Below are 57,671 nucleotides of genomic sequence, written 5' to 3'. Positions count from 1 at the left end.
CAATACCGAGTGACAGGCAGGTTTACCATCTGCCGATGACTCGTCAGTAAAATCGCGCTCCCCCCATGACTAAGATTGACCAACAAAGACCAGACACGATTAAGGTATTCAGCATCTAACCCAGCAAACGGATCATCGAGCAGAAGCACTTTAGGCTTTAAGCAGGCCAAAGAGGCCAATGCCACCATATGTTGCTGACCATAGGAGAGTTTATGAGGGGAGTGCTCAGCTAAATGGCTTAACTCCAACTCACTCAATAACTGCTCAGCCCGACATAGAGGCAAGCCGAAACGCTTGAGGCTAAACTGCAGTTCCTCCAAAACGGTCTCTTCAAACAGCTGGCGATTAGGCACTTGTAATAGGAGTCCCATCTCAGCGCCAAAAACACCTAATTTAGCTTGCTTGCCTAGCACAGTGAGAGGCAACTTGCCGATATCCGCTTGGATCCCCGCAAGGCTTTTCAGAAAACTACTCTTGCCAGTACCGTTATCGCCTATCAGAGCGATGATCTCACCGCCATAGATCGCTAAGGGTTCTACACTCTTAAACAGTGGTGCTTGATCGATAAACCTGAACTCAAATGGTTCAGCTTGAACCACACAATTGTCGAGCAACACAGGAGCCGCAACTAAGTGTTCGACAGTAACAGCTGGTAAGCAGCCAGCCGCTAAGCTTCCACCTTTCATATGATAAAAAACATCAACCAGTTCGCTAAACGCCTTTGGGTTATGATCCACCAGCAGCACCGCAACTCCGTCACGTTTGAGCTGTGACAAGACTAATATAAGCTCTTCAACCCCTGAGTTATCGAGTTGAGCCCAAGGTTCATCAAGTAGGAGTATGTCAGGTTCGAAAACCAATTGAGCCGCTATCATAACGCGGTACTTCTGTCCCAAAGACAGCTGCTCAATCGGCATATCTAGGCGAATAAACAGCCCCACTTTTCTTAAGGCAGAGCTAACTTTAGCCCGCATTAAATCAGGAGGAACACATAAATTTTCCAGCGCAAAAGCGACCTCAGCCCCCACACTTTGACGAATAAACTGCACATTGGGATCTTGCATCACTAGACCCAATGTCAGTTCACCGGTTCTGGTCATTTCACCGTCAAAGGGTCGCGAGAGGACACCCATAATCAACTTAAGCAGCGTCGATTTACCTGAGCCAGTCGGCCCGCTAATACAGTGACACTCACCCGGCTCAATCTGGAGGCTAAGCTCCTCCAGAATAAACCGCTCACCACAGGCATAGCGAAAACTCACCCTATCTAGCTCAAGTAAACTCATGGACTAAAGCTGCCAATTAAGACCAACAAACACCTGACGACCCGCTTGTGGCATAAAGTCGCTTTGATAATAAAGCTCATCAAATAGGTTTGTAGCGCGGACGTATAACTCTAAATTGTCATGCCAAATATTTTGGCTCAAACTTAGGTCAACTAAGGTGTAATTATCTAGCTGAACACCTTTACCGTTCACTTGATCAATAATTCGCTCAGCATTTAAACGTGTCGTTAAACCAAAGGAGAAGTCATAGCTCGCTTGCAGGCGCAAGTTGTGAGTCGGACGGTATTGCAAGCGCTCATTGGTAGCACGGTCTTCGGTATCTATGTAGCTATAGGCAAACGTTAACCCTAGGCTATCGAAATATTGATTCGTCATCTGTAAATCGACACCCATAAAGCGATAATCACCAATGTTCTGCTCTTGATTGTTATCATCTTTAGCGATGTAATCATTGGCATCAGTAATATAGCTACTGATATCTAGCTGAGTATCGAAAGGGAGAGATTGTTGTAGACCCAGTTCAAACTGGTTAGCAACTTCGGCTTTTAGGTTCACGTTACCGCTGTTAGGCGCGTAAAGATCGCTGATCGATGGATAACGTACTTTTCGAGCAAGACCTGTATGGATGCGGCTTGAATCAGTGACTTGATAAAATGCAGACGCTTGCGCTGAAAAATCTGTCTCACTGTTCACATCAAGATCGTAATTGTGCACCGCTGCACCTAAGCTGTAGCCATATCTACCATCACTTTGATATTGGTACTCTGCGGCACCGGTATAAACCATCAGGCTTTCATCGATATCGCCAGAACTACCTTGACCGCCGCCAGAACCGCCACCGCTACCCGTGCCTTTATCACTACGAATTTTATCTGTATGGGAGAACCAATCTTGTTTTTCAACAATGACAGAGGTGGTTAACACAGCGCCATAATCAAATTCGCTAATAAATTGAAGGTTAGTACCGCTGACTTTAGAGGTACTTTCAACAATACTATTTAAGTTATTCATTCTATGGTTATAGAAGTTTTCAACCATATCTGTTTGGTTATAGTAAACAAAACCACGAACAACATACTTCTCATTTATTTCATGGGCCGCACCAAGTTGCATGCTTTGCTCATTGAAATCTTCAATTCTTGATGGTGCTTTCTTGCGATCGACTGTAGGCGCTTTACCCCACACGCCATCACGCTGAGTGTAGTTGGCCATTAACTTAGTTGAATCGTTGATGAAGTAACTACCTTGGGCATAATAGTTAGTTAACTTTCTGTCTGAGTTAAAACGCAGATCACCGATTTGATTGCGCGTATCTTCAAAATCATCAGGCATTGGAGTGCCATCAGTTTCTTGATGAGTCACGCTCATAATACCTTGCCAGTTCTCACCTGAACCTGCTGCGCTGATATCAGCGTTGAGCGTATTGTCAGCAGCAGACTCTACTTTACCTGACAGCGAAGATGACTCATCACCTTGCTTAGTAATAATGTTAATCACACCCGCACTTCCGCCTGGGCCATACAGCACAGATGTAGGACCAACAGAAACATCAACTCGAGCAATTAGGTTCGTTGGGATAACACTTGGATCAAACTGACCATCTTCGGTACTACTTGCTGGTACGCCATTAATTAAGAAAGTAATGTGGCGCGTTTTTAAACCTCGAATATCAACTCGTGGAGTAGAGTCACCACCCACGCGCACATAGATCCCTGGTACATTTTCAAGAACTTGATCTAAGCTTTGCGCGCCTGAAGCCTTAATCTCCTGCGCATCGACACTCCAATGAGTCGTAGCGGCTTCGGTTACTGAAGCACGCTCACCGTGCACCACAATAACGTCAGTCACATTAAGAATTGGATCTCTTTCGATCTCATCTGCCTGAACCTGATAAGCCAAGCTCATGGCTAGCGCCAAGCTAGATACTCTCAGCACTTTTTGTTGTTTTTTCATCTAGTTTCATAATCCTAACGATATATTTGGCGCTATTTTTAAAGAGCCCCCGCTATCGCTCAAGCAAATAAAACCATAAAACAAACCTAGATCGACTAATTCATACATTATCTGAGAAGGAGGTAATACATAGAGGACAAAATGTCTTACGTGGACAGGCTTTTGGACAAAAAGAAACACACTAAACAGATATTTCCAAGCTCATGAAAATACGTTCAAAATAGGCGCTTGAGTATTGAATTTATGGCTAACCTCACAGCTTGGTAGGCTGCAACTTGACACTTTTTCCCTCGCACATTACTTTGTGTTAAAGATTATTATTCACACGCTTAATACTTTGCTATTCCCCACAATTTAGGGATCTGGCCTTAGCTGTAATCTTCGTTATTTCTGATATGTTTTGGAGTTTGAATTGGCTGTCTACTCGTTGTCACAGGCTATTGCCTCTCTTACTGACACTTTAAAACAACTAAAATTTCAAACACAAAACGATCCTATCATTCAACTTTCAGTGTCTATTAAGCCTGTCCCTGCCATTGCTTGGCTTGCAGCTCAGCCTTGCTACCCAAGGATCTATTGGAAGGGCAGAGATACTGAAGAGGAAGTGGCAGCGATCGGTTGCTGTAAAGATTTCTTCTACGCAGATAATATTGATGATAATCAACTCTCTATTGAATATCAGAAGCAAAGAGCACTCTCAAACAATCAAGATATCCGCTATTACGGTGGCGTTGCTTTCGATAGAACCACAGAGTGTTGGCCTGAATTTGGTCGCGCCCACTTTGTCCTGCCTCGGGTAGAGCTGAGACGTCATGGTAACGACTACAAACTGCTGGTAAACCTAAACTGCGAAACAGATAACGCTGAATCAGAACGCGATCTGGCAATGACGAGCTTAGCTCAGCTTGCTTCTCCAAAGCCTCTGCCACCACCAAACAAGATCAATATCTTAAGTCGCAGCGATCGACCAGACCGCTACCGCTGGACCGAACTGGTTAATCAGGTCACTCATCAGAAGTTTATCCAAGAGACACCTAAGGTTGTGCTCTCCCGCTTAACTCAACTTGAGATAAATCAGCCTGTCGATCCTTGGATGCTGCTTGCTTGTTGGCAAGGGCGAAATAAGAACAGTTTTCAGTTTGGCTTTCAGTTTAGTCCCGATAGCACCTTTATCTCCTGTACTCCGGAGCGGTTATATCGCCGTAGACAAAGAGAGCTATTCACAGAAGCACTAGCAGGCACGACCACCCGAGGTTTAAACCTTGAAGAGGACAAGGTGCTTGCTCAAACACTGATGGAAGATAATAAGAACAGCCATGAAAACCGATTGGTCAAAGATCATATTGTCGATGCGCTAACACCTCTCAGTAATTATGTGGGTGCAGAAAGCATTCCTAAAGTGTTTAAGCTCAGCCACATTCAGCACCTTCATCGCTCAATTCGTGCGGAGTTAAAACCTGGGGTTGATGACTTTCAGTTACTTCAAGCGCTGCACCCAACGCCGGCAGTAGGTGGCTTACCTAAAGAGCCAGCCATGAGCTTTATTCGCCAAAGTGAAGGGTATGCCAGAGGTTGGTATGCGGGAGCATGTGGTTACTTTAACAAGTATGAGAGTGAGTTTGCTGTGGCTATTCGCAGCGCGCTAATCGAACCTGGCCGTATCAACTTGTTTGCGGGAGCGGGTATAGTGTCGGGATCTGAGGCCGACTCTGAATGGGTAGAGCTGGAGAATAAACTCACCACCATACTCTCGATTCTTACCGAGGTTTAGAACACTAGAGGCGGCTGGCCTCTGGGCCTATATGCTGACGAAATAATCTGTCTAGCTCGCCGCTGTCGATCATCTTCTGAAGCTCAATATCGAAGTGAGCTTTTAATAACGCTCCCTTACTGTTTTGGGCAAACACAAAATAGATCTCGGCTTGAAATATATTCTCAATAATCACAAACTGCCTAGGCTGAGCCAATTTTGCCGCTTTCGCTAGCATAGTTGGCTTATAATCCAGTACCGCATCTATCTGCCCCCGATTAACACGATTAAGCATCTCCAGTAAGTTGCTGCTCTCCTCGTAATACATGGGAACATCAATAAACTCATCATAGCGATAGGCCAGCAACGCCTGCACTTTTTTAAAAGAGAGGCTATTAACCCCCTCCCATATCTGCGCCATTTCAGGCGTTAACGCAACATCGACACTGTCAACCTCAACCGCTTGCTCACTATATAGTGCCTTCGTTTTATCACCAACATAGAAGCCCAACGCCATATCGGCACGCTCATGGTTGAGCAGGTACCTAACTCTAGAAAACGGAGCCATATCTATCTCAAGCGTCCAATCCTTCTCTGGAAAAACATGCTTTAGGATATCAAAGTAGAATCCAGAGCCATCTTCATTGGTGTAACCAAGCCAAGACTCAGTCGCTACCTGTATGGTTTGAGGGGTTGCCATTAACCGAAGAGGAAGCCAGCTTAAGCAGAGTATGAACAAGTAGATTTTTAGTCTATTCATTTTATTGTATAGGCCATTGTTGAGAGTTAGCGCGCTCTCGTTAATCTAAAAGTACTCAGCGCCTATCAATAGATAGTCAGGGAATACCGTCACCTAATTTTAGAACAATTTATCCATTTTTGAGGAGTATCTTAAAAATGCACTTGTCACTCACGAAAAGATCTCTATAATTCTTCGCCCTTAACGGGATCCGGAGCGGCTTGATAACTCATTATCGCCACCGAAGCTCAAACAAGTAAACCAGTTATATGCAACAGCGGGTTCCCTCACCCCGCGACCGTGAAAACGTAATTAAAAAGGCCACAAGATGTTAACCTTAACGACCACACAGGTCCGTCGCGCACTATTGCTGCTCGTCGGCTTCCATATCTCCATTATTTGCGCCAGTAACTACTTGGTTCAATTGCCCTTTCAGATATTTGGGTTTCATACCACCTGGGGTGCATTTAGCTTTCCATTTGTGTATTTAGCAACGGACCTGACCGTCAGAATATTTGGCCAAAGCCCTGCACGCCGCATTATCCTCAAGGCTATGCTGCCTGCGCTGCTTATCTCCTACCTGATGGGGGTACTGTTTCATCAAGGCAGCTTCCAGGGGCTAAGTTCATTATCTGAATTTAACAGCTTTGTATTTCGTATCGCCTTCGCCAGTTTTGCCGCCTACTTAGTCGGCCAACTAATGGATATTACCGTATTTGCAAAACTCAGAGATACTCGCTCTTGGTGGGTAGCTCCAGCAGCTTCAACCTTAATAGGGAACCTCGTAGATACCATTGTCTTCTTCGCACTGGCCTTTTACGCCTCAACAGATCCCTTTATGGCTCAACACTGGCCTGAAATCGCAGCGGTGGATTATGGATTTAAGCTGATTGTCAGCTTAGGCCTATTCCTGCCAGCCTACGGCGTTTTGTTAAAAATACTCGAGCAGAAGATAGTTAACCCATCTCAGGCTACTCGTGACCAACAGAACTTAGCCTAAGCGCCAAGATGACCAAGCAAGCATTACGCCGTTAATGCTTGCTAATTAATTGCTTAGCCAACCTCATCTCTATTTTGTGTAAAATTTCCTCAAAAATACTGGACAGACCAGTTGTTTTTATACCCAAGCTTCAACTAAAATAGCCGCCTTTCCAATTTCATGCCTGGCTAATGTTCTTTTGCATCTAGCTAAACAGAGAGAATTAAGATGTATCAAGTTGAAATAGAGCAAGCAACCTTAGTCACTCCAGAGTTGTTACACAGCCTTATGGAGCTTAATCAAGCGATCCCTGAATTTGATAACGCTTACCCAATGACAGAGTATCAAACACGACTGTCAGACAAGCCTATGCTGGCACTATTTATCAAGGTTGAGGGGGAAGTTGCTGGATTTAAACTGGGATATGAGCTTGATAATGGCCAGTTCTACAGCTGGTTGGGCGGGATCTTACCTGAGTTCAGGGGCTTAGGTTTAGCAAAACAGCTACTATTAGCTCAAGAGAGTTGGGCAATAGAGCAGGGCTACCAGCAGATTGAGGTGAAAACCCTGAATCGCTTTGCCTCAATGCTTAAGATGCTTATTTCAAACCAATACCAGATCACCAGTCTTAAGCAAGACACTGATAAATTAGAACTTAATAAGATAAGTTTACAGAAGTCATTAGTGGCCTAATGTAAAGATCCGCGTAACGGCAAATAAAAACTTGCCAGCTCAAATGATAATGATTACTATTTACATGCGTTCCAAGAACTCTTAATACATAACTGAACTAATAAACACTTCATCTCTGGTTATTGTTCGCTCCCTTCAGATTTTTGTCGGGTTATGTATAACGAGTTTGCAAAGCACGACATTGCTCACACACTCTTATAGCCGGGATATTATTTTCCCGGCATTTTTTTGTCTAAATTTCAGCTTAACCTCCTACCAAAATCTATTGTCGTCCATAACTCCTGCCCGCAACAAGACTAGCGGCAGCGGAAAGATATAACTTAAAACTTATTTATTCAGTCACTTAATAAAAAAGCAAAAAAAATGAACAAAAAGACTTGCCAACCTAAATGATAATGATTACTATTTGCATGCGTTCCATGAACTACGAAGAAATAAGATAATGAAACACTTCATCTCTGTTGAATTATTTTAGTAATTTTTGAACTAGTTCTCTCTGCAAGACATTGCTCACACACTCTTATAGCCGGGATTTTATTTTCCCGGCATTTTTTTGCCTAAAAAAAGCCCAGCATTAACTCTCGTTAAAATGCAGCCCTTTGTAAGGGGTGTCATTCTGATCTTCTTTCGCTTTATGGTAGAGACCGATGGTAAACAGAGTTCCCTTCCCCACAGTGGAGCTCACCTCTATGGTGCCTCCAATCCGCTTGATGATCCCGTAGCTCAGAGACAAGCCCAATCCGGTTCCGTCGGCTCTGGTGGTGTAGAAAGGGTCGAAGATACGATTAAGTTGCTCCTTAGGGATCCCCTTGCCCTCATCTTCCACCTCTATCTTCACACCAATAGGTTCATCCTTCTCAACCCAGTCATAGGTGCGTATCCAAATGCGTCCATCCTCATTCATGGCATGGGCAGCATTGACCACTAAGTTGATCAATACCTGAAGCAGCTGAGGACGATTAACTTCAATGGGATAACTGGCATTGAGTTCCTGACTCAGCACCACCTTCTGCTCCTTAATCGAGTGCCTGACCAACACCAACATCTCTTCGATAATGGGTGTCAGTTGATGCATCTCTAAAGGCGCATTGAACTCTCCAGGTCGGCTGTACTGCAGAAGACTACGGATAATGGTGCTAATTCGGCCCACCTGCTGAATAACAAGCTCAATCTCCTCCTCAACACAGTCGGCGTTCTGTCCCAATTCAAACTTAAGTAGCTCCATATTCCCCAAGATAACCGCTGTTGGGTTATTGATCTCATGGGCAATACCCGCTGTTAGCTCACCTAAAGCGGTGAGCTTCTCATTGGTCACCAACTGCTGTCTGGTTTCATTTAACAGCTCGACGTTATTTTGCAGCTCGACCGTCTTCTCCTGAAGACTGCGTGTGCGCTCCTCCACCTTAACCTCTAACTGCTCTGCAGCCGCCTGGATCTGAGTATTACGCTTCTGCAACAGATCCAACATGCGATCAAACTGCTCCGCCAAATTAGACAACTCATTATCACGCTCAAGCCCAAGTGAGCCAATACGTAAGTTACGCCCCGACTGCACCGCTTTAACAACATGGTGAATACGCTCAATAGGCTGGAGTAAACTGTATGCACCTCGATAAACCAGCAGGCCAGATACCAACAGCACCAACATCAAGATGGTACCTAATTCGATAATATTCAGTAGATAGTTATGGATAAAAGGGGATTCAGAAAAACCTGTATAGATCATGCCGACTCGCTTGCCTTGTACATCTTCAAGGGGCGCGTAAGCCGAGATAAACCAATCATTAAACACAAAGGCGCGATCGACCCAAAGCATCCCCTGAGTTAACACTTTTGACTTCACCTCCTCTGAAACCAAGCTGCCTAAGGCTCGACCAACAGATTGATCACCTTGAGGGAAAAAGTGCAGCGGCACATTGGTGCTAATACGGGTATTGTCGAGGAAGATGGTGACTGTGCCGATGGAGCGTTCAGGGAGTGTGCCCTTGTCATAAACCAGATCGCGAATATGATCGACAATGCGGATATCGCGATTAAAAAGAATGCCGCCATCGAGATACCAAGAGACATTGCCATTTGCATCGGGCACAGGGAGCAGGCTACGACTCAACATCCCTCGCTCCTCAACACTCTTATTAGGTTTTTGAGATCTAGGCGTCTCCACAAGGGGGATGCTGGCAAGCTTAACCAATTCAGGATCGATTCTTGCCAGCCGCTCCGGCGAGAGCACCATCAGCCCAGAGAAGGGAGATACCCCACTAACTCGCTGTAGCATCTGACGAAGATCGGGATCGGCTGCCGCTTCAGAAACGCTAACTAGGCGCAAAAAATCCAGATTAAGCTGCTCTTTCCGCTCTTTTAATAAACTATCTATCTCATCTCTATATTTTTGGTTAGTTCCAGCAAACAATCTAAAGTCATTTTGAAATGGCCAAGACTCCATCACCATCTCAAGCTGCTTCTCTTGACTGCGCTGGACTGAGATTAAGGTGTTATTGGCGACAGTAAGATCAGCCTTCACCTTCATAAAGAGCTGCTTGCCCGTGTAGCTAATGTTCCAGTAGATGGTGATAAACACTAGGCTTACCAAGGTTAGCAGTATGGGAAGCAAGGTTAAGATCAAGATACGATAACGCACCTTAGCCTGCATCTGCTGCCAGTTAATGCCAAAAATTCGCGGGAAGAAAGGCATCCTATTGCTCTCCGGCACTTTCACTGTCAAACCACTCTTTATATTTTCTGTCTAATGTCTTTCTGGAGACACCAAGATCCCTTGCCGCCGCCGATTTATTGCCATTATGGGCATCGACAACTTGAGTTACATGGTGCTTTTCAACCTCTTTAAGGCACCAATTCAGCGGATAACCCGACTCACCTACCGTCTCAGCCTTTGGCTGCTGCTTCCAATACTCTGCCGGTGGCTTACCAAGCAAGATGCAGCGTTCAATCATGTTTCTTAGCTCACGGATATTACCCGGCCACTCATGTTGCTGTAGCTTCAGCATATCCTCATGACTCCAGACCACCTCTTTCACCCCAAGTTCAGCCGCAAGTTGACGGGTAAAATGATGCGTCAACTCCACCACATCTTCAGGTCTCTCTCTCAGAGGGGGAATTAAGATATCTAACACATTGAGTCGATAGTAGAGATCGCGTCTGAAATGGCCAGCCTCTACCTCTTCAGCCAACTTTCTATTTGTGGCAGCCAATACCCGGACATCAATATTAGTCTCTTTCTCACTACCTACGGGACGGATCGTTCTCTGCTCAAGCACACGAAGCAGTGCGGTTTGCATCTTAAGTGGCATCTCGCCAATCTCATCGAGAAAGATAGTGCCTCCTGATGCAAAACTAAATAGCCCCTCACGATTGCCTTTAGCGCCAGTAAATGCCCCCGCGCAGTGGCCGAACAGTTCACTTTCAAGTAGCTCAGGAGCGATAGCACCACAGTTAACAGGCACAAAAGGGCCCTGCCTGCCACTGAGCAGATGCAGCTGCCTGGCAACCAACTCTTTACCTGTGCCTGACTCACCTTCAATCAAGATCACCGCGTTGGTTGGCGCCACACGCTCAATAATGTGTTTCACCTCCTGCATGGCATCACTGCTGCCTATGATAGTGGAGGACTGACCTATAGAGACCTCCCGCCTGAGCATCAGGTTTTCACGCTTAAGCAGACGCCGCTCAATACAGCGATCAACGGCCTTCATCATCTGCTCTAAGTGGAACGGCTTCATAATAAAGTCTGAGGCGCCAGCGCGCAGTGCTTTAATGGCAACGTCCATATCGGCGTAACCAGTCATAAAGATGATATCTGAGCGACGCTCCTGATCATTTAACGCTTCATGCCACTCAATGCCTGAACGCCCAGGCAGGCGAATATCGACAATAAGCAGGTCAAAATGACAACGACTTCGCAGCTGCTCGGCATCTTCAACGCTGGAAGCGGTCTCGACTAAGGCAAACTTTTTCGAGAGGGCTTTTTTCAAAAAGCTGCGCATTCCGGGCTCATCGTCAACAATAAGCACTGAAACGGCTGATGGAAGGGGTTTTAGCTCTTTATTACTCTGGCTCATATTGTCTTCTTTAGGACATTTTGACTCATATACTGATGATTCTATCACCATAGTTGAGCAAATAGGTCACTGTGAACCAAAGAATGAGGCACGTGGGACAAAATGTCTGTATTGGACCATTTCTATTTGCGATAGAGATCACAAAGCCCAATGTTTTGTGAAGCAAAAATCCAACAAGATAAGTTGGCACTCAACTTGCTAAATAAGTCCCTAAGAGTAATACAAAATTTTAAGTGGTCCATCTTGGCAGAGGACCATTTCCACAAACGCCAAGGAGCAAGAATGTTAAACCTTAAATCTATCTTCAGCTTAGCTTTAGCTGCAACTCTAGTCACGGCTATGCCAGCAACAGCAGAAGAGATTATCAAGTTAGCAACAACAACCAGTACAGAGAACTCAGGTTTATTGAAAAACCTACTGCCTAAATTTGAAGCCGAAACTGGTTATAAAGTACAAGTAATAGCAACTGGCACAGGTAAAGCATTAAAGCTTGCTCGCCAAGGTGATGTTGATCTCGTGATGACTCACGCACCAGCCGCTGAAGCAAAATTCGTGAATGAAGGCTTCGGAATATTGCCTCGTGGCATTATGGAAAACGATTTTGTGATCTTAGGCCCTAAAAATGACCCAGCTAAGATCCGCGGCAGTAAGACAGCAGAGGAAGCATTTGCTAAAATAGCTAAGTCTGGCGCCACCTTTATCTCTCGTGGCGATAACTCTGGCACTAACATGAAAGAGTTAATTATCTGGAAAAATGCCGATATCGCGCTTACTTTTAATGGCTACAAGGCCGTAGGCCAAGGCATGGGTAAGACACTATTAATGGCCAGCGAACTTCAGGGTTACACCCTGTCAGATCGTGGTACATTTGTAGCGTATAAAGCAAAGTTAGATCTTGCGATTGATTATGATGGCGGTAAAGCACTGGCAAACCCTTATCAGATCGTATTAATTAACCCAGAAAAATACCCTGAACTGAATCATAAAGGCGCTCGTGCCTTTAGTGACTGGTTAATCGGTGCCGAAGCTCAAGGCATGATTAATAACTATAAAGTTCAAGGTGAGCAACTATTTAAGGCAACATATAGCGAATGACCCTAAGGTTTTTTAAGCTTTTATTTAAATCGGTGGACCACACAGATGAATGAAGGCTGGTTAGCCCTTATACAGCAGGCCTTAGGCCTGCTGTTTTCATTGGATCCTGATGTGTGGTCCATTGTTTCTGTCTCCTTTTCTGTCTCTTTTGCAGCACTGGCGATCACCCTAATTCCCTCGATGGTATTGGGCTTTATTCTAGCTTTCGGACGATTTCGTGGACGCTGGTTTATCACTAATATGATCCAAACCCTGCAGTCGATCCCGACAGTCGTTATCGGACTGCTGGTTTACCTGATGCTGACTCGCATGGGCCCCTTGGGCGATCTAAGGTGGCTATTCACGCAAAAGGGGATGATACTGGGTCAGATGCTTATCTGCGCCCCCGTACTGGTCTCGATGAGCCAAGCGGCTTTTACCAGTGTCGACAGGCGTGCTTGGGAAACATCACGTACCTTAGGCGCTTCTTGGTTCAGATCCATCTGGACACTGTGTAGAGAGCTCAAAGTACCTCTGCTACTGGCCATTGTCGCGGGATTTAGCCGAATATTAACTGAAATAGGCTGCTCAATGATGGTGGGAGGTAACATTGCCGATGTCACCCGTAATATTCCCACAGCCATCGCCTTGGAAACCAGTAAAGGGGACTTTGCACAAGCGATAGCGCTTGGTTTAGTGCTGCTTATTTTGTCACTTGTTCTCAACTTCACCTTAGGTACCCTAAGGGGAAAAGCTGAGCCGAGGAGCCATTAAAATATGGTAAAAGTGATCGCCCAAAATATCGAGATGCGCTTTGGTGAGCGTAGGCTCTTCGCCGCCGAGAGAGTACAGCTCTCTCAAGGTCAAACCATACACCTGCAAGGTGATAACGGCAGTGGTAAAACCACCCTAATGAAGATGCTTGCAGGCTTGGTAGCACCAAGCAAAGGTAAAATCACCACCCAAGGCTTCGCGCCACTGCCTTGGTGGCGTTCCAACTCTCTGCTGGGCAAGGCGGTTTATCTGCATCAACACCCCTACCTGTTCGATGGCACTGTCGAGTACAACCTGCGTTACCCGCACCCATTTTGCACCATGAGCAAACAGCTTATAGAGCAGAGAACTCATGATGCGATAGAAAAAGCGGGCCTGAGTCATCTCACTAAGCAAGCAGCCTCTAGTCTATCCGGTGGTGAGAGACAACGTCTGGCTATCGCCAGAGCTTGGATTATGCAACCAAAGTTACTCATGCTCGATGAGCCGACCTCCAACATGGACACTTACTCTCAGGAGTTAGTGTTAGCTATGGTCAAAGATCTGCAGCAGTTAGGTACAGGTATGCTAGTCAGTAGCCACCAATCTTGCGCACTAACAGGTTTATGTGACCAAAGCTGGCGCATTGAAAATCAAACGATTAGCTCATCGCTTAACGATGAGAGCTGCGCTACTAAAACAAGTCCCCAAACAAGTTTACAGGAACCAAGATATGTCATTGCGAATTGATGCTGTCATCTTAGCTGGCGGTATGGCCAGACGTATGGGTGGGAACGACAAAGGTTTAGTCGAGCTATTAGACAAGCCGATGATAAAACATGCGATAGATCGGATAAAACCTCAAGTTAAGGAGATCATGATCAACGCAAATCGTAACCAAAGTCGCTATGCTGACTTAGGTTATCCGGTTTTCAGCGATGAAGACTCAGGCTACTTGGGACCATTGGCCGGTATGATCACCGCCATGGGACAGACTCAAGCAGATTATCTGTTGGTGGTCCCCTGTGATTGCCCGCTCCTACCTTTAGATCTTGTCGAGCGTATGCTGAGCAAAATCCAAAGTGAAGGTGCTGAGCTTGCTGTGGCGAGCGACGGCAAACGCGAACAGCCCGTCGTACTACTGTTAAAACCCAGTTTACGCGACTCCATGAAGGCATTTTTAGATGGTGGCGAGCGTAAAATAGATTTTTGGTACGCTAAGCACCACTGTGTCGTGACCGAGTTTTCAGATCAACCTAATGCCTTTGTTAATGTGAATACGCCAGAACAAAAACAACAACTTGCTGAGGCAATTGCCAAATAATATTCGAGGTATCAATGTCTACTCCCTTTACCAATCCGTTGTCGATCCCAGTCCTCGGATTTTGTGCCTACAGTGGCACAGGAAAAACCACTCTCCTGAAGAAGCTCATTCCTGAGCTAAATAATCGCGGCATAAAACTCGCCGTCATTAAGCATGCTCACCATAACTTCGATGTGGATATTCCCGGTAAAGACAGTTACGAGATGCGCAAAGCTGGCGCAAGACAGATGTTGGTCGCCTCCCATATACGTTGGGCATTGATGACAGAAGATGAGGTCGATGAAGCGCCCGAACTGCCCCATCTACTGCAGCAGATTGAACAAGACACCGTCGATATCGTACTCGTCGAGGGGTTTAAAAAGCTTGAGCTGCCTAAGATAGAGCTGCACCGCGCCGCTCACGGTAAGCCCTTTATTCATACCCATGACAGCAATATCCAAGCGATCGCCTGCTGTGACGACACACACATTCCCAGTGAGCTACGCCGACTCGATATCAATGACGTAAGCCAGATAGCCGACTTCGTTATCGAATATACTCAAAACTGGCAGCCCACCAGCAAGCTACCTTTAGCGCCTCAGTCTCTACAAACACCAGAGTGCGGCTGTGAACTCGATAGCAGCAAAACACTTTCAGTCAGCCAAGGCATTGAGAAAATACTCTCCTATGTTAAGCCTGTGACCGAGCATAAGCTTGTCGAACTCGATGAACTCAATGGCCGCGTACTCGCCCAGGATGCCATCTCACCAGTAGATGTACCTCAGCAGACCAACTCAGCTATGGACGGTTATGCGTTCAACTATTCTGAGCCCATGTTAGAAAGCTACACCTTAGTCGCTGATGTGATGGCGGGTCACCAATACACAGGAACCCTGCAAGCTGGTGAAGCCGTACGCATCATGACAGGCGCACCAGTGCCCGCAGGTGCAGATACCGTTCAGATGAAAGAGCTAGCAACAGAGAAGGGCAATGACGTTAGCTTTCAAGGTGAAATCACCTTAGGTCAGCATGTCAGGCTGGCAGGTGAAGATATTGCCAAAGGCAAGACAGCGCTTGCAGCCCATAAACGTCTCCAGGCGCCAGAGCAAGGTATGCTCGCCTCACTAGGTTTTGGCCAGTTACCCGTATTCAGACGTCCTAAAGTCGCCGTGTTCTCAACAGGTGATGAAGTGTGTGAACCCGGTGAGCCGCTCAAGGCGAGCTGCATCTACGACTCAAACCGCTTCACCATTAAGTCGATGGCAAGAAAGCTAGGTTGTGAGGTGATAGATTTAGGCATAATACATGACTCAGAAGAGGCACTAGCAGATGCACTGAGCCAAGCCGCAGTTAAGGCCGATGTGGTGATCAGCTCAGGCGGCGTTTCCGTTGGTGATGCCGACTTTATCAAACTAGCTCTGGAAAAAGTGGGGCAGATTAACTTCTGGCGTATCAATATGCGTCCAGGTAGGCCTTTGGCTTTCGGACAGATAGGTGACAGCCTCTTCTTCGGCTTACCGGGTAACCCAGTAGCCGTTATGGTCTCCTTTATGCAATTTGTCCAACCCGCCCTAAGAAAACTCGCAGGTGAGAAAAGCTGGAGCCAGACCATGGTTCCCGCTGTTGCCGATTGCAAGATGCGCAGCCGTCTCGGACGCACCGAATTTACTCGGGGTATTTTTCACTTAGCGGCAGATGGTAAGTTGCATGTAACCACTACAGGTGCACAAGGTTCAGGGATGTTGAGCTCAATGGTAAAGGGAAACTGTTTCATCGTTATCGGTGAGCAAGATGAACAGTTAAATCCAGGTGATACCGTTTATATTCAACCTTTTGCCGACCTTTTGTAGGTAACTCCGTAGGGTTCTAATATGAGTTTAATTGTCGACACCTTCGGACGAAAGGTGGAATACCTGCGTCTCTCTGTTACCGATAGATGCGATTTTCGCTGTGTTTACTGCATGGGTGAAGATCCCTGTTTTCTCGAACGAGATCAGGTACTAAGCCTCGAAGAGCTAGCTTGGGTAGGCCAAGCCTTTACCGAGCTAGGCGTTAAAAAGATCCGTTTAACTGGTGGAGAGCCACTGGTTCGCACCGACTGCGATCGGTTAGTGAAGCTCTTAGGCGAGCTTCCAGGACTCACTGAGCTCTCTATGACCACCAACGGCTCCAGACTCACCAAATTTGCCCAGAAGATGCGAGGCTCAGGTCTAGCGAGATTAAACATCAGTCTCGATACCCTCAAACCAGAGCTTTTCACCGATCTGACCCGCAATGGCAAGCTTGAGCGGGTGATCCAAGGGATAGATGCCGCCAAGGCCGCAGGCTTTAAGCGCATCAAGATCAACGCGGTGATCCTTCGTGGACAAAATGATGATGAAGTACTCGACCTTATCGAGTTCTGTCGTGGTCGAGAGCTAGATATTGCATTTATCGAAGAGATGCCTTTAGGCGTGATCGATGAGCGCAAGAAAAGCCGCCACTGCAGCAGTGAAGAGGTTAAAGCTATCATCTCACAGCGCTACCCGCTCACAGTATCAGACAAACGCACCGGCGGCCCCGCCCGCTACTATACGATGCCAGGCAGCTCAATCCATGTCGGCTTTATCTCCCCCCACAGCAATAACTTCTGCCATGAGTGCAATCGAGTGCGCGTTACGGTTGAAGGTCGCCTACTCCTCTGTTTAGGCAACGAACACTCGGTAGATCTCAAAGCGATCGTGCGTGAGTTTCCCGGCGATATTGAGCGGTTAAAAACAGCGATTTTAGAGGCAATTAAGCGTAAACCGAAAGAGCATGTGTTTGGGGATGAGGGGGATGTGCAGATATTGCGGTTTATGAACACAACAGGGGGTTAATAACTTGCCCGATAGCAAGTTACAAATATCTTTTTGTTTGGGTTCATCGGGCAGGTTTTATTTTTGATGGTTTGTTGGTAACCATAGCTTCAATGCTGCCTATCACCTGCTGTGGGTGCCATGCAAGGATGCGCCAATGTCGCAGTGGCAGGATGCCAAGGAGCGACCTTTAGTGCGAACACTTCTGTGACACGGCATTAGAGAACTTGTCGGATAATAAGTTTTAAGTATCTTCTTGGTTGGATTCATTGGGCAGGTTTGGTGTTTGTTGATACCCGAACACCATGACGGTATTGGAATCTATCACTTGCTGTGGGCTGATGTGCAGATACTTCATTGAGACGACGCAAGTACAATCCCTGTAGTCTCTACGATGACATCCATGTCATCGAAGCTCACTGCCGCATCTACACCTGATTCAGGATCCTGCATAAGTATCTCTTCGGTTTAGGTGAACCGACTCCTATTTCATGTTGATTTTGTTACAGTTTGTGACGAAATCTGTTTGTCCATTGCGTTTTCTTGGGCGCGCGTGAGAAGCTTCGACAAACAAGAGAAGTATATCTATAAAAAGGAATTTAGATGAAGTTACTGTCCACACTATTGATATTATCAGCAGCTCATTTTTCAACCGCTACATTAGCTAATAATACTCACCTAGAAGCTCTCCAAAGCTTTCATATTGAATGTGAAACCTGCGTGACAGAATCACAATTTACTCAAGCAGCAAGAGACAGTGCAATACATCGAGAAACTGTATTTATTAATGTGATGAACATCGATAACTATAAAATAAACAAGTATAGCGTTTACAAAAACTCCAAAACCGTATGTGACCCAAATGGTAAAGAACCTGATGGTGAAGGTGGATTTATTCAAGACTGTTGGCTAGAAGAAACTCTAACAGCCTACCAAGTAAATTTAACGAATACTGAATTGAACGCGTTTAGAAGTTTCGCAGATCTTCAAAATGACATGACAGCAATATCACAATCTTCAATTGAGGTACCTGAAAATGTTATAGATAACGGATATAAACTTATCGGTGCGTCATTTAATGAAACCGCAATCAATACTTTAACAGTCTTCTCGTCAGTCAGAGTCTAGTTGAAAGCATGGAGTTATATTTTGATTCAGCGACACAGATAACTTCCACCTCTAATATAAAAATCAATGCTAGGCCACTGGTGTTCAACCTTGCAGACGGGAGTATGGCTTATGCTATGCTTTCATTTATAGATATGGATAACGTTGTACATCTTAAGTTCACTGAGCTTCATGATACAAGCGACAATGTAATTATGCTTAACAATAAAGAGAACCCGTTCTCAACGGAATTTAAAACAGTAAATGTATCTCAAGCATCATGGAAGATACTATTAGAATCTTTCAAAGGTCACGGGTTAGCTGTTGATGTTTCAAGTGGTGCATCTGTTTCCCAAGGCATCTTTACTGTTATCGATTGCTCTAACAGCACTGAAACTGTATGTAGAAATCCACTTTAATTGGTACATAGTCCTTAATATAAGTTCCCAACACCCAAAAGCGATTTATCACAGAGAACACGGAGGGCACGAAGACCATGGAGAAGATCAAGCACCAATATTTCTTCCTCCAGCTTTTCTCCGTGATCTCCGTGGAGCGCAGCGCTCCGTGGTGAGATATCTCTTGCTCTTGACTTTTAACTAGCAGCGCAGCGTTCTCACAGTGAGCCTGCGAACGTCCTCGCAGGGCGAAGCCCGTAATCCTCTTCCCCTTATCTCTTGCTTTGTTATGTCTCCTGTACCAATATTAGGTATATATTGGTATTCATAAGGTGATTTATGGCTAAAAATACTAGCGTGACGTTGGGTGAGCACTTTGATGGCTTCATTTCCAGTCAAGTGACGACAGGTCGATATGGCTCTGCAAGTGAGGTTATTCGTGCAGGTCTGCGGTTACTTGAACACTCTGAAACCAAGACTGAAGCCCTCAAAAGGCTTCTAGCAGAGGGTGAACAGAGTGGCATAGCCGAGTATAGCTTAGAGCAATTCATTGAAGAGATAGATAGCGAACTAGGAAAATGAGGTCGTTTGCGTTAACCAATGCGGCTAAATCTGATCTGAAAAGAATCGCTATCTACACCCATAATAAGTGGGGAAGAGAGCAGAGAAATACCTACATTAAGCAGTTTGATGATACCTTTCATATGCTTTCAAACTCCCCTCTAGCAGGTAAAAACTGCGATGAACTTAAAGTTGGTTATAAAAAATTCCCGATAGGTAGTCACATCATATTTTATAAAGCAGGCTCAAACTCCAAAATCCTCGTGATCCGTATACTGCATAAAAGAATGGATGTAGAACCACACCTACTCACGCCATAATATCTTTATACAAGCTTTTCACTCGCAGAGCGAAGCTCACACTCTAAACACCAAATAAAAAGCAATTTACCACGGGGAGGATCAAAGACATCTTTTGCTTAGCTCTAGCGATGAGCTTGCGAACGAACTTATAGGCATGTCGTTCCGTCCTAACTTTGTGTTAGGTAATCGATTTTAAGAATACTTCTGCGACCTCTGGGTCAAAATGCTGACCAGTCTCACTTTTTATAATTTTAATAGCCTGTTCAACTGGTAGAATGTCACGATAACTACGTCGTGAAGTCATAGCATCGTAACTATCCACAACGGCTAGAATCCGTGAGCACAACGGAATATCATGGGCTACTAGTCCAGTTGGATAACCTGAACCATCAAACCACTCATGGTGATAAAGAATAATATCCGCAAAAACATCAATATTCGGCAAATTGATCTTGCTGATAATAGCTGCGCCTATCTGTGTATGTGTTTTGATAACCTCGAACTCATTATCAGTAAGTTTGCCAGGTTTTAAGAGGATATTATCAGGGATGCCAATCTTGCCAATATCATGGAAACGCGCACAGACTTTCAGAATACTTAATTCCACAGAACTCAGATTAAATTTCTCTCCCAGCTCCATAGCGATACCAATAACCCTATTTGAGTGAGAGTGTGTATATTCATCTCGCACGTGTAATGCGGTATCCAGTGCATAGGTAATCTTTTCCAGAAGAGCAATATCTGTCATTTTTGTACCCTGTATCTACAAAATAGCTTATATATTTCAATCTATTTGGGCAACCATATTAATCAGTAACATAACGGCTCTATTCTAGATTATCAATCTTCTACCTATCGCTAAGTCATTCTGAATCTTCTCAGGTCAATAATGATAATAATTTTTACACTTGTCTTAACTTAAAGCTTTTGTTGGAACCTTTTATGCTCTCCTCTACTTTAAATAGATCTCTGGGCGCTCTTTCAAGAAACCCCACTTTAATTTTGGAAGCTCCACCAAATCGCTGTATATCTTTTTTACATCTTTATGGCTTCTAAGAGATAGGCTCTCAAGGTTAACAAGATCTAGAACAGGGCTATAGTCACCACTCACTAAGCGCACAGTAAGGAACCTAAAATGACGAAGCTGAGTCATATCTCTTAGGAAATCAATTTTATCGATTTTAATATACTGAGGACCCATGACATCACCACAAATAGTTAAGCTTTCTAATTGGGCTAGCTTTGTAAAAGAAGAATAGTCTTGAACTTTTTTAAAGTTTTCAACATACAAACCTTTTAAAAAAGATAGTTCACTTATTGGCACTACTGATTCAACAGCGGCACCAGATCCTATATGCAAAAGTTCTAAATTCTTTAAGTTTGTTATGGGAGACAAATCAGAGTAAGCCCCCCACTTTATATCAAGGTCAACAAGATTTTTTTGTTGGCATACAGCCTCGAACAATTCTTGAGGCATCCTTGTTCTAAAGCCCAGTTTTGTGAAAGCATCTGGCTGCTCATTTAAAAACTCAATCCATTCGTTTAGGATTCTCTTTTTTTCCTTCGGCTTATATTTTTCATTTAACTGAGTACAGTTTATTGCTAGTTCTTTTTCACCATTATACTCAGCAACTTCAACAACACTTTTAAGGCGCTCATCATCAGGGAAATAATAATAAAACCCATATTGTATTTGCTTCTCTGTTAGGTACATATACTTCCTTGTAGGCAAAAAATCACACCTTCACTATAATCATCATCGAAATAAGTGAGGTCAGAATGACTTTATAACATAGCTTTCAACTCCAATCATTCACTAGTATTCCTAGGAAGAATTTGCCTTATTAAAGAGAGAAATAAAATCTATACAACACAGAGAACACAGAAAGTAGCAGAGAGCCTTCTTGTAAATCCCCCAATGTAGATGCAACTGCGAGCTTCCAAAACATGGAGTTTTGATAGAGCCCACAAGGATGTACTCGCGGCGGTTCGCAGAGGCATCTGCATATCCCCCGCTGAGAGGCGCTAAAAAGCAATGAAGCGATAGGCTTCAGACACTTAAGCAAATACCAATATAGGCCAGACCCAAAAAGAATAAATGTAATAAGTCTTCATTTGAAGACAGCCTAACTTGTGGATACACTGACTAAACACCCAATATTAGATAAGCAACTGAATTAACACGCCATGGCTCTTTCACGTAAAAAATGGAATAACATTCTTATCTTTGCTACGGCATCGATGATCGCCATACTCACTCTGCTCGATGATCGTACTGCCCAGTTACCATCGGATGCTGCGCCTCTGTTTGACGACAAAGCGCCACTAGCTCAGTTGCAGCTCGATGAATTTTGGTTAAGCAGGGGCAACCTGTGGCAGTGCCATGAAGATGTGCTCAACTGTAAAACCTGGGCTACAGCATGGAGCGAGATACAACTCTCACCTGTGGCAGATCAACAAGCCTTAGTTAAACAGGAGAGCCTTGATACTCCCATCAATGTGACGATTCTGATAGCCAACAATAGTCAAGGGCAAGCTTGGCTCTGGTATCAAGCCCATGGTTTACTGGTCTCTCCAGCCAAGAACTGGTACCAGATCCCACCTAGCTTAAGAGAAGCCTTAACACCTATCACTAAGATATCGGCGGCTCCCGTAAATGACGCGACAAGCAATTAAACAAGAAAGCTAATATAAGAGAGCTAAACAAGAGAGTTAATATGCCAGAACTTCCGGAAGTTGAGGTCACCCGTCAGGGGGTCTCACCCTATCTGATTGACCAAGAGGTCACAGGCCTTACCGTACGTAACGCCAGCTTGCGTTGGCCCGTCCCTGATTTAGCGCAGCAGATTGTCGGTCAAACCATACGTAGTGTGCATCGCCGCGCCAAATATCTACTTATTGATACCGACGCAGGTACGACAATTGTCCATCTAGGAATGTCCGGCAGTTTAAGAGTAGTGACAGCGCTCACTCCGGTAGAGAAGCACGATCATATCGATTTGAGCTTAGCCAGTGGCAAGATATTACGTTTTAACGACCCGAGGCGTTTCGGTGCCTGGTTATGGTATGAGCTGCCCATTGATGCACACCCCCTACTGTCTAAACTTGGGCCCGAGCCATTAACAAACGCATTCAACCCTAGCTATCTGTTTGAGTCGTTGAAAGGGAAGAAAAAAGCGATAAAACTCTGCCTGATGGATAACCATATCGTGGTTGGTGTGGGTAATATCTACGCTAACGAGGCTCTATTCGCAGCGGGGATACATCCTCAAATGGAAGCGGGTAAGGTAGATCAAGAGCGCTTGATTATCTTAGTTTCAGAGGTGAAACAGATCTTAGCCAATGCGATTAAACAGGGAGGAACCACCCTAAAAGACTTTACCAACGCCGAAGGCAAGCCGGGCTACTTCGCTCAGAAACTTCACGTTTATGGCCGTGGAGGAGAGAGCTGTACTCAGTGTGGTAACCTGCTCAGTGAGATTAAGCTAGGCCAGAGAGCCACCGTATTCTGTGGCTTGTGCCAAACGAGATAAAGAGAGAATCTAGGACGTTCGCAAGCTCACTGCGAGTAGCGAGTAGCGAGTAGCGAGTAGCGAGTAGCGAGTAGCGAGTAGCGAGTAGCGAGTAGCGAGTAGCGAGTTAATAGCTTAAAAATAAAAACGAGAAAACCCTAAGGTTTTCTCGTCATGCTGAACCTGTTTCAGTATCCAGCTTTTAAGCTTTGACTTTAGCTTGAACTCGAAACTCCAAACCAGTCACTCAAACCTTCTTCTAAAAACGATACTCGTAGGTGCCAAATAGAGTCGCATCTGTCTTTTTATCTTCAACCTCAAACTCAGATTGAGACACTGTGCCGCCGACACTCATCATCCCCTGCCAGATAGGCATACGGTAGCTCAGCTCCAACATTAACAGATCTTCTTTAGGCGGTTGTGGCGCCCAACCATGGCTTGGGCTTGAACCATCTTTATTAAGCTGAGCATATCTCACAATAGAGGTGAGCCCTTTGCTATTTTCAAACTGACCGATTAACCCCAGCGCATAAACGATGGCATCACTTTCATAGGTGCTGCCATAGGTTTTACCATAATAACGTGAGCCACTTCTGTACTCACTGTGCTCATACATACAGTTGAAAACATTGTCATCGGCACCACAAGCAACCATAGTATCTGTATATTCAAAAAACAGTCTGTACTGCGCACTGTCTGAGTTAAAACGTGTATCTAGACCCGCTGCGTGACCACAATCGACGATATCCCAAGGTGCTGAACCGTTAGCATCTTCGCAAGTCTTCTCGTAATAGATGCCAAAAGGCACATTAAACCAAGTATCGCTAAAGCGAACATCATAACCCGCCATCTGATTACCGTAACTACTACAGCCAATTTCGCCGACATTTTCAGCACGACAATCACGTTGACCAGTTATCGATTTTAGTGCGCTCTTAAACGAACACTCCTCACCCTCGCCACAGAACTGGGTTGCCCAGGAAAAACCAATCTCTAGTTGCCTGAAGGGGCGAAGCGAACTGCGAAAGTTCCACAGTAGAGGGTTGGCAATAGCACGCTCCTCCTCTAGACGGCTCACACCTGCTGTTAACGTCCAAGGACCTAACCAAGAGAGCCAAGGGGTTTCAAAAGCAGCAGCATTGTTGCGAGTCACCATCACAGATGGCAAAGGGCGCGCATTGTTTGATCTGTGCATGGCGGAATCGAAACCTGGACCCCACCACTGCTCAATGGCACCGGCGGTAAACATCCAGTTACCGAGCGCCATCGCTAAGTAGGAGTCATCGAGACGAAACTCTTTATCATCTGTCGCGTCATAGTTGGCCGATGCGGCAATCTTGTAAGCGAAGCGCTCACCAAGGTATTCATGGGAAACCTGCAGTTCCCCTTTCTCGCGATAATCAGAACCAAAATGCTGGAAACGAGCAGGATCTGTTGCAGCAGCGGCCTTAATCCGTGTATTGCCTTTGTTACCAACGGCGTTGCGATAGTAAAAATTCACTCGAGCAAACGCTTTCGCTAATGCAGGCGTCAAGGTCGATGGCTCAACTTTGTTCAGATCAACCGCAATACCAGACCACATCAGCGGATAAGTATTAACAGGCACAGTGATCACGCCTTCATCGGCCAACGCCTGGATATCTGCCCTTAGGTAGATATCAGACACATCAACCCAAGGAGCTGACATCACAGTAAACGATGACGACAGTAGAGAGATACTAAACAGAAAAGCTGTGATCAGCTTGGCGCTATAAGATTTCAACATAAAAATTAACGGCTATCCTTTGCTAAGAAGTGCTTTACTCACTTCCGGGTGAACAAATTGGCTAACATCCCCACCGTGCAATGCCACCTCTTTCACTAACGTTGAGGAGATAAATGAGTTTTCTTCCGACGGTGTTAAAAAGACGCTTTCGAGATCAGGATCTAAACGACGATTCATATTGGCCAACTGAAATTCATATTCGAAATCAGATACAGCCCGTAATCCTCGCACAAGCACACTCGCTTGCTGATCTTTAGCAAAATCCACTAACAGACCACTAAATCCCACCACTTCGACATTATCAAGATGCGCGGTCACTAGCTTTAGTAGCTGAACTCGCTCATCAAGAGTAAACCTGGGTTGCTTAGAGGGATTCGCCGCAATGCCGATCACAACATGCTGGAAAAGTTTAGCCGCCCTTTCGATAAGGTCAGCGTGTCCGTTAGTTACGGGATCAAAAGTCCCTGGATATATTGCTCGTTTATGCACTATTTTCTATCCGGTGATGATTCCAACATCCATTGGAACGACAGATGAGTCAGACACACATCTTACTTGGTTTATTTTTGCATGTGAATTGTCCACATACGGCTCAACACTATAACTTAGGGAAATCAGGTAACTTATGACGGCTGCACAAGAGTAATACTTCATAGCGTATTTTTTGCAGTACCCGTCGAATCGGTCTCTTTTTAACGAAACGTCTATCGTCAGTTTTATTGATCTCACTACCAAAGTCGCCATTTAAGATAGGAAAAGGCGCAACCACAAAGCAGCGAAGCGACTTCTCAAACCAATACTGAATATCCATATCTATCGGTCTAGTGATTGGGTAGGCGTGTGCTAAAAGTTTCTTCGCTCCTGCAAACGAAATAAGCTGTCCAGTGGTGGTTGAGGGCAGCTTTAGCTCCTTTCTTAACGTTAAGCCGTCACCAAGATCCATGGAGTCAACGGCAGACTTAACCTTACTACCATGGGAAAGCTTAATGTAATCCCAATCGGCACTGCTAGGCGCTAACTTCTCAACATACTTAACAATGTCATCGGTTAATATGGCGTCATCTTCCAGCACCAAAGCAAAATCTAACTCCTGCTCGACTATCTGCTCCCAGCAGCGAATGTGGCTCATGTAACAGCCAATTTCACCATCGTTGAGTATCTTGTCATACTTAGAAAGGTTGGCCGAAAGCTGGTAAACATCACTCTTCTCTTTCTCACTGAGCAGGCTGCCACGCACAGCTGAAACTCTTTCAGGCGTGATGCCTAAAGGTTCACACTGTTTAGTCATAGACTCCCACCTGTCGGTGCTGGAATCGAGATTAATCACCATTACATTAAATTTCATTGGACCATCGAAAGAGTAGAAACACATTTGGCGAGGATAATAACATGCAGCTATTTTATTTCATAAAATTTCCCTATTTGATGTTAGAATCCTGTTCAATTAATTTGCCTTAACGAAGCCATTATGAAACTGCCTATTAGCGTATTTATCATCACCAAGAATGAAGAGAAGCATATTGAGAAAACACTACAAAGTGTCTCTCTTTTGGATGAGGTGATATTGGTCGACTCAGGGAGTACTGATGGTACTTTGGCGATAGCCGAGCGTTATGGCGCTAAAATCTACTCCCATCCTTGGCAGGGCTACGCCAAACAGAAGCAGTACGCTATGTCCCTCTGCTCACACGAGTGGGTACTGAACCTAGATGGCGATGAAGCGATAAACACCAGTTTAATCGAAGCGTTTAAGACCATTATGGAGCAAGATAAAGCGGACAGCGTTCGCTTTTGGCGCAACGATATCTTTATCGATAAACCGCTATCGTCTTGGAGTAAGAAACCTAATAACCATAGGTTTTATAAGCGCTCAAAGTCTTTCTTCGATGACTCTCGCTTAGCCCATGAAAGCGCAACGGTGGATGGCAAGGAGATCTTTATCAATGAAACCTTTGATCACTTTGGCTATTGCTCGATTGAAGCTATCACCAGCAAAAACAACAGTTATTCTGGCTTAAAAGCCGATGAGAAGTTTGCAAAAGGGAAGAAGTTTTCCAACTTGAAATTGATTACGGTTTTTCCGCTTATCTTTATCAAAGAGTATTTCATTCAACGGAAAATATTCTCTGGAAGACGCGGTTTTATCTTAGCGGTTATGGATGCCTATTACGCTTTTATCAAAGAAGCTAAGCTGTATGAACACCATCAGTTAAAAGAGAATAAATAGGCTTAATGCGATAAAGATAGCGCTATACACTGTATATAGCGCAAGCGACTAACCGCTATTATATTCCCAAGATATGACACACCTTGGCTTTAACTCTTTTAAAGCCAACGGAAAAATCCTTAGCCAGTTGGCTTTGACCAACCTTATATCTAATGCCGCGATGATCGCCGATATGGCGCACTGAGCCTTTAGGAAATATTGCTGCTTTAAAGCCTTTATCATGATAAAGCTCACTCATATTCAGCTCACCACCCAGCTCACCGATAGGTGCGAATAGCTGATAATCCTTGAGCCTTCTTAAACCTGGATTAAAGGTGAAACCATGCCATAGGCTTGAACGCTCTCGGCGTCTATGGTTGCGCTTCATTATCTGGTAGGGGGTAGATTGGTCTTCACCACAATAGAAGATCTCAGGCTCTACCGGATGCTCATTGGTATCATCTTGCTCTCTAAGCCAGATGGTCACCACCTTCTCATCGGCATTGAGAACTTTAAATGACTCCTCAATAAAGCCCTCACGGTAAAACTCCCAATCATCTTCACAGTGGAAAATATACTCGGAAGTGACCACTGAATAAGCCCTATCGATACTCTTCATCTGGCCTAATTGCGGCTCATTGTTAAGTACAGTGAAATCGATATCGGGAAATTTAGCTAGCACTCTATCGAGCTTATCCCGATTGTGGCTATCTTCAATAATCACATATTGCGCGATCGGGTAAGTATTAAACTTAAAGAAACTGATTAAGGTCTCTTCGAGCAGATCAAAGCGATTACAACTAGTCAGTACGAATGAAACGTTTGGATGATCCACTTACCTAACTCACAAAATAGAAAATATGAGGATAGTCTACCAAAAAAGCACACACTAGCAACGTTGAAAACAACTAAGAAACACACTTAAGCAAATAAAACAGCTGTAACTATGCTGTTAAATTGCCCGATACAAAAAAACAACTCACACAGACTAAAAATCAAAAAAACACACCAAGACAACAAAAAGATCAAACAAAAAACAAGCGTATGCACAAGGTCACAAAAAGCCCATGATAACTGGCTTTCAGCTCTTAACCAGAGAAAAATGAGTGTATAAAATACTCACTCTTTTTCGTTATGTTCAAGATTGGAAAGCATCATGACCTCATCACTCATCATTACCACTTATAACTGGCCCGAAGCGTTAGCTCGAGTACTTGAGAGCGTCATGTCACAATCTGTCACTCCCGATGAGATCATTATTGCCGATGACGGCTCTACCCAAGAGACGAAAGAGGTGATTCGCCACTACCAAGGTCGCTCCTCCATTCCAATAGTCCATAGCTGGCAGGAGGACAATGGTTTTAGATTATCCCGTAGCCGAAATAAGGCTATCTCTGTCGCTAAGATGGACTACATAATCATGATCGATGGCGATATGATCCTGCACCACAAGTTTATTGCAGATCACCTTAAGCATGCAGAGAAAGGCTTCTTCATTACTGGTAAACGAGTCAAGCTCTCACCTCAGTTAAGCCAAAAGCAGCTCAAATCTCCTAAGGCGCTAACACTATTTAGTCGAGGTTTATCTCGCGGGCGTGAGAATGCGCTTAGGCTCGCTTGGCAACCTAGCCTGATGAGCAAGACACAAACAAACAGTGTTGAGGGGATCCACGGGTGTAATTTGGCTTTCTGGAAAGCAGATGTACTAACCGTCAACGGCTTTAATACACAGTTTGAAGGTTGGGGGCCTGAAGATAAGGAGTTCGCCCTGCGTATGATCAACAGTGGCATCAAAAGAAAGCGCCTAAAATATGCAGGAATCGCTTTTCATATCTACCATGACGAAAGCCCTAAAGCCCTGCTAGAGGTCAATAGAGCTATTTTTGAAGATATCAAAATCAATAGGGCCCGCTGGTGTCCGCTAGGGATAAACGAATTTATAACAGTCGAATTACCCCAAACTGATGAATTTGATGCTAGTTTGGTAACTCACTCACTAGCTTAATATTGTTAAACTCACCCATTGAGCGTTCAAACACGGCACGATTTTTAAAATAGGAGTTATCAAGGAAGGTAACTTGCTTGCCTAGCAGGGTTGACGCGATGCACACATGCAGCCGGTTGGTCACGACCTGTTCAAACTTATCTAAGTGTGACAAGAACTCCTGAGCGGCATAGAAGTTGGTGGCTTTGGTTTTTGTCCCCAACGAAAATAGTGCCGACATATCCATGTTCTCAGCTGGCACCTCGATATCACTGCGCTCCTCATCTAACCGCAGAGCATTCAGCTTAACCTTGCCATTACGCTTAATATAATCGGCGACTTGAGCACGGCTTTTAGCCGCTTTAATACGATTTCGAATAGATGAAAGAGAGGATTTTACCGCCATAATACGTGTAAAGTCAGCAGCAAATACCATGTCATGGCTCAGGTATATTGTCGGCCCATTACAGACGCGATTAAGATACTCAAAGCTCACCTTTTCACGGCAAAAAACAGTCACACTATCGCTCAGCCCGCTTAAGGTTTCCTGGTATCCCTCTATGGTACAAGGGAGCAAAATCAATTGGCTAACTTGCCTATCAAGAGCACTAACTAAGGCATTGGAGTAGGGGTAATGTTCGGTAAATCCACCACCACCGCCAAGCACAACCACTTTATCTTTAAGATTAAACGTATCTACAATCGAGCGCCCTTTTTTCAAAGCCTGCTTAATTTCTCGAGGAGATATAACCTTGTAGCTAAGCTTCATATCATCTAGAAACTGAAAACTAGCAGCATTGATCAAAGAATCTCCGGCATTGCCTGGATTGGGGATAAACACGAACTCTTGCTCTGACAGCTCAGCCAGAACCCTTTTCAACTCTTGCATCAATACACCTTCAAGATAAAACTTATGATTAATTTACTATAGAGACTTATTTATCGAATTCATGGGCTAAGCCATCAAACACAGACAGAACAGGGGCGACCTCAATCATCTCCATCAGGTGCTCACCTTTGGCTCGTGTTCCCCAAACAACTGACTGACTATGTTGAGTCGCTATCGCCTCGTCATACACACTCACCACATGTTCAAGACTCGTATAGGGTCCAGTACGCCCTGGATTGGAGTGGGCATAAAGCCCGATAACTGGCGTGCCCTGTGTTACGGCCATATGAGCGGGGCCTGTATCAGGAGCCAATACGATTGAAGCTTGCTTTAATACCGCCAATAACTGAGTAAGCGAAGTCTTACCCACTTGATTTTCCAGTGGTTGTCTACAATGACTCACAATCTGTTGCGCCAAAGTTTGCTCTAACTCAGTAGGCCCACCACACAAGATCACCCGGTAACCTTTAGCGATGGCATGTTCTGCGACGGCCGCATAGCGCTCTGGTAACCAGTTACGCTCAGCTTTACTGGCAGCAGCACAGATCACTAAGCTCCTCTCTTCATCTGGCAGTAACTGCTTAGCAAAAGCTGTATCAGCCTCGGGAACTGGGATATTCCATTGTGGAGTAAAATCCGTCACACCTAAGGTTTTAGCAAACCCCATAAAGCCCTCAAGGACATGGGGAGAGGCTATCGCATCCACTCTATGGTTTGTGACTAACCACTGGCCCTCTTTTGCGCGGGCGCGATCGAAACCGATACGAGTTTTAGCCGAGATAGCCAATGATGCAATCGTCGCTCGCAGCGCAACTTGCATATGCAGCAAGACATCAAATCTCTGCCCTTCTAACGCTTTTCTCAAATTAAAGTAACTTCTCCACCCCTGAGATTTGTCGAAAATAACAAACTCCACTCCAGGCAGATGCTTAAGCAGCTGATACTCAACTTTACCTATCACCCAAGTGATCTTGAGGTTGGGGTATTGCTTCTGTATCGCTTGCACCATAGCCACGGCATGACACACATCGCCAATTGCTGAGAGGCGAAGTAAACACAAGGAGGTAATGCTATTTAAGTTTAGGCTCATAGGGAGAGATGCTTTTAAAGGAGTCACCAAGGGAGTTTAAATGAGATTGGATGAGGTTCCAAACTTAAAGCGAAAAACGCTAGCTGAAAGCCCCTAATCACATCTCTTACCCGCGAACGCGGCAAACAAACCCGCAACCCCAAAGACACAGAAGTAACAACCTAGACACTACAAAAACATACGCAAAACATTATTTAAAATATGTAAAAACATACACTTGAAACATATATAGCAAGAAAGTTAAATCTGATATTGACTCGTTTTTATCCCTATAGATAATCATCGTTTTTTCGGGCGATAAGCATGCTATTCAGAAAAGACATTAATGGCCTAAGGGCTGTGGCAATTATTGCCGTCCTCCTCTTTCACTTCGATGCAAACCTGCTACCTGGCGGTTTTGCCGGCGTAGATGTTTTTTTTGTTATCTCTGGCTACTTGATGACCTCCATTATCTTTAATGGCATCAAACAAAACAGATTTACTTTAAGCAGCTTTTACTCTTCAAGGGCAAAAAGGATCCTACCACCTCTGGCGATACTCTGTATCAGCTTATTGATATTTGGTTGGATTAACTTTTCAACTTCAGATTATCGAGACTTGGCGAAATATGCAGCAAGCAGTATCACCTTTGTTTCGAATTTCATCTACGCCAACGAAACCGGCTATTTCACCGCATCGGCAACTGAAAAATGGCTACTGCATACCTGGTCACTCTCTCTTGAATGGCAGTTCTATATGTTATACCCACTGCTGATATTAGGGTTGAGAAAGAGGTTAAGTGTCGATGCAATAAAACTCTGCTTAGTATCACTGACGCTTGTTAGCTTTATATTTGGTTTATATATGTCTAGCCATCTACCTGAAAAAGCCTTCTTTCATCTTCCTTTCAGAGCTTGGGAGCTCCTGTTTGGCGGCTTGCTATTCCTCTACCCCTTAAAATTATCACCTCAGTTAAGTAAGCCTGTTGAAGTATCAGGCATGGCGATGATCTTACTAAGCTATCTATTTATCTCTTCCAATAATGCTTGGCCAAGCTATCTCACCTTGCTCCCAGTGTTTGGCGCCTCGATGATTATTATCGCTAATCGACAAGAATCGCTCTTCACTAATAATGTGATAATGCAAAAACTTGGAAGTAGCTCTTACTCAATCTACCTTTGGCATTGGCCTGTTTGTATCTATCTATACCAGATGGGTTACATGCAAAATAGTGGTTTTGTCTTAATGGGAATTTTAGCTTCGCTCATTTTAGGCTGGCTATCTTACAACCTAATAGAGCAAGGTAAAATAACAAGGTATCTGCCCACTCAACTACTAGCACCCAAGTGGTTATTTACCATCACTTTAGTCGCTGGTATCACGATCTATCAGCTCCATGGAATCACCTCTGAGATACGGCCATATAGCACAACAGCTCAAGCCAAGTTCTTGGAGAAATATGAACACTTTCCTCTGCAGGGAGCCTACCTAGATCAATGCAATGCCTATCACTCACTAAAAAGTACCGGGGAAGCCAAAATAGCCACAAGCTGTAACCACTCAGATCACGGTACAGGCGGTATAATGCTTTGGGGCGATTCTCATGCCCAAGCTCTCTCACTGGGATTAAGAGAAACTCTCCCCGATACAGTCAACTTTTATCAAGTCGCCTCTTCGGGCTGCAAACCTAGTCTTAAACAAAGTGATGATCAGTCAAGCTTAGCCCAAGCTTGCAACGCCTCTAACCAAATAGCACTTGAAACGATAAGCAGAGTTAAACCAGACATCGTTATCATTGCTCAGGCTAACCATCACCAAGATACCGATTGGAAACAGATTGAGGCTAAGCTGGCGCAGCTGGGAGCAAAAGAGACAGTACTAATTGGCCCTGTTCCTCAATGGCGTCCGTCACTTCCTTATGTGATTGCAGAGCGGCATTGGCAGGAAAAGGGGCAATACATTACCGATCAAGCGTTAGATAACTCGATTTTAATTAGCGACGATAAGCTTGATGTTCAAACCCAAGATGAAGATATAACCTTTATCTCACTGGTAGACAGCCTCTGCATCGACAAGGAGATGACCTGTTTGGCTAAGACAGATAAGCAGCAACTCTTAGTATTCGATTACGGTCATTTAACACAAGCTGGATCACGGCTGATAGCCAAGCAGATCATAGTTCCACAACTGATAAAGCGCCTTTCAGCCAAGCCAGGCTATACGTTCGAGCAGCTCGCAAAAGCAAACTCTCAACAAACACAGATTGAACGCTATAGTAAATAGCTCAATATAGAGCCCTAATAAGGGCTTTAGCTCTCAAACATAAAATCTCGGTAAGGATGATTAACTCAGTATCTAAGTTACTGTAGAATAGGGCTAGCTTGCTAACTTTAACTTTAACCATAAAAGCCAACTCCCTATGCCGACAGCCTTACCTGTGACAGCGACAACCGAGATGCAGATAATCATATCTCCTCAAGGAGCGATCGCTTTTTGTCACCCCACACCAGATACCATCTCCAGCAACTGGTTTACCATGGAGTATTGGCAACAAAAATCGGCGATAACGGGTTCATCAAAAGGGCGCTACACCACCTGGTTTGTGAAACCAGACCTGAGTGTAGGGGATGATAACCAGTGGGTACTGCGTCACTACTACCGTGGTGGGCTAATGGAGAAGTTGAGTAAGGATAGTTACCTATACACAGGGCTTAACAAGACTCGTGCGTTTGCCGAACTAGCTCTGCTTGTACGGCTCTATAATGAAGGTTTTCCCGTGCCTAAACCTGTAGCGGCCAATGTTGAGCGACATGGTCTGCACTACCGCGCCGATATCATTATCGAGCGTGTCGAAGGTGCACAAGATCTAGTCGCTAAATTAAGCAAGTCCTCTATGTCAGACAGCCAATGGCAGCAACTGGGTAGCTGTATTGCTCAGTTCCACCAGCGCGGTGTCTATCACGCCGATCTTAATGCCAAGAATATTCTCATCACTGAAGATCAATTCTATCTTATCGATTTTGACAGAGGTGAGATCCGCAATCCCTCTACTAAGTGGCAAACCGCCAACTTAGAGAGACTAGAGCGCTCCTTCAATAAGGAGAAAGGGATCCTCAGCACACTGCACTTTACTCAAGAAAACTGGCAAGCCTTGATGGCAGGTTACTCAAAAGGTTAGTCACTTATCAGATAGCGAGTTTCAGGCCTCTTTCTGGATTCATTGTGCAGGTTTGGTATTTGGTGTATTTGCTAAATACCATTAACTCCCAACCTCTATATTTTTACTCGTAGCGCAGCGTTCTAGCAGTGAGCCAGCGAACGACCTCGCAGGCACATTGTGCCGTCCTCGCAGGGCGAAGCCCATCCTCTAATTCCAACACCCAAAAAATCAATTTACCACGAAGACCACGGAGAGGAACAAAGACTAAAATATAGGGAAATAGGATAAAAATAACGATTTTTCACTCGCCACTCGTAGCGCAGCGTTCTCGCAGTGAGCTTGCGAACGACCTCGCAGGCACATAGTGCCGTCCTCGCAGGGCGAAGCCCGCCCTTCTAACTAAAAGACAGAGATAGATTTAAGCATCAATCAAGGTGCAAGCAAGTTCAAACTGCTGTTTTAGGGCACCTTTGTTGGCATCCACAACCCGTAAACCGGCTTCACTGGCGGCTTGGTAAGTTGGCTTATCATGAAACTTAGCCAGCAGTTCAGTCGCCAACTCTTCGCCATTGTCGATCACCTTTAATGCACCAGCGTCATTAAGCAAGCCTGTGATCTCGGCAAAGTCCCAATGGTTTGGCCCCACATAGACAGGTAAACCCAATGCAGCAGGCTCCAGTGGGTTGTGGCCACCATTATCAATTAAGGTCCCCCCCACAAAAGCTTGATCTGCCGCGCCATAGAAGGTGAGAAGTTCTCCCATGCTGTCACCGAGTAGTACTTGGGTCGTCGCGCTCACCTCATCTTGTTGACTTCGGCGAGCCAAACTCAGACCCGATGCAAGGATCTGCTCCGCTGCAGCATTAAACTGCTCAGGGTGACGAGGAACCATGATGAGTAAGGCATCAGGATGATCATTCAGTAGATATTTATGGACTTTTAACATAGCGTCAAACTCGCCAGGATGAACACTGCCAGCAACCCATATATGGGCATTATCATCACGCCACAGCTCACGCAGTGCTTTAGCTTGAACAAGCTTTTCTGCAGGAATGGTAAGATCAAACTTTAAACTGCCACAGACTTTAACTTTATCAGGGCTAACACCTAGAGCGACAAATCGCTCGGCTGCTTGCTGAGATTGCGCCGCAATCATATCTAAGCTTTGCAGCATAGGCTGACTCAGGCTGATCCGCTGTTGATATTGATCGGCCGACTTTTGTGACAACCTGGCATTGGCTAACATGATTTTCACCCCAAGCTTTGAGGCTTGATCGACTAAGTTTGGCCAAAGCTCAGTCTCCATAATGATGATCTGCTTAGGTGAGACCTGTTTAAGAAAACGTTTCACGCACATAGAGATATCAAAGGGCAGATAGCAATGTTGCACGCTCGTTCCCAAGGCTTTGACCACCTCAGCAGAACCTGTCGGGCTAGTTGTGGTCACTGTGATCGACATCTGTGGATACTGCTGTTGAACCGCTTTTATCAAAGGGATAGCCGCTAATGTTTCCCCCATTGAGACGGAGTGAATCAAGAGATCGCTCTGTTTTAGTTTGGCCAGCCCAAATCTCTCCCCCCAACGACCTCGATAACCTGGGCTTTTTATGGCTCTAAACGCCAAGTAGAGCACAAGCAGAGGTAGCAGGAGATAAAGCAGTATTGAATATAAGAAACGGTTCATGGAGTTTGACACTTAAGTAGGTGCTAACGGCACAAAGGGCAATGCTAACACAAGCGACTAAAATAGCGATAATTGACAGAGCGGTTCTCGAATTGTCGCAGCTTATTCTCAAGAATATTAAATTTAACTTAAATCAGTTTTGCCTGATGAATTCTGTCAGTGATAGTATACCTCTCGAACAATTTGGGTATCTTCACTCTTCAAAGATCAGGACTATGATGGGCCAGTATCAATCGACCTGTGAATAACACTTAACATAGATTCAATTAGGACGAAAATGAAAACCCGCGATAAAATAATCTACGCCAGCCTAGAGCTATTTAATGAGAAAGGTGAACGCAATATCACCACTAACCATATCGCCGCCCACTTAGGGATCAGCCCAGGTAACCTCTATTATCACTTCCGTAATAAAGAGGACATCATTCGCTCCATCTTTAGCTTGTATCAAGCACATCTAGAGACAAGCTTTCAGCCTTACGAAGGTGAGCCCGCCACCATAGATCTACTTATCGGTTACTTCGATGCCATGTTCTATGCCATGTGGGAGTTCCGTTTTATGTACGCCAATTTAACGGACATCTTAAGTCGTGATGAGGAGCTTAAATCTCTCTACCTCATCACTCAACAGCAAGTTCTTACTCGCTGCAGCCATGTGTTAAGCAAACTCAATCAAGATGGTGTTATCGCTATCGATGAGGAGGAGATCCCACACCTTGCCGAAACCATACGTATGATAGTGTGTTTTTGGATTGGCTATAAACAGACTCACTCGAGTCAGATGGAGATCACTAAGTCATCTCTCTATGAAGGCTTACTCAGAATACTGATGATATCTAAGGCCTACTCGACATCAGAATCTCGTACGACATTTGTCAGACTGGAACAACACTACCGAGAGTTAGCGGCGGCGCCCGTCGAGTAAAGGCTACAGGCCATGCTCCACCAGACCTAATTTGGTGGAGCAAATATCTCTCTATAACCCTAAAATATCTTCCACAATCAACTCCTAAGAAGCGGCTCTACCCTGCTGCTAGCACCAATTGTTACTGATTAGTTTTTTTAATGTGAAAAAGCCCCTTGCACTAAACTATATAATCTAGCTCTTACCAGTAAAAAAAGGCTGTGAGCCTGAGCTAGTTTAAGGTTAAAATGCCGCCACTCCAACAAACAAAATAATGCTAATTAAGGAGAATTCAGGTGGCAAAGACCTCATTCTACGATCAAATTAATCAACAACTTACCCAAGTAAAAGCGGAAGGCTTATACAAGAGTGAGCGTATTATCGTCTCTCCTCAGCAGACTGAAATTCAGGTAAATGGTGCTGAAGTGATGAACTTCTGTGCCAATAACTACCTTGGCTTAGCCAACCATCCAGAGCTAGTTAAAGCCGCACAAGGTGGCTTAAGCGATCATGGTTTCGGTATGGCTTCAGTGCGATTTATCTGTGGTACTCAAGATATTCATAAGCAGCTTGAAGCAAGTCTTAGCGAATTTTTAGGCATGGAGGACACCATTCTCTACTCTTCATGTTTCGATGCTAATGCAGGTTTGTTCGAAACCTTATTAGGTCCAGAAGATGCCATCATCTCAGATGCGTTAAACCATGCGTCGATTATCGATGGTGTGCGTTTATGTAAAGCTAAGCGTTTCCGTTACGCCAACAATGATATGGCTGAGCTTGAAGCCCAGCTAAAAGCGGCGAAAGAAGCGGGTGCACGCAACATCATGATCGCAACCGATGGCGTATTCTCTATGGATGGCGTTATCGCTAACCTCAATGGTGTATGCGATCTTGCTGATCAGTATGGCGCGCTTGTGATGGTCGATGACTCTCACGCTGTCGGCTTCGTTGGCCAAAATGGCCGTGGTACCCACGAGCATTGCCAAGTAATGGACCGCGTTGACATCATTACAGGCACACTAGGTAAAGCACTTGGTGGCGCCTCAGGTGGATTCACTTCGGCTAAAAAAGAGGTTGTCGACTGGTTACGCCAACGCTCACGCCCTTATCTATTCTCCAACTCATTAGCACCTTCGATCGTCACTGCATCTATCCACGTACTTGAGATGCTAAAGTCGGGTCAGGCTCTGCGCGAAGCAGTATGGGAAAACAGCCGCTACTTCCGTGAAAAGATGACAGAAGCAGGCTTTACTTTAGGTGGTGCAGACCATGCGATTATTCCGGTAATGATCGGTGATGCAAAACTTGCTGGTGATTTTGCCAGCAGACTACTTGAAGAGAATATCTATGTTATCGGTTTCTCCTTCCCGGTAGTACCTAAAGGTCAGGCACGTATTCGAACTCAGATGTCAGCGGCGCACACTAAAGCGCAGCTAGATAAAGCTATCGAGGCATTTACTCGTATCGCCAAAGAGATGGGCATCATATAGGGATCTATGGGATGAAAGCACTAAGCAAGCTTAAACCAGAAGAGGGGATCTGGATGGTCGATGCTCCGAAACCGGAGATGGGCCATAATGATCTACTGATTAAAATTAGAAAGACCGCTATTTGCGGCACTGATGTCCATATCTACAACTGGGATGAGTGGTCACAAAACACCATTCCTGTGCCTATGGTTGTCGGTCATGAATATGTCGGCGAAGTTGTCGATATCGGCCAAGAGGTCCGTGGATTCTCTATTGGCGATCGCGTTTCTGGCGAAGGGCACATCACCTGTGGTCACTGCCGTAACTGTCGTGCTGGCCGCACTCACCTGTGTCGCAACACGTCAGGCGTAGGCGTTAATCGTGATGGCGCCTTTGCCGAATACTTAGTGATCCCGGCATTTAATGCCTTTAAGATCCCCGATGATATCTCCGACGACCTCGCCTCTATCTTTGATCCATTTGGCAATGCGGTTCACACTGCACTCTCTTTCGATCTTGTGGGTGAAGATGTATTGATCACAGGTGCAGGCCCTATCGGTATTATGGCCGCTGCTGTCTGTCGTCATGTTGGGGCACGACATGTGGTCATCACCGATGTTAACGAATATCGTCTTGAGTTAGCCCAAAAGATGGGAGCAACACGCGCCGTCAATGTGGCTAAAGAGGATCTCAAAGATGTCATGAGCGAACTTGGCATGACTGAGGGCTTCGATGTCGGTCTTGAGATGTCAGGTGTGCCTTCAGCTTTCCACTCAATGCTTGATACCATGAACCACGGCGGTAAAGTGGCCATGCTAGGTATTCCTGGCGGCGATATGGCGATCGATTGGAGCAAGGTTATCTTCAAAGGGCTCATCATCAAGGGGATCTACGGTCGCGAGATGTTTGAGACCTGGTACAAGATGGCGAGCTTAATCCAGTCAGGGCTAGATATCTCACCTATTATTACCCACCATTACAAGGTTGATGAGTTCCAGCAGGGCTTCGATGCCATGCGTTCGGGTCAATCGGGTAAGGTTATTCTAAGCTGGGATTAGCCGTTATTGACTCCCAAGAGAGGGCTGAAGCATCAGCCCTTTTTATATTTTCACTCTACAGAGTAAGATTATGTCTACCTTCCAACATCTTAGCGTAAGTCAGTTGATTCGACTGTCAGAAGCCAACCCAGAGATTCAGATTGTCGATATCCGTGATGCAGCGAGCTTTGAATCTGCGCATATCAAAAACTCAGTAAACCTTAATAACGATAATCTTGCTAACTACATCGCTGAAGCGGATATGGATCAGCCCTTGATTGTGGTTTGCTACCATGGGATCAGTAGCCAAGGTGCAGCGCAGTATCTGGTTGAACAGGGATTCGATGATGTATATAGCTTAGATGGCGGCTATCAAGCGTGGCGTGAGTCAGAGGAATAGCCTCAAGAGGCTTTACTAAGTTAGTCTTTGTATTAATTAGAGATACTTGTATTTATCTAATCAAAGAGTGCTATCCTATCTAAAGTTCCCCTTCCGGATATAAGGCTCTCCTATGATAGAGATAGGCAGGTTACCTAATGAAAGAGCGGCTCAAGCTCTGGTTGATTATCTCAAAGGAGAGAAGATCGACTGCAAAGTTATCCCCTCTGAACAAGGTGTCATTCTAGCCGTAGTTCATGATCACGATAGCCTGAAAGCCACCATGGAGTTTCAGCAATTCGTGCTAAATCCCCACGACGATAAATATCTACAAGCCTCATGGGATAATGGTGATACACGCTTAAAAATGGATTATGGCGCGCCATCTCTGCAGCTGCTAACTCAGTTTATCTCTGGCGCAGGTCCTCTTACACTGGCAGTCTTCTTTATCTGCATCTTAGTGTTTGCTGGTTTCAACTTAGGTTTTGCCAACCCTATTTACGAATACCTCTCCTTTTTCGGTGCAGTTCCCGGCTCAGGTCTCAGCCAGTTTTGGCGGATTTTTACGCCAACCTTGCTTCACTTCTCCGCCCTACACATCATCTTTAATCTACTCTGGTGGTGGTACCTAGGAGGGAAAATCGAGAACAAACTTGGGGTATCCCCGCTGTTTATCTTACTGCTTGTGGCTGGCACTGTGCCTAATCTCGTCCAGTATTACGTTGGCGGCCCTAACTTTGGCGGCTTATCGGGAGTGGTGTATGCCGTAGTCGGTTATACCTGGATCATGGGAGTAAAGCGCCCAGAGCTTGGCATCGGGCTGCCTCCAGCCTATATCGGCTTTATGCTGTTATGGCTCGTTTTTGGCTTTACCGATCTATTCGGTCTCTCTATCGCTAATGGCGCACATGTAGGCGGACTTGTCGTTGGTCTACTGCAGGGATTTATCGACAGCAAAAGACGAGCTTAAGAGCCCTAAAGTTTAGGGCTTTACTACACGTTAAACCAGTTCCAGCACCTTTTTAACTAGCTTCTCAATGCCGAGATTCGCCTCCGAGATACTGCCAGCCAACATATAAGCTGGCGTACTCACCACTTTTCTCTCTTCGTCGACAATAATCTCTTGAACCTCAGCTTCCTGATGTACGCCGCCCATTAAATTAAACGCTTGTGCCGTCTCGAGATCTGAGCCTATGGTGCCGTTAACACCTTCACCATACAGTCTTGGGATCATAATCGGTGCGATACAGATAAATCCAACTGGTTTACTAGCCTCAACAAACTCACGAATAAATACACTTACTTCTGGCGAAACTTCACAATCACTGCCATTGGTTGCAAAGTTACACAGGTTTTTTGCCGCACCAAATCCACCAGGAATAATCAGCCCATCAAAAATAGCGATATCCAACTCGTCGGTGGCCTTTACCTCTCCACGAGCAATGCGCGCTGATTCAATCAATACATTACGCTCCTCGCCTGCTTCAACCTCACCAGTTAAATGATTAACCACATGCATCTGATTAACATTAGGAGCGAAGCATTGATACTCTGCGCCTAACTTATCCAGCGCTAACATAGCTAAAACAGACTCATGTATCTCGCTACCATCGAAAACGCCGGCACCACTCAGAAGCACTGCTATTTTTTTCATTAAAATCTCTCCGTATATACTTTTTTATTTTAACAAGAGGGCAACAAACCTCTTGATCTGTTTATTTTTCGTGCTAAGTTAGTTCATCCACTTTATCAACAGCTGTTTATTCAACCAAGAGATAAGAGCTATAAGAACAAAAATAATAAAGTCCACAAAATAAAAATAAAATAAAGAAACTAGAACCTACTTCACACTTTTTTATTTTAACCTAACTTTTCAAAAGCTTAGCTACCACTCAATTTGAATGAGTTCGTAACTTTCACTCTTGCTGTTTTTTTTAACACACAGACTTATCCACAGGCTGTTAGTTAAATTATCATGGCCGAAAACTCCCTTCTATGGCATGCTAGCGCCACTATCGAAAACAGATCTCGAAACCAAAGCCGAATACTTATTATGCCTAAAATTGCTGAAAACCCTTTAGTTCTTGTGGATGGTTCTTCATACCTCTACCGAGCTTATTACGCACCACCACATCTAACAAATTCGAAAGGGGAAGCGACTGGAGCAGTCTATGGCGTGATCAACATGCTACGCAGCTTACTTAACCAATATAAACCAAGTCAGATGGCTGTGGTATTCGATGCAAAAGGTAAAACTTTCCGTAATGATATGTACGAAGAGTACAAGGCGCAGCGTCCACCTATGCCAGATGATCTTCGCACCCAAATTGAGCCACTGCATAATATTATCCGCGCATTAGGTTTACCTCTTGTCTGTATTCCCGGTGTCGAAGCCGATGACGTGATAGGCACAATTGCAACACAAGCCAGCAAAGAGGGACGTGCCGTCCTGATCAGCACAGGTGATAAGGATATGGCTCAGCTGGTCGATGATAATGTCACACTTATCAACACCATGACCAATACCATTATGGGACCGGAAGAGGTGACTGAAAAGTTTGGTGTGGGACCTGAGCTGATTATTGATCTATTAGCACTGCAGGGCGATAAGGCAGATAACATCCCAGGTCTACCTGGTGTTGGTGAGAAAACAGCGGTCGCTATGTTGACAGGTGCAGGTAGCGTCGAGCAGATCTTAGCAGCTCCAGAAAAGATACCAGCTCTAGGCTTTAGAGGTTCGAAAACCATGCCAGCCAAACTCGCCGAACATGGTGAGATGCTTAAGTTATCCTATGAGTTAGCGACCATTAAACTCGATGTAGAGATGGAGCAAGATTGGAAAGAGTTAGTCATTGCGCCAGCGAATAAAGATGATCTGGTGAAATACTATGGAGAGATGGAGTTTAAGCGCTGGTTAGCTGAAGTATTAGACAATAAAGGCAACTCAGCTCAAAGCTCAGATAACAGTGCAGATGAAGCAGAGGTAATCCCACAGGCTATCGACGCCGAATATGAGACAATTCTGACTCATGAAGCCTTAGACAAGTGGATCGAGCGGCTCGCCAAAGCAGATCTCATAGCCATAGACACAGAGACCACCAGCCTAGATTACATGACAGCTAAGCTTGTGGGGATCTCGTTTGCAGTTGAGGTAGGCAAAGCCGCTTACCTTCCATTAGCACACGATTACCTCGATGCTCCTGCGCAACTCGATCTCGATGAAGCTATCGCCAAGCTTAAGCCTCTACTTGAAGATCCAAAGCTTAAAAAAGTGGGGCAAAACCTTAAATATGACATCAGTATCTTTGCCAATGTCGGCATCAAGCTACAAGGTGTTGCCTTCGATACCATGCTCGAGTCCTACGTATTTAACTCGGTAGCTTCGAAACACAATATGGATGATCTGGCACTTAAATACCTAGGTCATAAAAATATAAGTTTCGAAGAGATCGCCGGAAAAGGCGCTAAGCAGCTCACCTTTAATCAGATCGATCTCGAAACCGCAGCCCCTTACGCCGCAGAAGATGCCGACATCACCCTTAGATTACATCAACATCTATGGGCAAGATTAGAGAAAGAGCCTAAGCTTGCCTCGGTGTTTACCGATATCGAGCTGCCACTGGTTCAAGTACTCTCAAATATCGAGCGCCAAGGCGTACTTATCGATAGCATGATGTTGGGCCAGCAAAGTGAAGAGATCGCCATCTCTATCGATAAACTGGAACAAGATGCTTTCGAGATAGCTGGAGAAATCTTCAATCTAAGTTCACCTAAGCAGTTACAAGCACTCTTTTTCGAGAAGCTTGGCTACCCAGTGATTAAGAAGACACCTAAGGGAGCCCCTTCAACCGCTGAAGAGGTGTTAGTCGAGCTTGCCCTAGACTACCCACTGCCTAAGATCATCTTACAACACAGAAGCTTAGCGAAACTAAAAAGTACTTACACTGACAAGCTTCCCCTAATGGTTAATGCTCAATCTGGTCGAGTGCACACCAGTTATCACCAAGCTAATGCCGCAACGGGTCGTTTATCTTCTAGCGAACCTAACCTGCAAAATATCCCGATCCGAACCGAAGAGGGACGCCGCATACGCCACGCCTTTATTGCTCAAGAGGGGAAAAAAGTGCTGGCAGCCGATTACTCACAAATTGAGTTACGGATCATGGCTCACCTGTCTCAGGACAAGGGCTTACTCACCGCATTTGCTGAAGGTAAAGATATCCATAAGGCCACGGCAGCAGAGGTATTTGGTGTCGATTTCAGTGAGGTCACCACAGAGCAACGCCGCCGCGCTAAAGCCGTTAACTTCGGCTTAATCTACGGAATGTCTGCTTTTGGTCTGGCTAGACAGCTTGATATTCCTCGCGGTGAAGCACAAAAGTATATCGATACTTACTTCGACCGCTACCCAGGTGTGCTCAAATATATGGAAGACACCAGAGCGGAAGCCGCCGATCTTGGTTACGTCTCGACTCTTTATGGCCGTAGGCTCTATCTACCAGCGATTAAAGATAGAAACGCCATGCGCAGACAAGCCGCCGAGCGCGCCGCAATTAACGCGCCTATGCAGGGGACAGCCGCAGATATTATCAAGAAGGCGATGATCAATATTGCTAACTGGATCGAATCTGAAACCCATGGTGAGATCACTATGATCATGCAGGTACACGATGAATTGGTATTTGAGGTCGATAGCGATAAAGCTGAAGCATTAAAAGAGCAGGTATGTAAGATGATGGCCGATGCAGTCAGCTTAGATGTCGAACTACTCGCCGAAGGCGGAATAGGCGACAACTGGGAGCAAGCTCACTAACGTCTCTGTATAAAAGTAACCAACATAAAGCCTCTAGTCTCTAGAGGCTTTTTTGTTTTTTGACCTTTGTTTCTCTAAAAAACAGCTAATGCCCCCTCTTCACAACCCTGAAAAGCATAGATGTGGCAAAAAGATCAGAATCTGATGAAAAAGCACTCAAAAAGAGCTAACCGATTTATATATAGGCAAAAAATCATAATAATGAGATCAAAATCTGGATAAAAAAGCCTCTTGAGGTTGGACCTGTGTCACATTGTTACGCTTTTATTTGAAAAACAGTTTTCTAAATTACGGTCAATAAGGTATTATTCTCTGCGTAGGGTACAGAGGTTAAGATGTTCTATCTTTCAGACCTTTTTAATTCGCTAGTTATAGTGAATAGCCAAATTATGGCGCCTCAGCAACTTAGTTTGCTGGGGCTTTTTTTCGCCTAAAATTTAATTTAGAGCATTTACTTTAAAAGTACCTTTATTCCATGTATGCTATCGATATTGAGTGTCAAAAAGCTTAGCTAGTTGGTACTTGAGTCTTGTTGAATTTAGCTTCTCCCCAAAAGAGCTAATTGGGCCGATGGTTTTTCCGTCGGCTATTTTTTTATCTTAAATTCAATATCCTAGAAAAACTCTTCCTTAGTAAAACTCCATAACAGCTCCATTTATCACTGCATAATGAATTAATTGCATCTGCTTATGGCAACAAAAAGCCCCGACCTCATAAAATGAAATCGGGGCTTGATTATTCTGTTCAGCCTTAGGTATAAATTTACTGGCCTTCGCTCTCATCAGCGGCTTCAGCTTCGGCTATCGCCTCCATTAACCATTCAGGATGACACCACTCATTCAAAATACTCAGCACTTTAGGCTTACCTAAGCCTTTTAACGATGAAAATGCTTCGACCTTGACTCGGTCATCATAATCACCAAGGTGTTTTCTCACCTCGTTAATCATCTTCATTCGCTCACTCTGCTTCATCTTGTCTGCTTTGGTTAACAGAGCAAGCACAGGGATCTCACTTTCAACTGCCCACTCAATCATCTGCATGTCGAGATCTTTAAGAGGGTGCCTGATATCCATCAAAACCACGACGCCAGTTAGACATTGACGCTCTTGCAGGTATTCACCTAGGGCGTACTGCCACTTTTTCTTCAGTGCCAAAGGCACCTGAGCAAAACCATAGCCAGGCAGATCCACCAGTCGGCGGTGTTCATCTAACTCAAACACATTAATTAATTGTGTTCTTCCTGGGGTTTTACTGGTTCTTGCTAACCCTTTTTGGTCGGTTAGCATATTCAATGCACTCGATTTACCGGCATTTGAACGACCCGCAAACGCGATCTCCACCCCTGCATCTCCCGGTAAATACTGGTTAAGATGCGCAATATCAGGAGCACTGATTAAAAACTTTGCTTTACGAAAATCCATACGAGATTCAGTCACTACCGACTCCAAAAATATGATGTTTTGCACTTTAAATATCGAAGAGTTGCTTACATTTTCACAATTTCGTGTAAAATATTACCTCGATCACAATAAGTACATTTTATCACGCTTGCGAGCTATGCTAGTAAGCTCAGGACAAAAAATTTAACAAATAAGTTGGAACGCCATGAAAAAGTTAGCTCTTGCGCTATCTGTTTTAGCCTCAATCTCTTCACCTGCAATGGCAGAAGGTAATGCTGAAGCAGGAAAAACGAAAGCCGTCGTTTGTTCTGCCTGTCACGGTGTTGATGGTAACAGCATGATAGACATGTACCCTAAACTTGCCGGTCAACAAGCGACTTACCTTGAAAAGCAGATACGCGATTTCCGCAGCGCTGCTCAGACTGGTGGTAAAGAGGGTCGTAACGATCCAATCATGGGCGGAATGGCCATGATGCTTAGCGACCAAGATATTAAAGATGTCTCGGCATTTTACGCTTCACAGACACAAACTCAAGTGGAAGTCGCAGATATTCCTGAACTAGGTGAGCAGCTATACAAGAGCGGTGATGTCGCTCGTGGCATTACTGCCTGTATCGCTTGTCACGGTCCTAGTGGAGCAGGTTCTGAACTAGCAGGTTTCCCTGCAATTGGCGGACAACATGCTAATTATCTCACGATCCAGATAAATAAGTTTCGCGATACAAGTCGTAACAACGATTTAAATGGCATGATGCAAGATATTGCTAGCAAGCTTACAACTGAAGATGCTGAAGCATTATCTAAATATATATCAAGCCTTAAGTAACATTTAGGCATGTTAAAAAAAGGTGGCGAGGCCACCTTTTTTTGTACTTTAGCATTACCTTTACGTAAACTTACCTTAAAAACATGCTTGACAGGGATCACAGATTTAGGTTTAATTGAGCCCGTACCGAGATGAACCCATCTGTTTGTATAAAATATCTAATAACAACTTACAGTTTTCGGTTACAATTACATTTAAGATATAAGAATAAATATATTCAATAACAATAATATAATTAAGACCACTCTCTAAAAATAATAAAGAGTTGTGATTTCACTTGAAATCCAGGTCAGTAACACTTTTGTAAGGAACTTGGTTAGGAAGGCCAAATAGCTCTAGTAGCACTCCCTTACAGGTTTAGAGAAGATTACTCCGCAGCTTGCTGTTTTAGAGTAATGATTAACTAAGCTAACAGTAAACCAAACAGGGATGGTTTATTAAACGTCAAAGATGACGATTTGGATAGTGATGTGTCATGAAGACCATCTACGGAAGCTGTGGTCAGGATGACTCAGGATATTAAGAAAGTGTCTGGATGACCGACAACTAAAATACTATGCATGGAAAGCAGCCAAAAAAAAGATGGATACTGACCGGGAAAGTCGCATAGCAAGTACGGAAACTTGGAACAAGAATTGGTGTCTTTGACACTTTTTGAAGGCGACAGTCATACTGTCGCCTTTTTTTATGCTATTTTGTCATAGGACCTATCTCGATTGGTGAATGCTGAAGATGCACAGATGCCCCCTTTGCCACAATACTGATACCTCTCTATTTCACCGCAACAAAAAACGCGACATGTATACATGCAGTCACTGCCAGTTAATTTTTTCCGATGCGACCTCTCACCTTCCCCCTCAAGTTGAGAAGAATAGATATCTTGAAAGCAACAGAAAGAAACAGACTGCACTGACTCAATTTCTTATCAGTTTAATTGCGCAATGTGAACAAGGTTCATCAGCGCCACTATCGGGCCTGAACTTTGGTCGAGTGCTAGACTCAAGCTCACTTTCAAGTACGGGCCTATATCAGCACAATATTGAGCAATATGATCCCTTCTTTGCACCTGATCATCACCTATTAAAGCAGCATTATGACTATATCTGCTGCTATAAAGTATTTGAACATTTCCGCTTTCCTTTTAAAGAGTGGTCTCTGCTAGGCACCATGCTCAAACCTGGAGGCTGGCTCGCCATTAGCACCAAATTACTCACAGATATCCGCTCTTTCGATAAATGGCACCACAAGAATAATCTGACCCATGTCAGCTTTTATCAACGCTCAACTTTCGAGTACCTAGCCGAGCAGGCGGGTTTTAAGCTATTATTCGCAGCAAATGATCTCATTTTGGTGCAAAAACCATCAGGATCTGATATAACACGCGGCCAAAGTTAGCTAGCTTGATATTTCATCGGCGCTTCCATACCAAATTCGTATTACCAGTTATTGAGAAAACCCATGGCACACTCTAAAAAATCGCGTAAAGCTAATGAAAACTCACCTAAGTTAGCTCCCAGAACCAAAAAGAACGAACGTGTTCTTTCAGGTAAAAAGAAAGACACAGGCAATAAAGCCGGTAGCCGCCACAATGAGAAAGTTGTAGGTAGTGTAAACGGCACTGCGGCCCAGAAAAAAGATCCTCGTCATGGCAGCAAAGTGGCTGTAAAACTCGATCTTCCCTCTAAGGTTGTTGCGCCTAAAAAAGAGAAAGGGCCAAAGCTCACTGATGAGCAGAAGTTACTTAAGCTCGAAGATGATCCAAGACTAAACCAGCTTCTTGATATGCTTGAAGAGGGACGAGAGTTACCACAGGACGATCAAAAGTGGTTAGAGAAACAACTTAATCAGATCGAAGCGCTAATGGAGCGTTTAGGCATCACCGAAGAGGACGATCTTGAGCATGTGATGAAGTCTGTCACCAACAGCGATGACGATCTATTCGATAAGTTTGAGTCGGGCGCTGATCTGCTTAAAGATTTCCAAAACAAAGAATAAAGACTTTCTACTTCCTAAAATGGCATCGATATTGATGCCATTTCTCTATATATGGATAAAAGATGACAACAGCACTGCTTATACTCGGTTTTATCATAGTGGCTTCTCTAGCCTGCTACGCCACCATATTAATACTCAAACTACGTAAGCAGACTGCCGATAGAGTAGCAAAACAAGCTGAGCTAGATGCCGCCCATAAAGCTAAACTTGAGGAGCACTTAGATAGTATCCGTTATATCGCTACCGCAATGTTAGAGGATAGGTGTGAGCTATCAGAAGGTGTGATGAGAATTGCCAACTTATTCAATATTATCTCGCTATCTGAGCAGGTGGCCAACGACTACCCAGCTATCTTTAAACACTTTGCCGTGATTGAGTCTCACCCCATTATGGCCGAACGTAAGCAGCTTGAGAAAAGAGCTCGCATGAAACTCGACTATGCTCGTATGCGCTCAGAAGCCGAATTAGAGACAGAAATTTTGCAAGAAGCTAAACTACTCACCACGTTTACTCCTTCTCCTCTGCATTAATACTTTTTAGGTAAAGCTAAGAATTAAATAGGATAAAAAGGGTTAAGGCGTGAGTCCGTGCACAAATTCTCCACTGGAACACTGACATTCACCTCGATTTCAGGGATATTCTTTCACTCTTTAATTATGCAGACTTCATTTTTATAACATGGATCATAGTTATCCAATGAATAACGATGCATACTTTACACCTTGCTAAATTACTACCCGGAGGACACGCCTTGAAGCAGCCCACCCAAATTAGTTGGGATCAGTCAATGATCGAAAAATACAATTACAGCGGTCCCCGTTATACGTCTTACCCTACGGCATTGGAATTTGATGACTCTTTTACTGAAGAGAAGCTACTAACCTCCATTGCAAACAGCAAAAGCGATAAGCTATCTCTTTATCTCCATATCCCTTTCTGCGCTAAGCTTTGCTACTACTGCGGCTGTAATAAGGTGATCACTCGTCACCAGCATAAAGCCGATCAATATATCGAATACCTAGCCGCTGAAATCGTTAAACGTGCTCCGCTGTTTAAGAACTACCTTGTGACTCAAATTCACTGGGGTGGCGGCACACCGACCTTTTTAAGCCCAGATCAGATCCTAAAGCTCTCCTCACTTATCAAAGAGCACTTTAATGTCGCCGATAAGGGCGAATACTCTATCGAAGTGGATCCACGTGAGATTGAGCTCTCTATGCTTGATACTCTTAAAGAAGCGGGCTTTAACCGCATCTCTATCGGTGTACAAGATTTCAATAAAAAGGTCCAAATCGCAGTAAACCGTGAGCAAGATGAGCAGTTCATCTTTGACCTAATGGCCAGAGCCAAAGAACTAGGCTTTGTTTCAACAAACATTGACCTTATCTATGGCCTGCCACACCAGACACCTGAAACTTTCGCAGAGACAATGCAACGCGTGTTGGATCTCGACCCCGATCGTTTATCTGTCTTTAACTACGCGCATCTGCCAGCCCGTTTTGCAGCTCAGCGTAAGATTAAAGATGAAGATCTAGCATCACCTCAGCAGAAGCTAGATATGCTCCACCAGACTATCGAAACCTTAACCGGTGCAGGATACCAGTACATAGGTATGGATCACTTTGCTAAGCCAGATGATGAGCTGTCGATTCTGCAAAATGAAGGTCGTCTGCACAGAAACTTCCAAGGTTATACCACTCAAGAGGAGTGTGACCTATTGGGACTGGGTGTATCATCAATCAGCCAGATCGGTGACTGTTATGCTCAAAACCAAAAAGACATTCGCCCTTACTATGAGTCAGTAGATAAGTCAGGTCATGCACTGTGGAAAGGTTGTAGCTTAAACCGTGACGATGAGATACGTCGTGTGGTGATTAAGCAGCTTATCTGTCATTTTGACCTTGATATGGCTCAAATCGATGAGAAACTGGGTATTAACTTTGAAGAGTACTTCAGTGAAGACCTTAAACTACTGCAAACCTTTATCGACGATAAGCTAGTCGACATCACAGACAGAAAGATCACCATCAGCCCCACTGGCCGTTTGTTGATCCGTAATATCTGTATCTGCTTTGATGTTTACTACCGTGAAAAGGCAAGACAGCAACAATTCTCTCGCGTTATTTAACGAGAAGTAAAAGTTAAACCATGAAAAGCCGACCTGAGTGTCGGCTTTTTTATCGATAAACTCCTCACACTAGCTGTTCACCTAAGTGATAATCACAGCGAAAACCAACAAGATTGCATACAAAATTCTAAAATAATGCTAGGGTCTCTTCTGCTTAAAAATCCAAATTATAAAAACAGATAAAGGACTTTTTATGTACAAAATACTTGTACCTAGTTTACTCGCTATCAGTTTAACAGCCTGTCAGGTAAATACTGCACCGGAGGCAGCGAGCCAAATAGTTCAAACTCAGGCAAACCTGTCACTGCAAAATATGATTGATGAGGCCTGGGAGATCACTTTAGATGCCAGCCCCGACTTTGCCTACTCCCAAGGGGATTTAAGCCAGGCAGGCAAGCTCACCAACTTATCTCCTGACAGCCTAGCTAAGCTAGATAGCAGGCGCCAAGCCGTGCTTAACAAACTCAAAGCCCTCGACAGAGAGACACTTTCAAAAGAGGAGTCGATCAACGCACGTATCCTACAAGATCAACTCCAAAACGATGTCGACCTCTATCGCTATAAAGATCACTATCTCCCTATCTCATCGGAGAGTGGCTTTCACGCCTACATAGGCTCAATAGCTAAGGCTCGCTTTGCTAATGAACAGGATTACACCAACTACCTGCAAAAACTCGCAGCTCTGCCTCAATACTTTGCCCAGCAAACTTATTGGCTCCAACAGGGCTTAGCAGCAGGTATCACCCCGCCTAAGGTCACCCTCAATGGATTTGAAAACAGCATCAGTGCTTTTCGAGTACCTGTAGAGGAGAGTGGTTACTTCAAGCCTTTCACTCAGTTTCCCAAGCACTTTAGTGAGGCACAAAAAACTGCTCTAACAAAGCAGGGCCATAAGCTGATTGAGAAGCAAGTTCTCCCTCTTTACCAGCAGTTCTATGACTTTATGACTCAAAGTTATATTCCTAACGCCCGCACTAGCATAGCCACGGCAAGTTTACCCGATGGCGAAGACTTCTATGAAAACCGAGTCAGGTACTACACCACCTTAGAGATGACCTCAGATCAAGTCCATAAACTAGGGCTACAGGAGGTCAAACGTATACGCGGTGAGATGGAAGCAATTATTGCAGAGGTGGGGTTTAAGGGAACATTTGCTGAATTTCTTAACTTTCTTCGTACCGATCCCCAGTTTTACCCCAAAACCAAGGAGGAGTTGCTAAAAGAAGCCGCCTATATCGCCAAGAAAGCCGATGCAATCTTGCCTAAGTATTTCGGTAAACTGCCACGCACCCCCTATGGCATTCAGGAAGTACCAGCAGAAATAGCCCCCAAGTACACCACGGGACGTTACTCAGGTTCTAGCCGAGATGATGAACCAGGTTACTACTGGGTCAACACTTACGCCTTGGACAAACGTCCACTCTACGAGATGGAAGCCTTAACACTCCATGAAGCTGTTCCTGGTCACCACCTGCAGATAGCCCTCAATACTGAGTTGACCTCATTACCAAACTTTCGCCGTTACAGCTATATCTCAGCCTTCGGTGAAGGTTGGGGCCTCTATTCCGAGTTCCTAGGATTAGAAGCGGGCTTCTATCAAGACCCTTACAGTAATTTTGGCCGACTGACCTATGAGATGTGGCGCGCCGCACGACTCGTTGTCGATACAGGTATGCATGCTAAAGGGTGGAGCCGTCAACAAGCATTGGACTTTATGGCAAGCAACACCGCGCTATCGCTACACAACGTCACGACAGAGATAGACAGGTATATCTCATGGCCTGGACAAGCGCTCTCCTATAAAGTCGGTGAGCTCACCATTAAGCGACTACGAGCCCAAGCCGAACAGGAGCTAGGAGAAAAGTTTGATATCAGAGCCTTTCATGACGCTATACTCGAAAACGGCTCAGTGCCCATGTCAGTGCTGGAGCAGCAGATCCAAGATTTTATCTTGACCCAAAAAGGATAGCCAACTTGTAGTTTGTGAGCCACGAGAAACATAGTGGCTCACAAACAGTTTCGGTATACACTGGCTAATACGCATAACGAACTCTATAGAAGATATGTCTCTAGCCCTAGATCAACAAACACACGCTCAAACCCAAGTTGCTGATACCAGTTTTTCATCGGAGCACGCACTCAACACTGCTGAGCAGCAGGCATTTTGGCAAACAGTCACCCAATCGGTCATCAAAACCCCTGACAATATCAACTTAGCTTATGCTTATGTGGCACACCCAACTAGTACCAAGGCTATCGTGATCAGCAGTGGTAGAGTTGAATCCTATTTAAAATACCAAGAGTTGATATTTGATCTTTACCATCAAGGCTATAGCATCTATGCCATCGATCATCGTGGCCAAGGTCTTTCAAGTAGAATCACAGCCAATCCACATCAAGGACATATAGACAGGTTTGATACCTATGTCGAAGATTTCGCCCTCTTTATCGACGAGATAGTGGCTCCAAATCAGCACCAAGAACTGTTTCTAGTTGGCCACTCTATGGGTGGTGCCATAGGTACTCTTTATCTGGATAAACACCCACAGACATTCAAGGCGGCTGTTTTCTCTGCCCCCATGTATGGTATTAAGCTACCTATTAGCCGCCGCTTTATCCGCTGGCTGGCTAAGCAGTTAGACACGAGCTCACCCAGCACTGAGCCCAACTATATTTTGGGTGGTAAAGATTACGCCCCTGAAGCTTTTAGCAAAAATGATCTTACCCATAGTCAGTTGCGTTACGAAAATTACCGCACACTCTATGAGATCCACCCTGAGCTACAACTTGGCTCACCGACCAACCATTGGTTATTTGAATCAATTGATGCAGGGGAGAAGACGGTTGAGGCAGCCAAAAACAGTGATACGCCCATCTTAATCCTGCAGGCTGATGAAGATACCATTGTCGATAACTTCGCCCAGTATCACGCCGTCAGTGACCGCTGTAAGCTTATCAATATCCCTAATGCTCGCCATGAGCTCTTTATGGAGCAAGATGAGAGCAGAGACTTGACGCTTATGGAATTAATTAACTTCCTAGATAAATATTCCGCGAAGCCATAATAGGTTTCAGAACTGTATTTATAAGCAGGTTAGCCTAGCGCCTTGAATCATATCTCGTTTGAGTAGAGATTGAATAAACGCCTCTTCATCTAAGGGGCGACTAAACAGATAGCCTTGAAATGTATCGCAATCATGATCTCGCAAAAACTGATGCTGCTCCTGCGTCTCAACCCCTTCAGCCACGACCTTAAGGTTTAAGCTGTGAGCCATATTAATGATTGCTTTAACGATAGCATTAGAGGCGTCATTCTCACCTATTTTACTCACGAAAGCCGCATCTAATTTAAGCCTAGATAGAGGTAAAGTTTGCAGATAACTTAACGAGCTGTAACCCGTGCCAAAATCATCAATTGCAATTGAGATCCCTGACTCTTTCAACACATGCATTCTCTGTTTAATGATATCCAGATTGGTCAATAAGGCATATTCGGTCAACTCAAGCTCTATAGTATCGGCAGCAAGACCCTGCTCCACGATTTCAGCAAGTAGATTTTCAACAAAGAGCTCTTGATTGAACTGTCTTGCACTAACGTTAATGGCTACCGAAGATAAAACAATGCCGCGTGCTTTCAGCCTCTTGATAAAGTAACAGGTCTCCTTTAGCACCCAATAACCTATCTCTTGAATCAGACCGCTTCCCTCGGCAACGGGAATGAACTCAGCTGGGGAGATAGGGCCTTTCTCAGGGTGTGTCCAACGCAATAACACCTCTGCACACACAATTGCACCATCCCTATCGAGGATCGGCTGAAACACTAAAGAGAGCTGCTCTTTGACGATTGCACGCTTTAATTCGCTGCTGATCCACAGACTCTTTTGCGCAATATCCTCCATCTCCCTGTTATAGATTGCATGGGCATCTCGCCCCTTCTCCTTTGCCTGATGCATCGCAAGATCAGCATGCTGCAGCATCTGCTCCGGCTCCATATTGGCAAGATCACTAAGAACACAGATCCCAACACTGGCAGAGATATTTATTGTCTGGTTAGTAATATGAAAACTTCTACCCACCATCTGACGGATCTGGCTAGCCAAAGCGACTGTGCGTCTATTAACACTAGTCAAATCATCTCCTAATGACTTAACCAATAAAACAAACTCATCTGAGCCTAAACGAGCGATCACAACATTCGTTGAAAAGTGGCTCGATAAACGCGCCGCCACCTTAATTAAAATCCTGTCGCCTCTGTGATGGCCTAAAGCATCGTTAATCATCTTGAAATTATCAAGATCGATCACAAACAGGGCCGCGAAATCATTTTGTTGATGAAGCTTAAGCGCATAAAGCTCATCAAGTAGAGCACTTCGATTTGCCAAGCCAGTTAAAATATCATGTTTGGTCTGGTGAATAATCGCTTGTTGATTTCTCACATCATCAGAAACATCGGTATGAGTACCGATCATCCGAACTGGTGCTCCAGTTTCATCCCAATCAACAACCATTCCCCTGTCTAGTACCCAGATATAGTGGCCTTCCTTATGCTTAAGCCTATGTACGCTCTCAAACTCCTCCATCTCATTATTAAGGTATTGATTTAACAGCTTTAGTGCTTCTATCTTATCTTCTGGGTGCAGTAGCTCCTGCCAGGTATTTAACTCATGTTTTAATTCATGGACTTCATAGCCAAGCATCTCTTTCCACCGATCAGACAGAAACACTTCATTGCTCTTTAAATTCCAATCCCAAATACCATTCTTCGATATTTCAACGGCAAATAACCATCTCTTCTGACTATCATTAAGCTGCTTCTTACTATGGTTCAATTTATCCGAGAAATCTCTAAGGTGCTCCTGAATCGCCACCACTTCACTGAAGATGGCAGTAACAGGTTTATCATTCGAACCTAAACCATTAGGCAACTCAGTCGAACTACTTGCTTTGAGTCCCAAAGTTCTCAAGGGGCGTATCAGATAGATATGTAGAAGAAGTAGGAATAACAAGATACCAATCAGACTCACAGCGACTGAGCGTATAAAGCTAGATTGCACGTCATTATCTACCTTATTTATCAAAGGGGAGATGTCATACTCCATATAGATAAGATCATGAAGATCTGCTTTATCATTTTGGAAGTTGGTATGCAGAGGGTAATAAGTTTGTATCGACAATCGCTCGGAATTAACGAAGGTTGTCGGCATGCTCTCCTTGATAGTACGACGATGAAGCTCCAGATCATAACCATCGATAACTTGAGTCGCTAAACTGTCTCGCCATACTAGATGATTAGCAAAACGTATCACGCTTTTACTGTTTAACACCGTATAAACCATGATACTCAAATCTGCTGCCGCTAAAGAGATCTCCTGCTCTATTCTGGCTGAATCCTGCATAGAAAGCCCCGACTCAACAATATGCTGCATTCTAATCAGATGCTGCTCGATATGAGCAACTTCAGTGGAGATCGCCTCCTCCCGTTTCTCACTGCGCTCATAAAAATAATCCGCAGTCATCAGGCAGAGATAGAGGAGAGATGTAAAGATCGGAATACCATAGGCTAACGAAGGCCTAAACTTTTTAAACAAGAGCAAAATACCTAAAAGAACAAATAATCACAAAAACGCACATACCCTATGCTAACGATAATTCTCCTGTGAGGCAAAATAACCCACGATTTAATAACTAGATAAATAGAAAATACACAATTTTATAGTTAAAAAGACCATATTTGTATGAATAAGAAACACAGTGAAAAGGCCATCGCTGAAGGCTTTGAGCAAGAGAAATGTAAGATGAACTGACTTTTAATTTTTCCAAGCAGATCTGTTAAGCACGGATGCTGTTGGACGGGACTACCGCTACATTAAAAACATTAAATTCCAGACACGAAAAAGCCCTAGCATTCTTAGTTTATAAGAGTTGCTAGGGCTTATCGTAATGTTTGTGGGTGAGTACAACGATAGCTGTGAGCTTACGGTAGAAAAACTGTTCCTGACGTTTTCTACATTCCCTACATCCATGTTGGTTAGCGCGAAGCAAAGCGGAGCTGGGGCGGACTTGCTCTTATCAAGAGACGAACCCGCGCCCCCCGGCGTGACAGGCCGACTATCTCTAATAAAAAGCCCTAATATCTCCATGGATGGAGGTATGCTCAACATTGTCTGGAACAATGTGAGTCCAACTGAACTACGAAGTGCATGGAAGTACAAATGCCGTGAAGACCAAGGATGGTCGAAAGTGACCGCTCCTTTGCTTTTTTCTCTTAAACGAAAAAAGCCTCTACATTGCAGCAGAGGCTTTCGTCTTTGTGTTGGCGGAGCGGACGGGACTCGAACCCGTGTGCCTTCGGCACGCGAGACAGGCCGCTCTCTATTTAATAAAGAGTCTAACCAACTGAACTACGAAGAGCATGGATGCACAAATGTCACGAAGAGCATGGATGCTTGAGAGTGACCGCTACTTTAGCAAATTGCTTGCGCATTTCACCTTAATTTTTCTTTGAAAGACGCATACGAAAAAGCCCTAGCATTTCTGCTAGGGCTTATCGTAATGTTGGCGGAGCGGACGGGACTCGAACCCGCGACCCCCGGCGTGACAGGCCGGTATTCTAACCAACTGAACTACCGCTCCTTTAGT

50 protein-coding genes and 1 tRNA gene (1 of these 51 running past the window's edge) are annotated in these 57,671 nt (G+C 44.6%); 33 read left to right on the top strand and 18 right to left on the bottom strand.

The features are described from left to right. Together K0625_RS21355 and K0625_RS21350 are read right to left on the bottom strand one after the other, a co-directional pair. On the bottom strand, window positions 1-1,286 hold the 5' portion of the coding sequence (locus tag K0625_RS21355) for an ATP-binding cassette domain-containing protein (protein WP_220111488.1). It extends 70 nt beyond the left edge of the window; only the first 1,286 of its 1,356 coding nucleotides appear in the window; its start codon is at window positions 1,284-1,286; the stop codon falls past the left edge of the window. A gap of 3 nt (window positions 1,287-1,289) precedes the next feature. Beyond that, window positions 1,290-3,239 carry a TonB-dependent receptor gene (locus tag K0625_RS21350; protein ID WP_220111487.1) on the bottom strand — a complete coding sequence of 650 codons (1,950 nt, stop codon included), beginning with the start codon at window positions 3,237-3,239 and terminating at the stop codon, window positions 1,290-1,292. Window positions 3,240-3,651: 412 nt separating this feature from the next. Here K0625_RS21350 and K0625_RS21345 point away from each other — a divergent pair, with 412 nt between their 5' ends. Beyond that, window positions 3,652-5,010, top strand: coding sequence for an isochorismate synthase (locus K0625_RS21345; protein ID WP_220111486.1), 1,359 nt, complete (start codon window positions 3,652-3,654; stop codon window positions 5,008-5,010). A gap of 4 nt (window positions 5,011-5,014) precedes the next feature. Here K0625_RS21345 and K0625_RS21340 read toward each other — a convergent pair whose 3' ends face one another. Further along, window positions 5,015-5,749: a substrate-binding periplasmic protein gene (locus tag K0625_RS21340; protein ID WP_232847225.1), complete on the bottom strand. Its 735-nt coding sequence runs from the start codon at window positions 5,747-5,749 to the stop codon at window positions 5,015-5,017. 307 nt (window positions 5,750-6,056) lie between these two features. Between K0625_RS21340 and K0625_RS21335 the strand changes: the two genes are divergently transcribed. Both K0625_RS21335 and K0625_RS21330 read left to right on the top strand, forming a co-directional pair. Continuing rightward, window positions 6,057-6,728, top strand: coding sequence for a 7-cyano-7-deazaguanine/7-aminomethyl-7-deazaguanine transporter (locus K0625_RS21335; RefSeq protein ID WP_220111485.1), 672 nt, complete (start codon window positions 6,057-6,059; stop codon window positions 6,726-6,728). 207 nt (window positions 6,729-6,935) lie between these two features. After that, entirely contained in the window at window positions 6,936-7,400 is a 465-nt protein-coding gene (locus K0625_RS21330; protein ID WP_220111484.1) for a GNAT family N-acetyltransferase, read from the top strand. Window positions 7,401-7,974: 574 nt separating this feature from the next. Here the strand turns inward: K0625_RS21330 and K0625_RS21325 are convergent. Beyond that, on the bottom strand, window positions 7,975-10,092 hold the full coding sequence (locus tag K0625_RS21325) for a sensor histidine kinase (RefSeq protein ID WP_220111504.1): 2,118 nt from the start codon (window positions 10,090-10,092) through the stop codon (window positions 7,975-7,977). A gap of 1 nt (window position 10,093) precedes the next feature. After that, window positions 10,094-11,476, bottom strand: a complete 1,383-nt coding sequence (locus K0625_RS21320; RefSeq protein WP_220111483.1) for a sigma-54-dependent transcriptional regulator — start codon at window positions 11,474-11,476, stop codon at window positions 10,094-10,096. Between the two features lie 282 nt (window positions 11,477-11,758). Between K0625_RS21320 and K0625_RS21315 the strand changes: the two genes are divergently transcribed. The 10 genes from K0625_RS21315 to K0625_RS21270 all read left to right on the top strand — a co-directional run bounded on the left by K0625_RS21315 (window position 11,759) and on the right by K0625_RS21270 (window position 19,829). Further along, the gene (locus tag K0625_RS21315) at window positions 11,759-12,571 is read left to right on the top strand and encodes an ABC transporter substrate-binding protein (protein WP_220111482.1); all 813 of its coding nucleotides are present in this window, start codon (window positions 11,759-11,761) and stop codon (window positions 12,569-12,571) included. 45 nt (window positions 12,572-12,616) lie between these two features. Next, window positions 12,617-13,324, top strand: a complete 708-nt coding sequence (locus K0625_RS21310) for an ABC transporter permease (protein ID WP_220111481.1) — start codon at window positions 12,617-12,619, stop codon at window positions 13,322-13,324. Between the two features lie 3 nt (window positions 13,325-13,327). Next, window positions 13,328-14,053 carry an ABC transporter ATP-binding protein gene (locus K0625_RS21305; protein WP_220111480.1) on the top strand — a complete coding sequence of 242 codons (726 nt, stop codon included), beginning with the start codon at window positions 13,328-13,330 and terminating at the stop codon, window positions 14,051-14,053. Next, complete coding sequence (mobA, locus tag K0625_RS21300) at window positions 14,037-14,627, top strand: molybdenum cofactor guanylyltransferase MobA (protein WP_220111479.1); 591 nt, start codon at window positions 14,037-14,039, stop codon at window positions 14,625-14,627. The genes K0625_RS21305 and mobA overlap by 17 nt, the downstream gene beginning before the upstream one ends. Window positions 14,628-14,641: 14 nt before the next feature. Further along, on the top strand, window positions 14,642-16,456 hold the full coding sequence (locus tag K0625_RS21295; protein WP_220111478.1) for a bifunctional molybdopterin-guanine dinucleotide biosynthesis adaptor protein MobB/molybdopterin molybdotransferase MoeA: 1,815 nt from the start codon (window positions 14,642-14,644) through the stop codon (window positions 16,454-16,456). Window positions 16,457-16,477: 21 nt separating this feature from the next. Continuing rightward, complete coding sequence (gene moaA, locus K0625_RS21290) at window positions 16,478-17,464, top strand: GTP 3',8-cyclase MoaA (RefSeq protein ID WP_220111477.1); 987 nt, start codon at window positions 16,478-16,480, stop codon at window positions 17,462-17,464. A 582-nt stretch (window positions 17,465-18,046) separates the two neighbouring features. Next, window positions 18,047-18,571 (top strand): hypothetical protein, encoded by a 525-nt coding sequence (locus K0625_RS21285; protein ID WP_220111476.1) that lies wholly within the window; start codon window positions 18,047-18,049, stop codon window positions 18,569-18,571. An 8-nt stretch (window positions 18,572-18,579) separates the two neighbouring features. After that, window positions 18,580-18,969, top strand: coding sequence for a hypothetical protein (locus tag K0625_RS21280; RefSeq protein WP_220111475.1), 390 nt, complete (start codon window positions 18,580-18,582; stop codon window positions 18,967-18,969). 318 nt (window positions 18,970-19,287) lie between these two features. Further along, on the top strand, window positions 19,288-19,530 hold the full coding sequence (locus K0625_RS21275; RefSeq protein ID WP_220111474.1) for a type II toxin-antitoxin system ParD family antitoxin: 243 nt from the start codon (window positions 19,288-19,290) through the stop codon (window positions 19,528-19,530). Then, entirely contained in the window at window positions 19,527-19,829 is a 303-nt protein-coding gene (locus K0625_RS21270; protein WP_220111473.1) for a type II toxin-antitoxin system RelE/ParE family toxin, read from the top strand. The genes K0625_RS21275 and K0625_RS21270 overlap by 4 nt, the downstream gene beginning before the upstream one ends. A 160-nt stretch (window positions 19,830-19,989) precedes the next feature. On the opposite strand, the gene K0625_RS21265 is transcribed toward K0625_RS21270, so the two are convergent. Next, window positions 19,990-20,559: an HD-GYP domain-containing protein gene (locus tag K0625_RS21265; protein WP_220111472.1), complete on the bottom strand. Its 570-nt coding sequence runs from the start codon at window positions 20,557-20,559 to the stop codon at window positions 19,990-19,992. A gap of 204 nt (window positions 20,560-20,763) precedes the next feature. Continuing rightward, a complete protein-coding gene (locus K0625_RS21260; RefSeq protein WP_220111471.1) occupies window positions 20,764-21,525 on the bottom strand; it encodes a hypothetical protein in 762 nt (253 codons plus the stop codon). A gap of 473 nt (window positions 21,526-21,998) precedes the next feature. Here K0625_RS21260 and K0625_RS21255 point away from each other — a divergent pair, with 473 nt between their 5' ends. After that, entirely contained in the window at window positions 21,999-22,487 is a 489-nt protein-coding gene (locus K0625_RS21255; RefSeq protein WP_220111470.1) for a hypothetical protein, read from the top strand. Window positions 22,488-22,528: 41 nt separating this feature from the next. Beyond that, window positions 22,529-23,344, top strand: coding sequence for a bifunctional DNA-formamidopyrimidine glycosylase/DNA-(apurinic or apyrimidinic site) lyase (mutM, locus tag K0625_RS21250; RefSeq protein WP_220111469.1), 816 nt, complete (start codon window positions 22,529-22,531; stop codon window positions 23,342-23,344). Window positions 23,345-23,582: 238 nt separating this feature from the next. On the opposite strand, the gene K0625_RS21245 is transcribed toward mutM, so the two are convergent. From K0625_RS21245 to K0625_RS21235, 3 genes are all read right to left on the bottom strand, one after another. Further along, on the bottom strand, window positions 23,583-25,088 hold the full coding sequence (locus K0625_RS21245; RefSeq protein WP_220111468.1) for a capsule assembly Wzi family protein: 1,506 nt from the start codon (window positions 25,086-25,088) through the stop codon (window positions 23,583-23,585). A 12-nt stretch (window positions 25,089-25,100) separates the two neighbouring features. Then, on the bottom strand, window positions 25,101-25,577 hold the full coding sequence (gene coaD, locus K0625_RS21240) for a pantetheine-phosphate adenylyltransferase (RefSeq protein WP_012322726.1): 477 nt from the start codon (window positions 25,575-25,577) through the stop codon (window positions 25,101-25,103). Between the two features lie 109 nt (window positions 25,578-25,686). Continuing rightward, window positions 25,687-26,433 (bottom strand): glycosyltransferase family 25 protein, encoded by a 747-nt coding sequence (locus K0625_RS21235; protein WP_220111467.1) that lies wholly within the window; start codon window positions 26,431-26,433, stop codon window positions 25,687-25,689. 123 nt (window positions 26,434-26,556) lie between these two features. Between K0625_RS21235 and K0625_RS21230 the strand changes: the two genes are divergently transcribed. Further along, a complete protein-coding gene (locus K0625_RS21230) occupies window positions 26,557-27,315 on the top strand; it encodes a glycosyltransferase family 2 protein (RefSeq protein WP_220111466.1) in 759 nt (252 codons plus the stop codon). A gap of 58 nt (window positions 27,316-27,373) precedes the next feature. On the opposite strand, the gene K0625_RS21225 is transcribed toward K0625_RS21230, so the two are convergent. Continuing rightward, entirely contained in the window at window positions 27,374-28,129 is a 756-nt protein-coding gene (locus K0625_RS21225) for a glycosyltransferase (RefSeq protein ID WP_220111465.1), read from the bottom strand. A 321-nt stretch (window positions 28,130-28,450) separates the two neighbouring features. On the opposite strand from K0625_RS21225, the gene K0625_RS21220 reads away from it, so the two are divergent. Next, window positions 28,451-29,299, top strand: a complete 849-nt coding sequence (locus K0625_RS21220) for a glycosyltransferase family 2 protein (protein ID WP_220111464.1) — start codon at window positions 28,451-28,453, stop codon at window positions 29,297-29,299. Here K0625_RS21220 and K0625_RS21215 read toward each other — a convergent pair. Together K0625_RS21215 and K0625_RS21210 are read right to left on the bottom strand one after the other, a co-directional pair. Continuing rightward, complete coding sequence (locus K0625_RS21215) at window positions 29,271-30,167, bottom strand: polysaccharide pyruvyl transferase family protein (protein WP_220111463.1); 897 nt, start codon at window positions 30,165-30,167, stop codon at window positions 29,271-29,273. The two genes, K0625_RS21220 and K0625_RS21215, sit on opposite strands and share 29 nt — an antisense overlap. A gap of 46 nt (window positions 30,168-30,213) precedes the next feature. Further along, complete coding sequence (locus K0625_RS21210; RefSeq protein WP_220111462.1) at window positions 30,214-31,257, bottom strand: glycosyltransferase family 9 protein; 1,044 nt, start codon at window positions 31,255-31,257, stop codon at window positions 30,214-30,216. A 303-nt stretch (window positions 31,258-31,560) separates the two neighbouring features. Here K0625_RS21210 and K0625_RS21205 point away from each other — a divergent pair, with 303 nt between their 5' ends. Next, window positions 31,561-33,519 (top strand): acyltransferase family protein, encoded by a 1,959-nt coding sequence (locus K0625_RS21205; protein ID WP_220111461.1) that lies wholly within the window; start codon window positions 31,561-31,563, stop codon window positions 33,517-33,519. Between the two features lie 136 nt (window positions 33,520-33,655). Next, the gene (locus K0625_RS21200; RefSeq protein WP_232847224.1) at window positions 33,656-34,414 is read left to right on the top strand and encodes a 3-deoxy-D-manno-octulosonic acid kinase; all 759 of its coding nucleotides are present in this window, start codon (window positions 33,656-33,658) and stop codon (window positions 34,412-34,414) included. A gap of 400 nt (window positions 34,415-34,814) precedes the next feature. On the opposite strand, the gene waaA is transcribed toward K0625_RS21200, so the two are convergent. After that, complete coding sequence (gene waaA, locus K0625_RS21195) at window positions 34,815-36,080, bottom strand: lipid IV(A) 3-deoxy-D-manno-octulosonic acid transferase (RefSeq protein ID WP_220111460.1); 1,266 nt, start codon at window positions 36,078-36,080, stop codon at window positions 34,815-34,817. Window positions 36,081-36,357: 277 nt separating this feature from the next. Here waaA and K0625_RS21190 point away from each other — a divergent pair, with 277 nt between their 5' ends. From K0625_RS21190 to glpG, 5 genes are all read left to right on the top strand, one after another. Beyond that, window positions 36,358-37,005, top strand: a complete 648-nt coding sequence (locus tag K0625_RS21190; protein ID WP_220111459.1) for a TetR/AcrR family transcriptional regulator — start codon at window positions 36,358-36,360, stop codon at window positions 37,003-37,005. Window positions 37,006-37,280: 275 nt separating this feature from the next. Beyond that, the gene (locus tag K0625_RS21185) at window positions 37,281-38,474 is read left to right on the top strand and encodes a glycine C-acetyltransferase (RefSeq protein WP_220111458.1); all 1,194 of its coding nucleotides are present in this window, start codon (window positions 37,281-37,283) and stop codon (window positions 38,472-38,474) included. A gap of 11 nt (window positions 38,475-38,485) precedes the next feature. After that, window positions 38,486-39,511, top strand: coding sequence for an L-threonine 3-dehydrogenase (tdh, locus tag K0625_RS21180; protein WP_220111457.1), 1,026 nt, complete (start codon window positions 38,486-38,488; stop codon window positions 39,509-39,511). Between the two features lie 70 nt (window positions 39,512-39,581). After that, window positions 39,582-39,890 carry a thiosulfate sulfurtransferase GlpE gene (gene glpE / locus K0625_RS21175; protein ID WP_220111456.1) on the top strand — a complete coding sequence of 103 codons (309 nt, stop codon included), beginning with the start codon at window positions 39,582-39,584 and terminating at the stop codon, window positions 39,888-39,890. A gap of 112 nt (window positions 39,891-40,002) precedes the next feature. Continuing rightward, window positions 40,003-40,839, top strand: a complete 837-nt coding sequence (gene glpG / locus K0625_RS21170; RefSeq protein ID WP_220111455.1) for a rhomboid family intramembrane serine protease GlpG — start codon at window positions 40,003-40,005, stop codon at window positions 40,837-40,839. Window positions 40,840-40,869: 30 nt separating this feature from the next. Here glpG and elbB read toward each other — a convergent pair whose 3' ends face one another. After that, on the bottom strand, window positions 40,870-41,523 hold the full coding sequence (elbB, locus tag K0625_RS21165; RefSeq protein WP_220111454.1) for an isoprenoid biosynthesis glyoxalase ElbB: 654 nt from the start codon (window positions 41,521-41,523) through the stop codon (window positions 40,870-40,872). A gap of 399 nt (window positions 41,524-41,922) precedes the next feature. Between elbB and polA the strand changes: the two genes are divergently transcribed. Beyond that, window positions 41,923-44,682 (top strand): DNA polymerase I, encoded by a 2,760-nt coding sequence (polA, locus tag K0625_RS21160; protein ID WP_220111502.1) that lies wholly within the window; start codon window positions 41,923-41,925, stop codon window positions 44,680-44,682. A 762-nt stretch (window positions 44,683-45,444) separates the two neighbouring features. Here polA and yihA read toward each other — a convergent pair. Then, entirely contained in the window at window positions 45,445-46,119 is a 675-nt protein-coding gene (gene yihA / locus K0625_RS21155) for a ribosome biogenesis GTP-binding protein YihA/YsxC (RefSeq protein WP_220111453.1), read from the bottom strand. A gap of 169 nt (window positions 46,120-46,288) precedes the next feature. Between yihA and K0625_RS21150 the strand changes: the two genes are divergently transcribed. The 7 genes from K0625_RS21150 (at window position 46,289) to K0625_RS21120 (ending at window position 54,097) form a co-directional block, all read left to right on the top strand. Continuing rightward, the gene (locus K0625_RS21150) at window positions 46,289-46,909 is read left to right on the top strand and encodes a c-type cytochrome (RefSeq protein ID WP_220111452.1); all 621 of its coding nucleotides are present in this window, start codon (window positions 46,289-46,291) and stop codon (window positions 46,907-46,909) included. 732 nt (window positions 46,910-47,641) lie between these two features. Beyond that, window positions 47,642-48,304, top strand: coding sequence for a class I SAM-dependent methyltransferase (locus tag K0625_RS21145; protein ID WP_220111451.1), 663 nt, complete (start codon window positions 47,642-47,644; stop codon window positions 48,302-48,304). A 63-nt stretch (window positions 48,305-48,367) separates the two neighbouring features. Continuing rightward, window positions 48,368-48,904 carry a Der GTPase-activating protein YihI gene (yihI, locus tag K0625_RS21140; protein WP_220111450.1) on the top strand — a complete coding sequence of 179 codons (537 nt, stop codon included), beginning with the start codon at window positions 48,368-48,370 and terminating at the stop codon, window positions 48,902-48,904. Window positions 48,905-48,966: 62 nt separating this feature from the next. After that, window positions 48,967-49,434, top strand: a complete 468-nt coding sequence (locus K0625_RS21135) for a DUF2489 domain-containing protein (protein WP_220111449.1) — start codon at window positions 48,967-48,969, stop codon at window positions 49,432-49,434. 221 nt (window positions 49,435-49,655) lie between these two features. After that, window positions 49,656-51,032 carry an oxygen-independent coproporphyrinogen III oxidase gene (gene hemN / locus K0625_RS21130; RefSeq protein WP_082930835.1) on the top strand — a complete coding sequence of 459 codons (1,377 nt, stop codon included), beginning with the start codon at window positions 49,656-49,658 and terminating at the stop codon, window positions 51,030-51,032. A gap of 193 nt (window positions 51,033-51,225) precedes the next feature. Continuing rightward, window positions 51,226-53,001 (top strand): DUF885 domain-containing protein, encoded by a 1,776-nt coding sequence (locus K0625_RS21125; RefSeq protein ID WP_220111448.1) that lies wholly within the window; start codon window positions 51,226-51,228, stop codon window positions 52,999-53,001. Between the two features lie 94 nt (window positions 53,002-53,095). Beyond that, complete coding sequence (locus K0625_RS21120; RefSeq protein ID WP_220111447.1) at window positions 53,096-54,097, top strand: alpha/beta fold hydrolase; 1,002 nt, start codon at window positions 53,096-53,098, stop codon at window positions 54,095-54,097. Between the two features lie 18 nt (window positions 54,098-54,115). Here the strand turns inward: K0625_RS21120 and K0625_RS21115 are convergent, their stop codons facing one another. Further along, complete coding sequence (locus K0625_RS21115) at window positions 54,116-56,620, bottom strand: bifunctional diguanylate cyclase/phosphodiesterase (RefSeq protein ID WP_232847223.1); 2,505 nt, start codon at window positions 56,618-56,620, stop codon at window positions 54,116-54,118. Between the two features lie 562 nt (window positions 56,621-57,182). Here K0625_RS21115 and K0625_RS21110 point away from each other — a divergent pair. Beyond that, window positions 57,183-57,482 (top strand): hypothetical protein, encoded by a 300-nt coding sequence (locus K0625_RS21110; RefSeq protein ID WP_220111446.1) that lies wholly within the window; start codon window positions 57,183-57,185, stop codon window positions 57,480-57,482. A 106-nt stretch (window positions 57,483-57,588) separates the two neighbouring features. Here the strand turns inward: K0625_RS21110 and K0625_RS21105 are convergent. Continuing rightward, window positions 57,589-57,665: transfer RNA gene (locus tag K0625_RS21105), tRNA-Asp, on the bottom strand. Window positions 57,666-57,671: the final 6 nt, after the last annotated feature.

Origin of the sequence: Shewanella nanhaiensis (assembly GCF_019457885.1) — a bacterium.
In the GTDB taxonomy this organism is placed as follows: Bacteria; Pseudomonadota; Gammaproteobacteria; order Enterobacterales; family Shewanellaceae; genus Shewanella; species Shewanella nanhaiensis.
This window is presented reverse-complemented; position numbering and strand designations above follow the sequence as displayed.

Excerpts from the sequence above, each read along its gene's own strand:
- waaA (WP_220111460.1), bottom strand. The coding sequence starts at position 36,080 with ATGAACCGTTTCTTATATTCAATACTGCTTTATCTCCTGCTACCTCTG.
- K0625_RS21255 (WP_220111470.1), top strand. The coding sequence starts at position 21,999 with ATGGCTCTTTCACGTAAAAAATGGAATAACATTCTTATCTTTGCTACG.
- K0625_RS21275 (WP_220111474.1), top strand. The coding sequence starts at position 19,288 with ATGGCTAAAAATACTAGCGTGACGTTGGGTGAGCACTTTGATGGCTTC.
- yihI (WP_220111450.1), top strand. The coding sequence starts at position 48,368 with ATGGCACACTCTAAAAAATCGCGTAAAGCTAATGAAAACTCACCTAAG.
- K0625_RS21325 (WP_220111504.1), bottom strand. The coding sequence starts at position 10,092 with ATGCCTTTCTTCCCGCGAATTTTTGGCATTAACTGGCAGCAGATGCAG.
- mutM (WP_220111469.1), top strand. The coding sequence starts at position 22,529 with ATGCCAGAACTTCCGGAAGTTGAGGTCACCCGTCAGGGGGTCTCACCC.
- polA (WP_220111502.1), top strand. The coding sequence starts at position 41,923 with ATGCCTAAAATTGCTGAAAACCCTTTAGTTCTTGTGGATGGTTCTTCA.
- K0625_RS21335 (WP_220111485.1), top strand. The coding sequence starts at position 6,057 with ATGTTAACCTTAACGACCACACAGGTCCGTCGCGCACTATTGCTGCTC.
- mobA (WP_220111479.1), top strand. The coding sequence starts at position 14,037 with ATGTCATTGCGAATTGATGCTGTCATCTTAGCTGGCGGTATGGCCAGA.
- K0625_RS21110 (WP_220111446.1), top strand. The coding sequence starts at position 57,183 with ATGCTCAACATTGTCTGGAACAATGTGAGTCCAACTGAACTACGAAGT.
- K0625_RS21260 (WP_220111471.1), bottom strand. The coding sequence starts at position 21,525 with ATGTACCTAACAGAGAAGCAAATACAATATGGGTTTTATTATTATTTC.
- tdh (WP_220111457.1), top strand. The coding sequence starts at position 38,486 with ATGAAAGCACTAAGCAAGCTTAAACCAGAAGAGGGGATCTGGATGGTC.
- K0625_RS21205 (WP_220111461.1), top strand. The coding sequence starts at position 31,561 with ATGCTATTCAGAAAAGACATTAATGGCCTAAGGGCTGTGGCAATTATT.
- K0625_RS21145 (WP_220111451.1), top strand. The coding sequence starts at position 47,642 with ATGCACAGATGCCCCCTTTGCCACAATACTGATACCTCTCTATTTCAC.
- K0625_RS21125 (WP_220111448.1), top strand. The coding sequence starts at position 51,226 with ATGTACAAAATACTTGTACCTAGTTTACTCGCTATCAGTTTAACAGCC.
- K0625_RS21285 (WP_220111476.1), top strand. The coding sequence starts at position 18,047 with ATGAAGTTACTGTCCACACTATTGATATTATCAGCAGCTCATTTTTCA.
- elbB (WP_220111454.1), bottom strand. The coding sequence starts at position 41,523 with ATGAAAAAAATAGCAGTGCTTCTGAGTGGTGCCGGCGTTTTCGATGGT.
- K0625_RS21235 (WP_220111467.1), bottom strand. The coding sequence starts at position 26,433 with ATGAAATTTAATGTAATGGTGATTAATCTCGATTCCAGCACCGACAGG.
- K0625_RS21190 (WP_220111459.1), top strand. The coding sequence starts at position 36,358 with ATGAAAACCCGCGATAAAATAATCTACGCCAGCCTAGAGCTATTTAAT.
- glpE (WP_220111456.1), top strand. The coding sequence starts at position 39,582 with ATGTCTACCTTCCAACATCTTAGCGTAAGTCAGTTGATTCGACTGTCA.
- K0625_RS21280 (WP_220111475.1), top strand. The coding sequence starts at position 18,580 with ATGGAGTTATATTTTGATTCAGCGACACAGATAACTTCCACCTCTAAT.
- K0625_RS21305 (WP_220111480.1), top strand. The coding sequence starts at position 13,328 with ATGGTAAAAGTGATCGCCCAAAATATCGAGATGCGCTTTGGTGAGCGT.
- K0625_RS21310 (WP_220111481.1), top strand. The coding sequence starts at position 12,617 with ATGAATGAAGGCTGGTTAGCCCTTATACAGCAGGCCTTAGGCCTGCTG.
- K0625_RS21120 (WP_220111447.1), top strand. The coding sequence starts at position 53,096 with ATGTCTCTAGCCCTAGATCAACAAACACACGCTCAAACCCAAGTTGCT.
- K0625_RS21135 (WP_220111449.1), top strand. The coding sequence starts at position 48,967 with ATGACAACAGCACTGCTTATACTCGGTTTTATCATAGTGGCTTCTCTA.
- K0625_RS21220 (WP_220111464.1), top strand. The coding sequence starts at position 28,451 with ATGACCTCATCACTCATCATTACCACTTATAACTGGCCCGAAGCGTTA.
- K0625_RS21215 (WP_220111463.1), bottom strand. The coding sequence starts at position 30,167 with ATGCAAGAGTTGAAAAGGGTTCTGGCTGAGCTGTCAGAGCAAGAGTTC.
- K0625_RS21320 (WP_220111483.1), bottom strand. The coding sequence starts at position 11,476 with ATGAGCCAGAGTAATAAAGAGCTAAAACCCCTTCCATCAGCCGTTTCA.
- K0625_RS21230 (WP_220111466.1), top strand. The coding sequence starts at position 26,557 with ATGAAACTGCCTATTAGCGTATTTATCATCACCAAGAATGAAGAGAAG.
- moaA (WP_220111477.1), top strand. The coding sequence starts at position 16,478 with ATGAGTTTAATTGTCGACACCTTCGGACGAAAGGTGGAATACCTGCGT.
- K0625_RS21330 (WP_220111484.1), top strand. The coding sequence starts at position 6,936 with ATGTATCAAGTTGAAATAGAGCAAGCAACCTTAGTCACTCCAGAGTTG.
- K0625_RS21350 (WP_220111487.1), bottom strand. The coding sequence starts at position 3,239 with ATGAAAAAACAACAAAAAGTGCTGAGAGTATCTAGCTTGGCGCTAGCC.
- K0625_RS21265 (WP_220111472.1), bottom strand. The coding sequence starts at position 20,559 with ATGACAGATATTGCTCTTCTGGAAAAGATTACCTATGCACTGGATACC.
- K0625_RS21245 (WP_220111468.1), bottom strand. The coding sequence starts at position 25,088 with ATGTTGAAATCTTATAGCGCCAAGCTGATCACAGCTTTTCTGTTTAGT.
- K0625_RS21295 (WP_220111478.1), top strand. The coding sequence starts at position 14,642 with ATGTCTACTCCCTTTACCAATCCGTTGTCGATCCCAGTCCTCGGATTT.
- K0625_RS21340 (WP_232847225.1), bottom strand. The coding sequence starts at position 5,749 with ATGAATAGACTAAAAATCTACTTGTTCATACTCTGCTTAAGCTGGCTT.
- K0625_RS21210 (WP_220111462.1), bottom strand. The coding sequence starts at position 31,257 with ATGAGCCTAAACTTAAATAGCATTACCTCCTTGTGTTTACTTCGCCTC.
- glpG (WP_220111455.1), top strand. The coding sequence starts at position 40,003 with ATGATAGAGATAGGCAGGTTACCTAATGAAAGAGCGGCTCAAGCTCTG.
- K0625_RS21270 (WP_220111473.1), top strand. The coding sequence starts at position 19,527 with ATGAGGTCGTTTGCGTTAACCAATGCGGCTAAATCTGATCTGAAAAGA.
- K0625_RS21200 (WP_232847224.1), top strand. The coding sequence starts at position 33,656 with ATGCCGACAGCCTTACCTGTGACAGCGACAACCGAGATGCAGATAATC.
- K0625_RS21150 (WP_220111452.1), top strand. The coding sequence starts at position 46,289 with ATGAAAAAGTTAGCTCTTGCGCTATCTGTTTTAGCCTCAATCTCTTCA.
- K0625_RS21315 (WP_220111482.1), top strand. The coding sequence starts at position 11,759 with ATGTTAAACCTTAAATCTATCTTCAGCTTAGCTTTAGCTGCAACTCTA.